The organism is Pseudomonas sp. dw_358 (assembly GCF_018449655.1).
In the GTDB taxonomy this organism is placed as follows: Bacteria; Pseudomonadota; Gammaproteobacteria; order Pseudomonadales; family Pseudomonadaceae; genus Aquipseudomonas.
Genome location: NZ_JAAVUX010000029.1, coordinates 1 through 44,014, shown reverse-complemented (window position 1 = coordinate 44,014; position 44,014 = coordinate 1). Strand labels below are relative to the sequence as shown.

At 63.3% G+C, this 44,014-nt stretch carries 34 protein-coding genes; 8 read left to right on the top strand and 26 right to left on the bottom strand.

What is annotated here, in order from left to right; genetic code table 11:
- Positions 1 to 229: 229 nt before the first annotated feature.
- The gene (locus tag HB675_RS25380) at positions 230 to 922 is read right to left on the bottom strand and encodes a HAMP domain-containing sensor histidine kinase (protein ID WP_213881916.1); all 693 of its coding nucleotides are present in this window, start codon (positions 920 to 922) and stop codon (positions 230 to 232) included.
- Positions 919 to 2,520, bottom strand: a complete 1,602-nt coding sequence (locus HB675_RS25375) for a tetratricopeptide repeat-containing response regulator (protein ID WP_256737676.1) — start codon at positions 2,518 to 2,520, stop codon at positions 919 to 921. The genes HB675_RS25380 and HB675_RS25375 overlap by 4 nt, the downstream gene beginning before the upstream one ends.
- Positions 2,521 to 2,661: 141 nt before the next feature.
- On the opposite strand from HB675_RS25375, the gene HB675_RS25370 reads away from it, so the two are divergent.
- From HB675_RS25370 to HB675_RS25360, 3 genes are all read left to right on the top strand, one after another.
- Positions 2,662 to 3,534 carry an alpha/beta hydrolase gene (locus tag HB675_RS25370; RefSeq protein ID WP_213881914.1) on the top strand — a complete coding sequence of 291 codons (873 nt, stop codon included), beginning with the start codon at positions 2,662 to 2,664 and terminating at the stop codon, positions 3,532 to 3,534.
- Positions 3,535 to 3,824: 290 nt separating this feature from the next.
- On the top strand, positions 3,825 to 5,564 hold the full coding sequence (locus HB675_RS25365; RefSeq protein WP_213881913.1) for an OPT family oligopeptide transporter: 1,740 nt from the start codon (positions 3,825 to 3,827) through the stop codon (positions 5,562 to 5,564).
- 61 nt (positions 5,565 to 5,625) lie between these two features.
- Positions 5,626 to 6,027 carry a hypothetical protein gene (locus HB675_RS25360; RefSeq protein WP_213881912.1) on the top strand — a complete coding sequence of 134 codons (402 nt, stop codon included), beginning with the start codon at positions 5,626 to 5,628 and terminating at the stop codon, positions 6,025 to 6,027.
- A 3-nt stretch (positions 6,028 to 6,030) separates the two neighbouring features.
- Here HB675_RS25360 and HB675_RS25355 read toward each other — a convergent pair whose 3' ends face one another.
- A complete protein-coding gene (locus HB675_RS25355) occupies positions 6,031 to 7,428 on the bottom strand; it encodes an alginate export family protein (protein WP_256737675.1) in 1,398 nt (465 codons plus the stop codon).
- Complete coding sequence (locus tag HB675_RS25350) at positions 7,425 to 8,321, bottom strand: glyoxalase (RefSeq protein ID WP_213881911.1); 897 nt, start codon at positions 8,319 to 8,321, stop codon at positions 7,425 to 7,427. Before HB675_RS25350 ends, HB675_RS25355 begins: the two co-directional genes overlap by 4 nt.
- A gap of 306 nt (positions 8,322 to 8,627) precedes the next feature.
- Here HB675_RS25350 and HB675_RS25345 point away from each other — a divergent pair, with 306 nt between their 5' ends.
- Positions 8,628 to 10,112, top strand: a complete 1,485-nt coding sequence (locus tag HB675_RS25345; RefSeq protein ID WP_213881910.1) for a hypothetical protein — start codon at positions 8,628 to 8,630, stop codon at positions 10,110 to 10,112.
- Positions 10,113 to 10,141: 29 nt separating this feature from the next.
- Here HB675_RS25345 and HB675_RS25340 read toward each other — a convergent pair whose 3' ends face one another.
- The 16 genes from HB675_RS25340 to HB675_RS25265 form a co-directional block, all read right to left on the bottom strand.
- On the bottom strand, positions 10,142 to 10,609 hold the full coding sequence (locus tag HB675_RS25340) for a hypothetical protein (protein WP_213881909.1): 468 nt from the start codon (positions 10,607 to 10,609) through the stop codon (positions 10,142 to 10,144).
- 387 nt (positions 10,610 to 10,996) lie between these two features.
- A complete protein-coding gene (locus HB675_RS25335; protein ID WP_213881908.1) occupies positions 10,997 to 11,821 on the bottom strand; it encodes a hypothetical protein in 825 nt (274 codons plus the stop codon).
- 5 nt (positions 11,822 to 11,826) lie between these two features.
- A complete protein-coding gene (locus tag HB675_RS25330) occupies positions 11,827 to 12,240 on the bottom strand; it encodes a hypothetical protein (protein ID WP_213881907.1) in 414 nt (137 codons plus the stop codon).
- 511 nt (positions 12,241 to 12,751) lie between these two features.
- Positions 12,752 to 12,913 (bottom strand): hypothetical protein, encoded by a 162-nt coding sequence (locus tag HB675_RS25325; RefSeq protein ID WP_213881906.1) that lies wholly within the window; start codon positions 12,911 to 12,913, stop codon positions 12,752 to 12,754.
- A gap of 382 nt (positions 12,914 to 13,295) precedes the next feature.
- Positions 13,296 to 14,507: an amino acid deaminase gene (locus tag HB675_RS25320; protein WP_213881905.1), complete on the bottom strand. Its 1,212-nt coding sequence runs from the start codon at positions 14,505 to 14,507 to the stop codon at positions 13,296 to 13,298.
- Between the two features lie 15 nt (positions 14,508 to 14,522).
- The gene (locus HB675_RS25315; protein ID WP_213881904.1) at positions 14,523 to 15,287 is read right to left on the bottom strand and encodes an IclR family transcriptional regulator; all 765 of its coding nucleotides are present in this window, start codon (positions 15,285 to 15,287) and stop codon (positions 14,523 to 14,525) included.
- Positions 15,288 to 15,319: 32 nt separating this feature from the next.
- The gene (locus HB675_RS25310) at positions 15,320 to 15,709 is read right to left on the bottom strand and encodes a RidA family protein (protein WP_213881903.1); all 390 of its coding nucleotides are present in this window, start codon (positions 15,707 to 15,709) and stop codon (positions 15,320 to 15,322) included.
- Positions 15,710 to 15,743: 34 nt separating this feature from the next.
- Positions 15,744 to 16,529 carry an amino acid ABC transporter ATP-binding protein gene (locus tag HB675_RS25305; RefSeq protein ID WP_213881902.1) on the bottom strand — a complete coding sequence of 262 codons (786 nt, stop codon included), beginning with the start codon at positions 16,527 to 16,529 and terminating at the stop codon, positions 15,744 to 15,746.
- Positions 16,526 to 17,188 carry an amino acid ABC transporter permease gene (locus HB675_RS25300; protein WP_213881901.1) on the bottom strand — a complete coding sequence of 221 codons (663 nt, stop codon included), beginning with the start codon at positions 17,186 to 17,188 and terminating at the stop codon, positions 16,526 to 16,528. Before HB675_RS25300 ends, HB675_RS25305 begins: the two co-directional genes overlap by 4 nt.
- A gap of 9 nt (positions 17,189 to 17,197) precedes the next feature.
- Complete coding sequence (locus HB675_RS25295; protein ID WP_213881900.1) at positions 17,198 to 17,860, bottom strand: amino acid ABC transporter permease; 663 nt, start codon at positions 17,858 to 17,860, stop codon at positions 17,198 to 17,200.
- Between the two features lie 53 nt (positions 17,861 to 17,913).
- Positions 17,914 to 18,753: a transporter substrate-binding domain-containing protein gene (locus HB675_RS25290; protein ID WP_213881899.1), complete on the bottom strand. Its 840-nt coding sequence runs from the start codon at positions 18,751 to 18,753 to the stop codon at positions 17,914 to 17,916.
- Positions 18,754 to 19,046: 293 nt separating this feature from the next.
- Positions 19,047 to 20,921, bottom strand: a complete 1,875-nt coding sequence (locus tag HB675_RS25285; protein ID WP_213881898.1) for a glycoside hydrolase family 5 protein — start codon at positions 20,919 to 20,921, stop codon at positions 19,047 to 19,049.
- 150 nt (positions 20,922 to 21,071) lie between these two features.
- A complete protein-coding gene (locus HB675_RS25280) occupies positions 21,072 to 22,547 on the bottom strand; it encodes an efflux transporter outer membrane subunit (RefSeq protein ID WP_213881897.1) in 1,476 nt (491 codons plus the stop codon).
- 17 nt (positions 22,548 to 22,564) lie between these two features.
- A complete protein-coding gene (locus tag HB675_RS25275; protein ID WP_213881896.1) occupies positions 22,565 to 25,672 on the bottom strand; it encodes an efflux RND transporter permease subunit in 3,108 nt (1,035 codons plus the stop codon).
- Positions 25,669 to 28,890 (bottom strand): efflux RND transporter permease subunit, encoded by a 3,222-nt coding sequence (locus HB675_RS25270; protein WP_213881895.1) that lies wholly within the window; start codon positions 28,888 to 28,890, stop codon positions 25,669 to 25,671. The genes HB675_RS25275 and HB675_RS25270 overlap by 4 nt, the downstream gene beginning before the upstream one ends.
- Positions 28,887 to 30,167, bottom strand: a complete 1,281-nt coding sequence (locus tag HB675_RS25265) for an efflux RND transporter periplasmic adaptor subunit (RefSeq protein WP_256737674.1) — start codon at positions 30,165 to 30,167, stop codon at positions 28,887 to 28,889. Before HB675_RS25265 ends, HB675_RS25270 begins: the two co-directional genes overlap by 4 nt.
- A gap of 317 nt (positions 30,168 to 30,484) precedes the next feature.
- On the opposite strand from HB675_RS25265, the gene HB675_RS25260 reads away from it, so the two are divergent.
- Positions 30,485 to 33,970, top strand: a complete 3,486-nt coding sequence (locus tag HB675_RS25260; protein ID WP_213881894.1) for a PAS domain S-box protein — start codon at positions 30,485 to 30,487, stop codon at positions 33,968 to 33,970.
- A 202-nt stretch (positions 33,971 to 34,172) separates the two neighbouring features.
- Entirely contained in the window at positions 34,173 to 34,475 is a 303-nt protein-coding gene (locus HB675_RS25255; protein WP_213881893.1) for a YgdI/YgdR family lipoprotein, read from the top strand.
- Between the two features lie 60 nt (positions 34,476 to 34,535).
- Here HB675_RS25255 and HB675_RS25250 read toward each other — a convergent pair whose 3' ends face one another.
- The 3 genes from HB675_RS25250 to HB675_RS25240 all read right to left on the bottom strand — a co-directional run bounded on the left by HB675_RS25250 (position 34,536) and on the right by HB675_RS25240 (position 36,992).
- A complete protein-coding gene (locus HB675_RS25250; protein ID WP_213881892.1) occupies positions 34,536 to 34,784 on the bottom strand; it encodes a CsbD family protein in 249 nt (82 codons plus the stop codon).
- Between the two features lie 218 nt (positions 34,785 to 35,002).
- On the bottom strand, positions 35,003 to 36,730 hold the full coding sequence (locus HB675_RS25245) for a cytochrome c biogenesis protein DipZ (RefSeq protein WP_213881891.1): 1,728 nt from the start codon (positions 36,728 to 36,730) through the stop codon (positions 35,003 to 35,005).
- A gap of 112 nt (positions 36,731 to 36,842) precedes the next feature.
- A complete protein-coding gene (locus tag HB675_RS25240) occupies positions 36,843 to 36,992 on the bottom strand; it encodes a hypothetical protein (protein WP_213881919.1) in 150 nt (49 codons plus the stop codon).
- A gap of 72 nt (positions 36,993 to 37,064) precedes the next feature.
- Between HB675_RS25240 and HB675_RS25235 the strand changes: the two genes are divergently transcribed.
- Positions 37,065 to 37,358, top strand: a complete 294-nt coding sequence (locus tag HB675_RS25235) for a hypothetical protein (protein ID WP_213881890.1) — start codon at positions 37,065 to 37,067, stop codon at positions 37,356 to 37,358.
- A 116-nt stretch (positions 37,359 to 37,474) separates the two neighbouring features.
- Here HB675_RS25235 and HB675_RS25230 read toward each other — a convergent pair whose 3' ends face one another.
- From HB675_RS25230 to HB675_RS25220, 3 genes are read right to left on the bottom strand one after another with little or no spacing between them, the layout of a single operon-like run.
- The gene (locus HB675_RS25230) at positions 37,475 to 39,316 is read right to left on the bottom strand and encodes a glycoside hydrolase family 15 protein (RefSeq protein ID WP_213881889.1); all 1,842 of its coding nucleotides are present in this window, start codon (positions 39,314 to 39,316) and stop codon (positions 37,475 to 37,477) included.
- Positions 39,309 to 40,109 (bottom strand): glucose 1-dehydrogenase, encoded by an 801-nt coding sequence (locus HB675_RS25225; protein WP_213881888.1) that lies wholly within the window; start codon positions 40,107 to 40,109, stop codon positions 39,309 to 39,311. Before HB675_RS25225 ends, HB675_RS25230 begins: the two co-directional genes overlap by 8 nt.
- A gap of 58 nt (positions 40,110 to 40,167) precedes the next feature.
- A complete protein-coding gene (locus HB675_RS25220) occupies positions 40,168 to 42,687 on the bottom strand; it encodes an excinuclease ABC subunit UvrA (protein WP_213881887.1) in 2,520 nt (839 codons plus the stop codon).
- Between the two features lie 117 nt (positions 42,688 to 42,804).
- Between HB675_RS25220 and HB675_RS25215 the strand changes: the two genes are divergently transcribed.
- Positions 42,805 to 43,989, top strand: coding sequence for an MFS transporter (locus HB675_RS25215; protein ID WP_213881886.1), 1,185 nt, complete (start codon positions 42,805 to 42,807; stop codon positions 43,987 to 43,989).
- Positions 43,990 to 44,014: the final 25 nt, after the last annotated feature.

The following is a 44,014-nucleotide window of genomic DNA, read 5'->3' as shown; positions in this document are numbered from 1 at the left end:
GGCTTCCTGCCTCGCTCCCCCCACTCCCGCGCTGCTCCAGTCGGCCTGCTGAGGGTGCGGACAGTCAACATCAAAAGCCAGATCACAAGCCAGATCACAAGCCAGATCACAAGCCAGATCACAAGCCAGATCACAAGCCAGATCACAAGCCAGATCACAAGCCAGATCAACAGCAGATCGCGGGGGCGTGGGGCTGCGGCGAAGAGCTGTGTTCGGGGTCCCCATCCCCTCAAGGCAAACGCAAAACGAACTGCCCTCCCCCCAACTCGCCGCCATTGGCCAGTTCGATCCGCCCCTGCACGCCGTTGCGCTGATGCCGCTCGGCAATTCGCGCAGCGAAATACAGGCCCAGCCCGGTGCTGCCACTCACCGGGTTGATGCCCTGCACCGCATGGGATTGGAACTCGATCAGGCGCGCCGGGTAACCGGGCCCGTCGTCGTTGACGCTGAGGACCAGCTCGCCCCCCGCCTCGCCCACGCGGATCAGAATGGCCTGGCGAGCAAAGCGGATGGCATTGATCAACACATTGCCGATCACCGACCCGATCAACTCGCGGTCGAAAAACCCCAGCGGGCACAACGGGTCTACTTCATAGCGGGCGCTGATGCCACGGCTTTGCAAGACATCGGCGTGGGCTGCCAGCTGGGCCTCGATGAAGTCGTCCATCTCGTGGTAATCGGGGCGCAGGGGCAGTTGATCGACCCCCAGCTTATACAGGCCCAGCAACTGCACCATCATGCCGTTGAGGTTGGCGAACTCGTAATCGATCACCGCCCGCTCGGCACTGTGCTGCTGAGTGGGCGGCAGACGGCCGAGCCAGTCGCCGTGGGCCTGCATCACGGTGGCCAGCGAGTTTTTCATGTCATGCACGGTGGAAGCGATCACCATGGAAAAATCCAGACTCGGCTGCTCTTCATTCATGCGTCAAAGGCCCTGTTACGCAGGTTCTGGTAGCGCTCATAACGCGCATCGGTGGCCGGCAGGTTGCCCACACTGTTCAGGCAGCTCTGGCACTCTTCCAGCTTAGCTGCATCTGGCGTGGCGCCCCGCGCATGAATCAACGATTGGGCAAGGTTGAGGGCGATACTGATATTTTTCGGCTGCATGGCCAGCGCCTGGCGGAACAACGCCTGAGCTTGCGGCAAGTCGCCGCCCTTGTAACTGCGCACCCCTTGCACGTTGAGGGCCATGGCAGCCTGATGGTCGGCGGCGATGTCCGGGTCATTGGACAAGCTGACGATGCTCTGCATAACCGCCGGGTCGTCGCCGTAGATCTGCGCGCAGTTCTTGAACACGCTGGCGCTGGCATCGTCCTGGCCCAGTTGCTGCAATTGCGCCGCGAACTTCAAGGCCACGTCGGCGCTGAAGAACTGCTCCATGTCGGCCATTTTGGCGATGGCTTCCTGGGCCAGCTTGGCCGCTGCCTCAGGGTCCGAATGCTGCAGGCTGCTGGCTTTCATCAGGCTGGTGCGCGCTTGCAGGCCGGGGTTGTCACCGTGGTCCTTGGCCACGTCGCCCAGGGCCTGGTTGAGCTCGGCGCGGCTGCGCGAGTCCAGGCCGTGGTCGGGGTTCTTGTTGATCAGCGCCTGAGCGAAGCCCAGGTTGGTCTCCGGGTCCTTGAAACGCGAGTGCTTGCCTTGGGCCACGGCCTGGCGAAAGGCCTTGGAGGCACCTTCGAAATCTTCGTTGTCCAACGCCAGCTTGCCCAACAGGCCTTGGCGGCGCACGGCCAACGGCGACAAGCGCACGGCATCTTCCAGCACCCGCTGGGCGCGCTTGCTGTCACCCTGGGCCACCAGCACATCGGCCAGACCGTCGTACAGGGCGGGCATGCTCGGAAAGGCCTTGAGCGCGGTCTCGTAAATCGCCAGCGCCGGGCCGGTCTGGTTGCGCTTGAACAGCAGGCTGCCGAGCATGCGAAAGGCCCAGGGCGTCGGCCGGTCGGCAAGGATGGCCTTGAGCAAGGTTTCCAGCTCGTCGTCGCGCTTGAGGTCGCGCAGGGCGTCGGCCTTGTAACGCAGGCACAAAGGCGCGTAGCGTGGGTCCTGGCGGGTCAGGTCTTCGCAAGCTTGCAGGACCTGATCCGGCAGGCCCTTGTCCAAGGCCTTGAGAATGGGTTTGAGCAACGTCTTGCGTTGCACCAGTTTGTCCAGCCGCTGGGCCAGGCCGGCACGGTTGAACGGCTTGGTCAGGTAGGCATCGGGCTCCCATTCCAGCGCACTCATGACCATGGCCTGGCTGTTCTCTGCCGTGACCATGATGAAAATCGCCTCATGGCTCATGAGCTTGTCGCTCATCAGGTCCTCGAGCACTTGCTGGCCGTTTTTCTTGCCGTCACCCAGGTTGAAATCGTGCAGGATGAAATCGTAGCGGCGCAGCGCGCAGATTTTCAGCGCTTCTTCACCGGTATCGGCCATATCGATGTGTTTGACGCCCAGTTCACGCAGCATCGAACGCACCGAGCTGCGAAAATCGGAAAAGTCATCCACGATCAGGAATTTTTTGTCGGTGTACGCCAAGGGAAGTGACCTGTCAGGCAATTGAACGTATGAGCCCGTCGAGGCTTCGCAGTATAGAGAGCTATCGGCACTATGTTGGTTTGCTGAAGGGTTGGCAATCATGCCATTTGAATGCCTTGCGGCCGAGGTGGGGAGACTGGAATGAGCACTGCCACGCTGGATCTGTTTCCCGGTTTCGAAGCGCTCTCGGTGGATGCCGGTGGCGTACACTTTCACGGCGTCATCGGCGGTTCCGGACCGCCCGTGCTGCTGTTGCACGGTTTCCCCGAGACGCACCTGGCCTGGCGCCTGATCGCCCCGGTGCTGGCCGGCCGTCATACGGTGATTGTTCCCGACCTGCCGGGCTATGGAGCCAGCGTGACGCACAGCACGACGCCGCGCTGGGGCAAACGGCGGGTCGCCGCCGCCTTGGTGGCGCTGATGGAGGCATTGGGCCATTCGCGCTTTGCCGTGGTCGGCCATGACCGCGGCGCACGGGCCGGTTACCGGTTGGCCCTGGATCATCCCCAGCGGGTCAGCCGCTATGCCTCGCTGACCGTGATCCCGACACTGGATGCCCTGGCCACGGTGGACGCCGGCTTTGCGCTGGCCAACTACCACTGGTTTTTCATGGCCCAGCCGGGCGAGCTGCCCGAACGCCTGCTGACGGCCGACCCGGACGGCTTCATCTCGGCCTGCCTGGCAAAGATGGCCGGCGGCCTGGACCACCTCGATCCCCGCGCGGTGGCGGCTTATCTGGAGGCTTTTCGCCGGCCGTCGGTGCGCCATGCCATGTGCGAGGACTATCGCGCTGCGGTCAATGAAGACCGCGAGCAGGACGCTGTCGACCGGGCGGCTGGCAACACCCTGGCCTGCCCGGTGCTGGTGCTGTGGCCCGACAACAAGCCCTCGGCGCTGCAAGCGTGGCGCGAGTGGGCCGCAGACCTGCGCGGCGCGGCGATCAGCGGCGGGCATTTGCAGCCGGAGCAGTCGAGTGACGAGGTGCTGGCGCATCTTGAGGTCTTTTTGCATTAGACCCAGGTGCCAGACTCGCCTACACGGCCTGGAACTGCTCGCTGGCCCGGTTCACCACCCCCTCCATGAGGGAAGCAGACAGGGGCATCGACTCGCTGCTTGACGCCATGGGGCACTCCTGGCACATATCAAAGTGACATCACCGAATGCAATTCAGAGGCCAGTCAGCAAGCAGGCCATACATTTTCCTGCGAGGAAAGTTTTGTTTATTTGATAAGGGCTTAGCAGCGGAACCCTGGCGGATTCTCGAACTCCCAGACTCTAGCCTGCCCCCTGTACAGGACTTGCCCATGGACCTTGCTCAGCCCCTGCCGCCTGCGGCTAACCACCTGAAACCGCGTGAACTCAGCCCCCGCGCGCTGATGACCGGCGCCGTGCTGGGCATTTTGTTGACCCCCTCCAACGTCTACGCCGGCCTGAAGATCGGCTGGTCGTTCAACATGTCGATCATTGCCCTGCTGGTGGGTTACGCGGTCTGGCAGGGGGTGGCTGGCGGACGCAAGTCCTGGAGCCTGCTGGAAAGCAACATCAACCAGACCGTGGCTTCGGCTGCGGCTTCCATCGTGTCTGGCGGACTGGTAGCGCCGATTCCGGCCTACACCCTGCTGACCGGGCAACAGCTCGACCCCTTGCCGATGATGGCCTGGGTGTTCTCGGTGAGTTTTCTCGGCATCTGGATCGCCTGGTACCTGCGCCCTTCCCTGCTCGACGACCACGGCCTGACCTTCCCCGAGGGCATGGCCACCCTGGAGACCCTGCGTCACATCTACAGCCAGGGTCAGGAGGCTGTGACACGTCTCAAGGTCTTGCTCGGCGCGGCGCTATTGTCGGGCGTGGTGAAGTGGATCGACAGTTTCCTTTGGGCTATCCCCCGATGGGCGCCGAATGCCGCGCTGGAGCGCCTGACCTTCAGCCTTGATCCGTCACTCTTGCTCGTGGGATTTGGCGGCATCATTGGCATCCGAGTCGGGCTGACCCTGCTGCTGGGGGCCTTGCTGGCGTGGGGGGGCCTGGCACCCTGGCTGCTGGATCAGGGACTGGTGATGCTGCCACCGGGCAGCCACGGGCCGCAATTTGCCAAACTGGTGGAGTGGCTGTTGTGGCCGGGGGTCAGCCTGATGGTGTGCTCGACCCTGGCCTCCCTGGCACTGCGCCTGTGGGACCTGCGCAAGACCCTGTCGGCGCGGGGGGCCGAGGTCAAGGCCGCAAAGCCGTCGCGCCTGCCGATGCTGGGGTTCGCCATAGCCGTGGCGCTGGTGGTGGGCTTGCAGGCCGCGCTGTTTCATATCGCCATGGGCATGGCCCTGTTGAGCATCCCCCTGGCCGTGTGCCTGGCCGCCGTGGCGGCACGGGTGGTGGGCGCCACCGGCATCCCGCCCATCGGCGCCATCGGCCAGTTGTCGCAGCTGAGTTTTGGGGTGATTGCGCCCGGGCAGATCCCCATCAACCTGATGAGCGCCAACACCGCCGGTGGCGCCGCCGGGCAATGTACCGACCTGATGAACGACTTCAAGGTCGGCCTGGCCATCGGCGCGACCCCGGCCAAACAGGTGGTGGCGCAATGCATCGGCATCCTGCTGGGCAGCGTGATCGGCGTGCTGGTCTACCTGACCTTGATCCCCGACCCGCAGCACATGCTGCTCACCGAAACCTGGCCGGCGCCAGCCGTGGCCACCTGGAAAGCCGTGGCCCAGACCTTGACCCTTGGGCTGGACTCGCTGTCGCCGAGCATTCGCGTATCGATCTTGGTGGCAAGCCTGGTTGGCCTGCTGCTGGGCGTGCTCGACAGCCGCCTGCCAGCCTGCAAGGCGCGCTGGTTGCCGAGCTCGGCCGCGCTGGGCCTGGCATTCATTCTGCCGGCCTCGATCGCCTTGATGATGGGCCTGGGCGCGGTGCTGACGTGGCTGGCCAGTCGCCGCTGGCCGCAGGCGACGCAACGCTTTGCGATCACCGCGGCGGCCGGCTTGATTGCCGGCGAAAGCATCACCGGGGTGGGCGCTGCACTGTGGGAAATGCTGCGCCAGTGGTAACGCGATGCAATGGTCGCCAAGCCGTAGGCAAGTGCCCGGAGCACCGCTATGATCAGGCGCCATGACTCCGACGATTGTGCTTCGCTCACCCTGCCCGCCCGGCGCTTGCATCTGCGAGCGCGAACGCCTGTTGGACGCGCCGGACGCCGATCTGCGGATTCTCCTTCTGGACCGTCAGGAAGAAAAACGCCTGCTCGAACGTCTGGAGAACCTCGAGAGCCTGGCCCACCTCACCCGCTTGCAGCAGCTGATGTTCGAGCAACTGGGGTTGCGCGTACAGGTACAACCAGGCAGCACCGAGGTGCGGACCATGCGCGGGATTCGCATCGAGCTGGGTGAGCTGCCGGGGCTCTGTCGCAAGACCCGGCAGGCGATCCCGGCGGCGATTCGGCGGGGGTTGGAGAAGCGGCCGGAGATTGCCTACGAACTGCTCAATACCCATGACCTGTTGCGCGATGCCTGAAGTTTACCAACTGAACTTCAACTCCACCCCCAGGTAATTACTGTCATGCCCGCCGGCGTCGCGCAGCGTCTGCCCCACCTCGTAATGCACCGCCTCGATGGCCCCGGCAAGGTTGGCGTTGAACGCATAGTCGGTGCGGATCTGCCCATAGGCCCCGGTCCAGCGTTGCCCGGTTCCGGCAGTGCCGGCCACGGCGATGTTGGGCTGGGTGTACACCGCATCGTCCGTAGTCTGACGCCACAACAGGCCGACGGCGGTCTGGATGCTGAGCTTGGCGATGGGTTTGACCGTGATCGACGGTTTGACGTGAATCAGGTTGCTGTAGCCGGTGTACCCGGCCAGGGAAAAGTAGTAGCCGTTGGGAAACAGTGGGTTGAAGGTGCCCACCGTGCCGTCTCCCGCATGCCGGTCACCCGAGGCGATGTCGGTCTGCAAGCCAAGGCGCGGTGTCCACGGCAGGCTCTGGAAGGTGTAGCCCACCCGCGTACCGCCGGCCCAGGCACGGATATCCTTATTGCCCACCGACCCGGTCTGCCCCATGGCCTCGACGTCCCAGTCATAACCCAGCGCCGCACCGCCCAGGCGGGCATCGAAAACGTGGCGGGTTTCTTCACCGCTGGCGTCCAGGTAGCTGGCTTCGCTGCGCTGGTAACGGGCATAGTACGCCGACAACTCGTTGCTGCCGCCCACCAGCCGCTCGATGCGAAGCATGTTGAAGCGCACGTCGCTGTTGGACTTGTCGTCAAACGCGTGGTCGTCCTGGTACTGCACCGGGTGGCTGACGATGCCGATGAAGCGGTACTGGGTGGTCTCCCAGTCGGCCCACAGGGCATCGAACGACTGACGCACGTTCGGCCCGTCGCGCGAGGAGATGAAACGCTGCAGGTCGAAGGCAAAATCCTGACGGCCGATCCGGCTCTTGAAGGTCCCGGCGCTCAGCGGCTTGATGTACTCCAGAAACGCCAGCCGCAAGTCGGTGCGATCCTGATCGGCGCCTCCCAGGGTGGTCTTGTCGTAGGCGCGGTCATCCTCCAACTGGGTAAACAGCCGCCAGTGCTCATTGAAATGCAGGTCTGCGTGCACCTGAAAGCGCTGGATCAGGTAGTTGTCCCGGGCCACACCCCTGATGCCGAACCCGCCGGCGTCATTCATCTCCAGCCGCTCACGCAACGTCGCCCCCAATGACAGGTACGTGTAGGGGTTGCTGTCGGACAGCGACACGTACTTGAGGCTGTCCAGCGGCTCGGTGCGCAGGGCCGGGTCCTTGAGCACCGACCAGTCTTCCTGCCAGCGGTTGGCCTTGATCGCCGGGCGAGCCGGCGTGTCGTCGGCCTGCACGCTGCTGGCCAGCAACAGCGCCAGGCTGCAGCCCGAAGATGTCCACCAGCCCGGCCGCATCATTTACCGGCCAGCAGTTGGTGGATCTCCGCTACATAGCCACCGGGAAACTCCACCCACGCCGCGCTGCGCCCCTTGCTGGTGAACGGCGCGACCAGCACTGTCGCCCCGGACCCGGTTGCCTTGGCCAGGGTGGCGGTCAGATCGGGCACTTCATAGCCGGTGGTGTCATGGCCGAACGGGTACGGCAGTTGGCCGTTGCTGACCAATACCGCCATGCGCCCGAACGGCGACTCCAGGCTGACATGCCGATACGTACCCTTGGCTTGGCCGATCTCGACCCCCGGCGCGTGCTTGTCATCGGCCACGATACGGCCATGGGAAAAGCCCAGGAAAGCCTTGATAAAGGCATCCGCGCGGTCCCGTGACACATACACCCGGTTCTCCGGCACGCTCTGGAACGCCGCGTAATCCGGGGTCTTGGTATGCCAGTACAACTGCATGTTGACGCCGCCCGGCCACTGCACCACCACGTCACGGCCGATAGGGTCCGGGAAGTCGCTGACGATCACATCGGCGCCGTTGGCCCGCGCCGCCTTCACCGCGGCGTCCATGTCCTTGACCAGATACCCGTTGCGCTCGAACCCGAACGGCCGCGGGATCGGCGTGGTAAAGCCGAACAACGAGACTGTGCCGTACGGCGTCTGCAGCAGTTGCGAGGTGGTGCTGCTCGGGGTCGGCAGCACATTGACCACCACCTGCGGGGTGCTCTTGCCGCCGAAGGTGGCGGTGAAGCTTTGCACGAAACGGTCGACGTCGGCGGGCGCTACGTAGACGTGGCTGGTGTCGTATTGCGGTGCTACGGCGACTACCGGGGTGGCGGCCTGGGAAGCCGTTGCCGCCAGGCCGATGGCCAATGCCATAGCGGTCGATGCCTTCGTGAATCGGTTGCGCATGCCTGCCTCCAAAAACTGATCGGGACGTGATCGAGGGGGCAGGATAGTCGGCGTAGAGCGGTTGGGGATTGAACGGGTGTGCTATTGCCAGCCCCCCCATCAGCAAACTGGCAGCGTGGCTTAACCGGACAACTAACAACAGCAGACCTTCACTGCCCTAGAGTTGTAATACACATGCTGATACCAACTTCCGGTGAATAGCTCTGTAGGCACTCGGATCCAGTCGCTACACTCAAACGAATTGCGAGCGCATTGCTGACACTTGGAAGGCCCAGACTGCCCGCGCTCAATGCCGAGTAAACTTTCTTGAAAAAAAAATTAACGATTTTTAGCATTCTGACTCTGTTGAGTGGTCCCGCTGTGGCAGGAGAAACTGAAAAATTCGCGGCAATGATCAAGGCCAGAGAATGGCATGCAGCCGGAGAATGGATGTTCGACAAGTCATACGAAATCTCTCCAGGGCAGTTCAATCTTTCTGATGTCATAACAGCGGGCTACTTTCGCATGGCGCTCGACTATACCGAACAGCAAAGCGATCGCGGCAAGGTCCATCGCTTGCTGCTCATTGCCAGAGATACCGTAGGATTACCCCACTCCAAACGTATCAAACTTCTCGCCCGCGCCGAACAGCTCGCCCTGAATTTACAAGATCGACGGACGCTAAGCACCATTATCGCGGCCTATCAAATGCTTGACACCGAAGCGAACGCGAAACAGAAATTCATGACCTTTTTGGCTGATCCTGATGTCAACTCGACGGATCTGAGACATCTTGCTGACAGCTTCCAAACGCTTGACAAACGGATCAGTTACGGAGCCTGGGTAGCTGACGCTCTATCACTTCGATTGGCCACGGCCGAGGCCGAGTTTGATACAGTGCATGCCTACCGAACGGTCAGTCTATTGTACCGCCGCAACGGCGACCCACTGAAGGCGAAGGCAGCGCTAATGCGAGGGCTTGAGCTGGTGGAAAGCATTCAAGATGCATACTACAAAGAGTCGGCTGGCAACTCACTTGCTAAAACGGCCTTGGCATATGGCCACGTCAAACTCGCTTATCAATATGCAGATTCGAGGGTGCTGCACTCCGCCTATGCAGCCTACGCAGCCCGCACTGGGCGTACCCAAGAGGCCATCGATATAACCGCAACGCTGGGCGCCAATCTGTACGTTAATCTTAGAATCGACACCACTCGAAAAATCATTGACGAAGCGCTGACCCGTGGTGATGTGGCAACCGCTCAGACATTTCTGAAGCTACTTCCTGAGTATATGCACGATGTTGCGGCTATTTATTGGTTACGATTGGCGGACATCGAGAAAACACGTCACCGTGTCCCAGCCGCTGAAGCCGCTATCGACAAGGCGCTGGCACCTTACCTGCAAGGGCCACCCGATGCCTCACGCACCTATAACTATCCCCGTCTCTTTGTAACAGCCACCCGGCTGCTGGCAAACGGCGAGTTGGACAAGGCCAGGCAGTTGTCCGAACGGTTTGATTTTTTCATCAACACACTCGACTCTGATCGCCCCAGGGATTTCATTGAGCCTTATAGCTTGGCAGCCACATTATGCGCACATCTTGGTGACTTTGAATGTTCAACCCGGCACATCATGGCGGCCCATGGGGCACTTCAGGATAACAATGCTGATATGCCTGCAGACCCGTCCGTGGACTCAAAGCGCTCTACGGCGAAACATTATTCAGTTTTGGGAAAGGCACTGGGAGCGATGGCGATAGCCCAGGCCGGTGGAGCCCAAGCACAGATAGAGCTGGACATTGAGCAGTAAAATGCTTGCGGCTTATTCAGCCGATTGACTCAAGCTTCGTCGAGTCGCCCGTGAGCAACGACGGATTTTGTTACCTTCTGAACCACTACCCGCCAGTCAGGCAGCGTTTCGGGTGCCATTTCAACCTTGATCTTCAGTGTCAACACCGGGATCAAGAACGTCCCGGCACAGCGCGGAGCCACGGTTTCGGAACGCTCCCAGTTGCAGATGAATACCACGTCGCCCTGCTCATCATGGCTGCCCCAAAACATTGAACTGCCTCCCTTGGATAGACCTTTGTTTTCGGTGGCGCCGAACAATCCCAGGGATGGGTAAAAAGCCGCATTTTCTCTGAAGCGCTTATGACTGCTCATCAAAAAGTCATCCACCATCGCCTTCGGCCGCGATGAGCCCGACGGCGTTCTGCGCGAAAGCATCAGCTCCAAACCGCGGAACTCGGTCCCTAATCTCGAAGACTCCTCGCCCGCGGGTGCCATTGTCGGCCAGGCCAACGCCATGGACAGGACTTTCAATTTCGCCTGACACTGCTCTATCTGTGATAATTTCAGGGCGACCGGAATATCAAAATTGTTATATTCTGCCTGCCTCGAAAGATACCTTTCCCCAACCGAAACATAAGTACTTCCGAACCTTCCACAGGTGGATGTAGTGGGTCGCTGAGTAGACTTTTCTGATAGTTCATTAGTAGAAACCGACGTTGGAGAGTTCAGCGTGCCTCTCAGTATCAAGAGCATGGCCAACAACATCAATGCTACGCAATACACGGTTGACTGCCGTGCGAGCCCGCGCCCCTTCATCTATTCACCTCACTCATCGTCATAATGGTTGACATCGACTCCACGGCAAGCGGGCATTTATCCCCACCGCGCCCCAGCGCTGCCTGATCAACTTATCGGCCATGAGGGTTCCGTTTTCAGACCTTCGCGAATAATCCACCTTACGGTGTTTATCAACGTCTTCCACTCAGCTAACTTCCCCGGTGACACATGAATCTCGACAAGGCCACCTACCTCCGGGACCGAGAGTAAACCAGTGCAAAACTCGATTTCACTTGCCGGCCTGTTTCTAGGGCAGATAAATATAACATCAGCCCTGTCCCTACGCCCTCCCCAAAAGGTCGTGGTGCCGAGCTCAGAAAAATCAGTCTTTTCGGTCACTTTATAAAGATCAAGCATGGGTTCAAATCCAGCATATTCAATTTTCTGCTCGTTGCTGGCTGCGAGGGATTCTGTGAGTCTATTTTCCAGGTCCGAAAACGTGTACGCTGGAGCTGACGATATTCTGATCAGCAACCCCGAAAATTTCGAAAACTCTCGAATATACTCTTGTTGTCCAGGGTGCAACTCAGGCCATTTGAAGGCTAGCGAAAGCGATTGAATGTTCCTCTCGCAGGCCTTACGATTTTCTGGTAAACCTTCCGGCCCCACCTTGTCGTAATGCGGCCACAACACGACGTAACTCGCCGGAACAGTAAATGCTTTTCCCTGGATGCGGCCACAGATCGTCGTTGTGTCCTTGAACATTTGCGCGCGGGGCGCAGGCGGCGTAGGAAACTGGAAGTATGCCGCCCAAATACCGAGCGCAATCCATGCCATCCATAATGCAACCCACAACCCCCCGAACCACAGGATTAGCCGAACGGCCAGTCTTTTTCCCCACCTGAAGATTTTCTCAAAAAACCGATTATCCCCGGAAAAATTCTGGCTCATGAACTTCACTCCCACTCTGCCGAAAACACAAAGCTGATGGTGATCTTTCCCGATCTATCTCGGGTTTTGACCTGATAAGAGTCTGGTCCCTGCGCGCCCGGCGGAAGTGAATAGGCCACTAATAATTGTTTCTTCCCCAGCCACGCTAGACTCGGAGACTGATGCCCGTACATTCCGGGATCACAAGCAGGGAAAAACACTTCATAGCCGCCCCGACTGTATAAACCCGGAATATCTAGATCACCGGCTCCATGGAAGGCCGACACATTAATCCCTGCTGGCATCACCACAACAGAGTAATAGCAACTCAACGCAAATGACGGCCCGTCGATGGCGTCAATGACATGGGCATTGAACAGGCCATCGGGAGAGGGATAGGTCGTCACTCGAGGCCATGTGCTGCCAGGCAGCAACTTCATGAGTCCGAGCGCTAACAGAACGAGAAATCCGACCAGGCCGAACAACAACTTGAAGCATGTCACCCCGCCCCAAAAGTACCGATACCCGACAGTCATTGGATGACGTACTCCGCTTGATAGCGCCGAGAATCATCCATCGCCGAGGCACGCAGCGTTTGTGCTTTCCCCACTGGCGGCTGTGTCACAAAAACCACAAACTTGTTGGCCTCCCAAATGACCCTCGACCTGACCTCAGGACAGGATTGCGATAACACCCAATACCGCTCGCGGGCGAACACATCCGGCTCCTCGCCCCCCACCGGCGCTACCGCCACCACCTCGAAACAAAACGGCAACACCCCTGCCCACCCGCGCCTTAGAAATGAAATCGCCACATAGGCACCATCCCGACTGGGACTTACCTCAACCCCAAGGTTCTCAACCCCCCACTCCTGCCGGCAAACCCACCACCCAAAAGGCGCCGTCAGTGTTACCAAACCGACCGCGACACACACCCAGCCAAAAAGCCTGCTCACACCCCGCCTCCCTGCAACCGACGCGCGACAATGATCAAGGTCCACCTGGCCCCGGTCATGTGCATTTTCTGGCTGCTGACCCGCCCGGACCCGTAGCCCCGAAAGAGCTGGGCCAGCACTTGCACGCTAGCGCGGCCGCTGTCTGTGGAGCTGTTCATGTGTGTGCGTCCATCCACTCCGTGCTCGGACCCCCACGATAGGGGACCGGGCCAAGAGAAGATGTACGACGCGTCCGAGCGAGCTGTAGGACGTTTCCGGAAGGGTGTTTATAGGGTTGTGCGGGTCTATCCGTTTGTGGCTTTGGATGGACTTTGGATATTCAGGTAGATATTTTCGATGCGGTTGGCCGGTGGAGCGTGTGGCCTGTATCGCGGGCTCCTACGCCGGTTTGCGTGGGCGCGGGTGTGCGGGTTAACGCCTAGGTGCGCCACACCCTCTGACCCCGTAGGAGCAGACCTTGGTCGCGATGGCATCACCGCGTCCTTGGCCCCGGACCGCGTCGCCTGCATCGCGACCAAGGTCGGCTCCTGCGCCCCAGTTCTAAAAGCAGGTCTCCATCACCTCCACCACCCGCAATTCCTCATCCACGAGGCACCCCACCCGCCATTTATCGAAGGTCAGGCACGGATGCGATGTGCCGAAGGCAATGATATCCCCCACCCGCAACTCCACCCCGTCAGCAACGGTCATGAACGCATGCTGGTCCATCACGGCGGTCACCTTGCAACCACTGACATCCTGCCCCGCCGCCGGTAGCACGCCGGCGGGGTAACGCAACAGCGGTACCGGCAAGCCCGCGTCGTAGGCAACGTCGCGCTTGCCCAGGGCGATGACGGCGAAGCCCGGTTCCGGCAGGGACTGCACGTGGGCCCAGACTTCCAGGGCGGGGCGCAGGCCTTCATGGAGGTCGCTGCGGCGGTCGAGGACGCAGCACTGGGCTTCTTTGTAGAGGCCGTGGTCGTGGGCGATGTAGCTGCCCGGGCGCAGGACGCTGAGGAAGCGGCCCTGGGCGTTGTGGGTTGCGAAGGACTCGGCGATCAGGTCGTACCAGGCCGAGCCCGAGGCGGTGATGATGGGTTTGTCGAGGGCGAAGGCGCCGCTGTCCTGCAACGCCACCGCCAGGCGGACCAGGGAGCTGGCGAAGGCGCGGATGCCCGCCACGGCGTGTTCGCCATGGATGACGCCTTCGTAGCCTTCGATGCCGGTCAGGGCCAGGGCGGGCTGCGCGGCGATGGCGGCGGCCAGGGCGAGGACTTCGGCTTCGCTGCGGCAACCGCAGCGGCCGCCCACCACGCCGTACTCGATCATCACATTCAGGCGCAGGCCGCGGGAGGCGAAGTAGGCGCCGAGGTCGGCGACGTTGTCGGGGTGGTCGACCATGCAGTGGAAGTCGAAGCTCGCATCGGCCAGCAGGTCGGCGATCAGCGCCATGTTCGGCGTGCCCACCAGTTGGTTAGCCATCAATACCCGGCGCACGCCGTGGGCATAGGCGGCGTGGGTCTGGGTGGCGCTGGCCAGGGTCATGCCCCAGGCGCCGGCTTCGAGCTGGCGGCGGAACAGCGCCGGGGTCATGCTGGTCTTGCCGTGAGGCGCCAGTACGGCGCCGCTGGCGCTGACGAAGGCCTGCATCCAGCGGATGTTGTGCTCCAGCGCGTCGCGGTGCAGGACCAGCGCGGGCAGGCTGACGTCTTGGACCAGATGGGCGCCGACGGTGGCGCTGCCCTTCTCTACCGCATGATCAATGATGGGCATGAGACTCTCCGCTGATTATTCGTTGATACGCCGGGCCAGTTGGTTGGCGCTGTCGATCAGCACCCGGCGGTAATCGTCGTAGTGGGTCTTGGCATCGGCTCGGGGGGCGACGATGCACAGGGTGGCGATGGCCACGCCCTGGGGGTCGTTGACCGGCGCGGCGAAGCAATGGGTGAAGGTGTCGGCGACGCTGTCGAAGGAAAAGAAACCGTCCAGCCCGGCCTGGCGAATCTCGGCCAGAAAGGTCTCCAGCGGCAGGCGTTCGCCGCCGGGCAGGATGAAGTCGTCGGCATCGATCAGGTCAACGATGGCCTGGTCGCTCAGGTGCGCCAGCAGCAGGCGGCCCGAAGCGGTCCAGGGGATGGGCGCGTTTTCGCCGATGTCGGAGGAGATGCGAAAGTGCCGCTCGCCCTCGCGCATTAGTGCCACGGTGTACTTGCGCCCGTTCAGCAGGCACATCTGCGCGGTCTCGTGGGTCTGGCTGACGATGGCCTGCAAGGCGTGGTCGGCCTCGCGGGTCAGGTCGAAGTGGCGCAGGTGCGCCTGGCCGAGGAAATACAGCTGGCGGCCGAGGTAGACGTGGCCGTCCTTGCCGACGTTTTCCAGAATGCGCCGCTCGACCAGCGAGGCCACCAGTTCGTAGACCGTGGATTTGGGACTGCCGATGCCGCTGGCGATTTCGTTGGGGCGCAGCGGCTGGCCCACGTCCTTGAGGTGGTCGAGGATGTCGAACGCCCGGTCAAGGCCCCGGGCCCGGCGTTTGATGCTGTCATCGGTCATGGCGTGGCCTTCAAAAAATACGACGCAATCTATCAGGCCTGCTTCTTGTAGGCGATGCAGTCGATCTCGACCTTGCAGTCGACCATCATGCTCGCCTGCACGCAGGCCCGGGCCGGGGCGTGTTCGGGGCTGAAGTATTCGGCGAAGACCTTGTTGAAGCTCCAGAAGTCCCGTGGGTCGTCCAGCCACACGCCAGTGCGCACCACGTCTTCCAGGCCGTAGCCGGCTTCATGGAGGATGGCGATCAGGTTCTTCATCGTCTGGTGGGTCTGCTCGACGATGCCGCCGGCAACGATTTCGCCGTCCACCGCTGGCACCTGGCCGGAAACGTGCAGCCAGCCATCGGCTTCGACGGCGCGGGCGAACGGGCGGGCCTGGCCGCCACCGGCGGTGCTGCCGGTGCCGTAACGAGTAATGCTCATGAGTGTTGCTCCTTGGCAGTGCAAAGATGAAATATCAGAATCGGGTGTTCTTCAGAAACTCGGCCAGGCGCGGCGACTGCGGGCGCTCAAACAGTTCTTTGGGCGGGCCCTGCTCTTCGATACGGCCCTGGTTCATGAAGACGATCTTGTCGGAGACCTCGAAGGCAAAACGCATTTCGTGGGTCACCAGCAGCATGGTCATGCCGTCCTCGGCCAGGCCCTTGATCACGCTGAGCACCTCGCCCACCAGCTCCGGGTCCAAAGCCGAGGTGACTTCGTCGAACAGCATCAGGCTGGGGTTCATGGCGATCGCCCGGGCAATGGCCACGCGCTGTTGCTGGCCGCCCGAGAGCTGGCCGGGAAAGTGGTTGCGCCGCTCCAGCAGGCCGACCCGCTCCAGCCATTTTTCCGCCAGGGCGACGGCTTCGTCCTTGTCGAGTTTTTTCACCTTGAGCAGGCCCAAGGTGACGTTCTGCAACGCCGTCAGGTGCGGGAACAGATTGAATTGCTGGAACGCCATGCCAGTCATGGCGCGGTGGCGCGCGATGGTTTTCTCGGCGTGACGCTGGCGTTTGCCGTTGACCTCGTCGTAGCCGATGGCCTGGCCGTCGAGCAGGATCTGCCCGCCTTCGAATTCTTCGAGCATGTTCACGCAGCGCAGCAAGGTGGTCTTGCCCGAGCCGCTGGAGCCGATCAGGGTCACGACGTTGCCGCGCTGCAGGCTCAGGTCCACGCCCTTGAGCACTTCGAGCTTGCCGTAGCGTTTGTGCAGGCCGCGAATGTCCAGCAGTGGCTGGGTTGGTGAAAGAGTGTCAATCATGGCAAGGCCACCCGCTTTTCAATGTGCCGGCCGAGTAACTCGATGGCGTAGTTAATGATGAAAAACAGCAACCCGGCGAACAGGTAGAACTGCAGGGTCATGAAGTTGCGCGCGATCACCTGTTGGGTGCTGAGCAGCAGCTCGGCGACGCCGATCACCGAAAGCAAGGTCGAGGCCTTGACGATTTCGGTAGAGGAATTGACCCAGGTCGGCAGGATCTGGCGCAGTGCCTGGGGCAGCAGGACGTAACCGAGGGACTGATAGAACGTCAGGCCGATGGCCTTGCTTGCTTCCATCTGCCCACGGGGCAAGGCCTGCAAGGCGCCACGGACGATTTCGGCCACGTGAGAGCCACAGAACAGGGTCAGGCCCAGGGCTCCGGCCTGGAATGCACTGATTTGCCAGCCCAGCACCGGCGCCATGTAGAAACAGGCCAACACCAACACAAACACCGGCGTGCCGCGAATCAGGTCCACGTACAGACGAAACGGCAGACGCAGCCACCACTTGCCGTAGGTCAACATCAGCCCGGCCACGACGCCGAGCACAGTGCCGAACAGAATCGCCAGCGCGGAACACTGCACACTCGTCAGAAAGCCCGACCACAGCGCTTCGCGGGCGATCCATAATTCATGCAGCCAAGTGGGGGGTTGATACATCACAGCCTCCTAACGGCGAATCGCCAGTCGCTGCTCCAGGTAACGCAGCAGCAAGGCAATGAGGTAACAGGCGGCCACGTACAGCGCCGTGGTCACCAGCCAGGTTTCGATCACCCGGTAGCTTTCGACGTTGATCTTGCGCGCGTAGTAGGTCAGTTCAGGCACGGCGATGGCGGCAGCCAGCGAGGTGTCCTTGAACAGCGAGATAAAGTTGTTGGACAGCGCCGGCAAAACGTTGCGCAGCATCACCGGCACGGTCACGTAGGCCTTGACCTGCCACTCCCCCAGCCCAATGGCCAGGCCGGCTTCGCGCTGCCCTTTGGGTATGCTCAGCAGACCGCCACGAAACACCTCGGTCAGGTAGGCCCCGGCGTACAGCGACAGGGTGACAATGAACGAGGGGATCTTGTCCAGGCGAATACCCAGCCCCGGCAAGGCGAAGTAGATCAACAGGATCAGCACCAGGATCGGCGTGTTGCGCACTACGGTGACGTAGACCGAGGCCAGCACGCGCAGGGTCTTGTGCCCGGACAGCAAGGCAAAGGCCATCAACAGGCCGATCACGCAGCCGATGGCGATGGACACCAACGCCAGTTCCAGGCCCAGGCCCAGACCCTTGAGCAAGGTCGGAAAGTCGCGCCAGACAGCGGCAAAATTCAACGTGTAATTCATGCTTTGCTCACCTGGGCAGGACGACGTGCAAGCGCCGCCCTACCCTCACCGGGTCACTTGAATTCGACAGGGAAGCCGATCGCCGGGCTGGGCAGATCCACGCCGAACCACTGCTTGAACGAGGCCGCGTAGGTGGGGAACTCCACGCCGGTCATGGCTTCATGCAAGGCGGTGTTGACGAAGTTCAGCCAGTCCTGGTCGCCACGCTTGACCGCGCAGGCATAGGTCTGCGGGCTCCAGGCGTAGGCCGGGCTGCGGTAGCGGCCGGGATTCTGCACCATCAGGTATTTGACTGAAGACTGGTCGGTGGCGGCGGCGTCGGCGCGCCCGGAGTTCACGGCCTGGTACATCAGATCGACGCTGTCGTACTGGTCGACTTTGGCCTTGGGCAGCGCCTGGTGCACCAGCTCTTCGGCGTAGACGTTCTGCAGCACCGCCACGGTCAGGCCATCGCCGGCAGCTTTGAGGTCATCGATTTCCTGGTACTTGCTGTTCACCGGCAGCAACAAAGCCACGCCTTCGCGGTAGTACGGCAAGGTGAACGCCACCTGCTGCGCACGGCTGGCGGTGACGGTGATGAACTGGCAGGTCATGTCGACTTTGTCGGTCAGCAGGTTGGGAATCCGCGCATCGGAGGACTGCACCACGAACTCGACCTTGCTCGGGTCGTTGAACAGGCCCTTGGCGACGATCTTGCCAATGTCGATATCAAAGCCCTGCAACTTGCCGTCCGCCCCCTGGAAATGCCACGGCGCGTTGGTGCTGCCGGTGCCGACGATCAACTTGCCACGGGCCAGCACGGTGTCGAGCTTGCTCTCGGCATGGGCAAAAACCGCAGCCGAGGCTGCCAACATGAAAACGCAGGCTTTTAACAAGGAAGGTCGGCGGTGCATGGCGTGGACTCCTGAGGGCGGTATGTTCCGCTATAGCGGACATTAGTTTGTAACAGCGGAATACAAAGCAGAATGTATGCCATGGCGCAAAGCGCACCTTGCACTTTCAGGAAAGCCTTGGGGATTCAGCGGGATAGCCAATCGTATGGGAGAGTGTTTCGCGGGTCGGGCTTAAACCTTGGGTAGAAAGGCCCCGCGGAGTGCGTCGAAGGTGTGCATTGCGCACCCTTGTGGGCTGAACGACGGCCTCTTCGTAAAAAGGCCGCCCGTATCACTGCAGCTGATCGGCTGATTCACTCATCCAACGTCTCCCCAAACGGCCCCATCGCCACCACGCGAAGCCGATGCCGGGCCATGACATCCACCTGCTCCCGCAACTGGTACTGGTACTGGCAAGCCGTTTCATGGCCGGCGGGCCAATGGGAGCCGCCGGCCCAGTAGAACACCGGCACCCGATTGGCCGTGGCGTACTCCAGCAGACGCTCCATGGCTACCATGGCGGCCGGCATGTCGGCGGGCACACCGCATTCCCCGATGAAGCCTTTGAGGCCCCAGGTTTTCAGCCAGTTGACGAAAGGCTGCGCCCGGCGGATTCCGGTGTCGGCAGCGATGGCCTCGTGGCGGTTGGTGTAGCGGCCGCTGGCATCGCCGTCCAGATACAGATGCGCTTCATAGATCAGGTTGTCGCCGCGCAACGGCAGGTGCCCGGCGTTGGCCTCGTGCCAGAACAGCGCACTGGAGAACTGGTCGCCGGCAATGGCAATCGGTGTATCCGGGTCGATCCGGCGCAGCACATCGACGCAGCGCTGCGCCCCTTCAGCCCAACGGCCACTGGTGCCCATGGGTTCGTTCATCAAGCCATAGGCCCACACCGCCGGATGGCCCTTGACCCGCTGGACCAGTCGTTCCCAGCCATCGACCCAGGCGTCTATCGGGACCCGCCCCGTGCCGATGTCGTAGTCCACGCCATCGATCTTGCGCACATAGTAATTGTGCATGTCCAACAGCACCTTCATGCCTGCGCCTTGGGCGGCATTCAATGCGTTGAACAAGCGCTGCATCTCCGGCTCATGCAACTCGCCCTGCATCTCGTGCTGTATACGCTCCCACTTGAATGGCAACCGTACATGGGTCACGCCAAAGCCTTTGAACAGATCGAACTCGGGAACATTGGGCCAGAAGTAATGGGTGCCGTGGACTCCCGGCATGCTTTGACCGAACTCCGCCCCGGCAATGTTCATGGCCATCAGCTGAAAGGGCTCATCCAGCACCAGGTGTTGCACGTACTCGATCCGCCGCAGGGTGCCGGTCCCGCTGATGTGCAGGCCGTCGGCCCGCAGCTCGGCAACGACGCCTTTATCGGCGTCTACCCGCAGCGCGCCGGGCACCGCATTCCAGGCGCCGGGCGGGATATGCAGCCGCTCGGGGGCGCGTTCGGCGATGCCCCAGCTCTGCGGGATCATCGAGGTGGGACGCGCACCCTTCTCCAGCTGGATCCCGCCGTAGATGATCTCGGCCTGGGGGTCGTTGCGCATCTTCAGGACATGGACACCCGCTTGGTGGGCATTGGCATGAACGACGCTCAGTCGGGTCCAGCCATAGATCCGCTCGGCCTGCCAATGCCCGACCATATCGCCACCCAGCCGGTCGCTGGCAAAGTCGTACCAGGCTTCGTCATGGCCGTTGCTGGGATGGGGGTAGACCCCGGTTTCCGGCAGGTACACCCGGCCCTTCCCCGCCTCCTTCGCCTTCACCCAGAGCGACAGCGAATAGACGCTGCGATCGCGGGGGATGTCGAGGTTCTGCTGGGCGACCTGGTTATCGCGCGCCGAGACGAAGCCGGTCATCTGCCCACTGTTCATGCCCGGCGCACCGTTGACAGTGCCTCGCGGTGGGTACAGCCAGGCCTGGGGCATTTCCAGCGGGCGCAACAGGTTGCTGCGGGCCCCCTCCAGAATCAATCCGCTGTCTTCGATCCGTGGCTGATTTGCCGCCGCAGTGGCGTAATTCCAGGCCCGCCAGTAGCCGGCGACACTGGGGCGGCTGAAGGTGGCCAGCCGCTCTAGCGGCAGGTCTACCAAGGGGACCCCGATACTGTAGCGCTTGGCCACGAAATCCAGGTCCAGGGAGGTGATCGGCGAAGCGTCGGGGGCGATTTTCGAGGGCATGGGATGCTCCTGCCTGCGCCGCTAGCAGCGAAGGCGTGAAGGGGGCCAGCGTTAACAGCGCGAACCGGCAGAATAGAAGCCTCGAGAGGCTTACGGAGCACCGACGGGCTGAAAGCTTTTTTCCCCGATCCCGAACCTTGAATGCGGTGTTTACGGTGCCTTGGCCTCGCCTTGCCACGACCCGCCCAGTGCGGCCTGCAACTGCACACTGGTGACCAGTTGGGTGCCCACCAGACTGAGCAAGGTCTGCCGCTCGCTGAGGCTGGTGGCCTGGGTGGTGGCCACGTCCAGGTAGTCGATCACCCCGGCCTCGTACTGATCGCGGCTCACCGATGCCGAATCTTCCGCCGATTGCGCCGACAGACGCCGGGCCACCAGCTCCGGCTCCAGGGTGCGCAGCTCCACCAGATAGTCCTCGACCTCGCCCAGCCCGGTGAGCACGGTCTGCCGGTAGACGGCGACCTTGGCATCGTAGGCGGCGCGGGCCTGATCGACCGCTGCACGGGTCGCGCCGAAGTCCAGCAAGGTGCCACTCAGGCTCGGGCCGATGGACCAGAACCGGTTGGGCACGGTGAACAGGTTGCCGAAGCCGCTGTTCTGAAAGCCGCCGCTGGCCGTCAGGGTCAGGTCCGGGTAGTAGGCGGCCGTGGCCACCCCCACCGCCTCGTTGGCCGCCGCCATGGCACGCTCGGCCGAAGCAATGTCGGGACGGCGTTCCAGCAGCCGACTGGGGATCCCCAGGGGCACGGTCGGCACGTGGTACTGCCAGTGCTTGTCTGCCGCCAGACTGAAGTCAGCCGGCGCCTTGCCCATCAGCAGCGCAACCGCGTGCTCGTACTGCGCGCGCTGCCATTGCAGGTCCAGCATGGAGGCCTGGGCACTCTGCAGCTGGGTCTTGCCGGTGGCCAGGTCCGCCCGCGAGGAGATCTGCTCGTCGTATTTGTTCTGGATGATCTGCAGGTAGCGCTGGTAGCCCTCGATGGTTTCCTGGTACAGCGCAATGCGCTGGTCGAGAATGCGCAGCTGGAAATAATCCTGTGCCAGCGACGACTGGGCGCTCAGGGTGGCGTTGGCCAGGTCCGCCGCGCTGGCCTGAGCACTGGCACGGTCCTCGGCCACAGTGCGGCGCAGCTTGCCCCAGATGTCGGCTTCCCAGCTCAGATTGAGGGTGGCCGAGTCGGTCTTGCTGATGCTGCCACTGGAGCTGCTGCTGGTGCTCGTCGTGGTGTCGGTGCCGGTATTGACGCTGGTGCGTGACGAACCGCCGCCGGTGCCGCTACGGGTACTGTCGCCGGTGGCGGTCAGGGTCGGAAACAGGCCGGCACGGGACTGGTTCACCAGCCCGAGGGCCTGACGGTACAGGGCCGCGTATTGCGCCACGTTCTGGTTATTCAACTGCACCTGCGCCACCAGCGCATCCAGTTGCGGATCCTGGTAGAGCGCCCACCATGGCCCCTTGGGCAGCTCGTCCCGAGGGCTGGCGGCCTTCCACCCGGCCGCTTCCTTGAACTGAGTGGAAACAGGCGCGCTGGGCCGCTGGTAGTCCGGGCCGACCATGCAGCCGCTCAAGGCCAGCGTGGCCAGGACCAGCGCGGCGCAGAGTCGAGAAGGTACGAATGCGTTCATCAAGTAACCCTTGTCAGTCAGCCGGCAGCGTGCGAACGGCGAATACGTGTATGCCACAGGTGCCGGGTGGCGCGGCTCAGGCGGTCGAGGTAGAGGTACACCACCGGGGTAGTGAACAGGGTCAGCAACTGGCTCAGGGCCAGGCCCCCAGCGATGGCGATGCCCAGTGGCTTGCGCAGGTCGGCATCGCCGCCACTGCCCAGGGCCAGCGGCAAGGCGCCGAAGAAGGCGGCCAGGGTGGTCATCATGATTGGCCGAAAGCGCATGCGGCAGGCTTCCATGATCGCCTGCTCCGGGGACAGGCCACGCTGGCGTTCGGCGATCAGGGCGAAGTCGATCATCATGATGGCATTCTTCTTGACGATGCCGATCAGTAGCAGGATGCCGATCAAGGCGATCACCGTCAGCTGCATGTTAGTGATCTCCAGCAGCAGCAAGGCGCCGACCCCCGCCGAGGGCAAGGTGGAGAGGATGGTCAGCGGGTGGATGTAACTTTCGTACAGCACCCCCAGCACGATGTACACCGCCAGCAGGGCCGCGAGGATCAGCCACGGCATACTCGCCGCCAGCGCCTGGAAGGCCTTGGCGGTGCCGGCAAAACCGGTCTGCACATCGCGGGGCATACCCAGCTTGTCGATGGCCGCGTTGACCGCGGCTGTGGCCTGCTCCAGGGACACGCCGTCGGCGAGGTTGAAGGCCAGGGTGCTGGTGGCCGATTGGCCTTCATGGGCCACCGACAGCGGCGCATTGTCCGGGGCGAAGGTGGCGAAGGCTGCCAGCGGCACTTGGGCGCCGCTGCTGGTGACCACGTAGATTTTCGACAGCATGCTCGGGTCCTGGGTGTAGGACGGGTCCAGGCCCATGACCACGTGATACTGGTTGAGGGTCTTGTACAGCGTGGCCACCTGGCGTTGGCTGAAGGCGTTATTGAGCAGGTTGTCGATGTCGCTGACGCTGACCCCGAGGCGGCTGGCGGCGGCGCGGTCGATGTGCAGCTTGATTTCCTGGCCACCGGTCTGCGAGTCAGAGTCCAGGCCGGTGAGTTCGGGCAAGGTCTTGAGGGCGGCCTCGACCTTGGGTGTCCAGGTACGCAGCAAGGTCAGGTCATCGGCCCGCAGGCTGAACTGATAGGTGGCGTTGGCCGAGCGGCCGCCCACGCGAATGTCCTCGGCCGGTTGCATGAACACCTGCAGGCCGGCGGTGCCACCGTTGGCGCGCATCAGGCGGTTGGCAATGACCTGGGCGCTGCTGGTACGCAGCTGGTAGTCCTTCAGGCGAACGAAGAACATGCCGCTGTTGCGCGAGCCGAAGCCGCCACCGCCGGTAGACGACATCACCGCTTCGACGTCCGGGTCCTTGGCGATGCTGCGGGCGATGCGCAGCAGGTGCGGCTTGAGCGCCTGATAAGAGATGGCCTGGTCGGCCCGCACCGCACCCATGATCAGGCCGGTGTCCTGGGCGGGGAAGAAGCCCTTCTGCACCGTGGCGTACAGGTGCACGTTGAACATCACCGTGATCAGCAGGCTGAGCATGGTCAGCACGCGATGGCGCAGCACCCAGGCCAGGGCGGTCAGGTAGGCGCCTTGCAAGCGCGCCAGGCCCCGCTCGATCCATTGATAGGCCCGTGGTACTGGGGCCTGATGATCCGGTTGGCGCAGCAACAGCACGCAGAGCACGGGGGTCAGGCTCAAGGACACCACCATGGACAGCACCAGCGCCACGCTCAGGGTGATGGCGAATTCGCGAAACAGCCGCCCGACGATGTCGCCCATCAGCAGGATGGGAATGAACACGGCAATCAGCGACACGGTCATGGACAGCACAGTGAAGCCCACTTCCCGGGTGCCCATCAGCGCCGCCCGCAACGGGCGCATGCCCTGCTCCTGATAGCGGGCGATGTTTTCCAGCACGACAATCGCGTCGTCCACCACAAAGCCGGTGCAGATGATCAGCGCCATCAGCGACAGGTTGTCCAGGCTATAGCCCACCAGGTACATCACCGCACAGGTGCCGATCAGCGACACCGGCAACACCACGGCGGGAATGATGGTGGCGCGCACGTTGCGCAGGAACACGAAGACCACGGCGATCACCAGCAAGGTGGCCACCAGCAAGGTTTCTTCGGTGTCGTGCAGGGACGAGCGGATGGTCGAGGAGCGGTCGATCACCCGCACCAGTTGCACATCCCCCGGCACCATGGCCTGCAACTGCGGCAGCAGTGCCTTGATGCTGTCGATGGTGGCGAGCATGTTGGCACCGGCCTGGCGGGTCACGCCCAGCGTCACTGACGGCTGGCCGTTGTAGAAGCCGCCGACGAAGGTGTCTTCAACGGCGTCGTAGACATTGGCGACATCGCCCAGGCGCACCGCCGCGCCGTTCTGGTAGCTGACAATCAGTTTGCGATAGTCGTCGGCCTTGTCGATCTGGTCGTTGCCGTCGATCAGCCAGTGCTGGCCATCGCCCTGCAAAATACCCTTGGGCTTGGCGGCGGTGGCCTTGTTGATGGCCGTGCGCACAGTGTCCAGGGAGATGCCGGCCTGGGCGAGCATGTTCGGTTGCAGGTCGATGCGCACGGCCGGCAGCGAGCCGCCACGCACCGAGACTTCACCGACGCCGTTCACCTGGGCAATCTTCTGCTGCAACTTGCTGTAGGCCAGGTCGTACAGCTCGCCACGGCCGCGGGTGGCGGAAGTGAGCGCGAGCATGATGATCGGTGCATCGGCCGGGTTGGCCTTGCGGTAGGTGGGTAGAGAAGGCATGGAGCTGGGCAACAGGCTGCGCGCGGCATTGATCGCCGCCTGCACGTCGCGGGCGGCGCCGTTGATGTCGCGGTCCAGACCAAATTGCAGCACCAGGGTGGTTGAGCTCTGGGCGCTGCTGGAGGTCATCTCGCTGATTCCGGCGATCTGCCCCAGCGCTCGCTCCAAGGGCGTGGCCACGGTGGCGGCCATGGTTTCCGGGTTGGCGCCGGGCAGGCTGGCGCTGACGATGATGGTCGGGAAATCCACCTGAGGCAGCGGCGCCACCGGCAGCAAGGCAAAGCCGAGCACCCCGGCCAGGGTGATGCTCAGGCTCAGCAGCAAGGTGGCGATGGGGCGCCGGATGAAGATCCGCGAGAGGTTCATCGCGGGCTGCTCGCATCGGTGCGGCGATCTCTGCCGAAGCGGGCACGGGCACGATCACTCAAGCGATCGAACATCAAATAGATCACGGGCGTGGTGAACAGCGTCAGCAGCTGGCTCAGCAACAGGCCGCCGACGATCACCAGTCCCAGCGGCCGGCGCAACTCCGCACCCGCCCCCGTGGCCAGCATCAGCGGCAAGGCGCCGAACAAGGCCGCCAGGGTAGTCATCAGAATCGGCCGCAGGCGCAGCAGGCAGGCCCGGTGAATGGCCTCCCGCGCGCCAAGGTGCAGATGCTGGCGGCCTTCCAGAGCAAAGTCGATCATCATGATCGCGTTCTTCTTGACGATGCCGATCAACAGAATCACCCCGATCAAGGCGATCAGGCTGAACTCCGTGCCGCACAGCAACAGCGCCAGCAAGGCGCCGATGCCCGCCGACGGCAAGGTCGAGAGGATGGTGATTGGGTGAATGAAACTCTCATAGAGCATGCCCAGCACGATGTACATCACCACCAGGGCAGCGAGGATCAGCCACACCGTGTTGCCAGTGGCGCTCTGGAAAGCTGCCGCCGCGCCCTGATAACGCAGGGTCACGGTGGACGGCGCCTTGACCTCGGCCATGACCTCGCTGATCGCCTGTTGCGCCTGCTCCAGTGAGTAACCCTCGGCCAGGTTGAACGACAGGGTCACGGCCGGAAACTGGTCCAGGCGGCTGAGCATCAGGGCGCCGGTGCGCTGGCTGACCTTGGCGATGTCGGTCAGGCGCACCATCTGCGTGGCAGTGGTGGTGCCGCTGGTCAGGGTGCTGCTGGTGCTTGAGGAAGAAGCCGAGGTCGAGGTCGGGGCGCCGGCGGCCGTGCTGGTGCTGGTATTGGAGCCGTTGCTGGAAGTCGACGCCGCCAGGTAGATGTTGCCGAAAGCCGCCAGCGACTCCTGAAACTTGCCTGGCACCTGCAGCACCACGCGGTACTGGTTGGACTGGGTAAAGATGGTCGAGATCAGGCGCTGACCGAAGGCATTGTACAGCGCCGTGTCGACGTCCGAGGCGCTGATGCCGTAGCGCATGGCGGCGGCACGGTCCAGTTCGACGTAGGCCACCAGGCCCTGGTCTTGCAGGTTGTCGATCACATCGCGCATCTCGGGACGCTGCTGCAGCTTCGCCATCAAGCGCGGCATCAGTGCCGAGAGGTTGGCGCTGTCGGAATCGTCCAGGGTGAACTGGTACTGGCTGGGGGTCAGTTGGTCGTCCACGCTCAGGTCCTGGGACGACACCAGGTTGAGGGTAATGCCGGACACCGAGGCGGCCGCCTTCTCCATGCGGGTGATGATCTGCGCGGCGTTGTCGGTGCGTTCCTCAAACGGCTTGAGTTCGATCTGCAAGCGGCCGTTGTTCAGAGAACCGTTGGTGCCGTCCACCCCGAGGGTCGAGGACACCGATGCCACGGCCGGGTCCTGACGCACCACTTCGACCATCGCTTGCTGACGCCGGGCCATTTCACTGAAGGATACGTCCTGGGAGGCGCGGGTGAAGCCCTGGATCAGTCCGGTGTCCTGAGACGGAAAGAAGCCCTTGGGCACAATCAGGTACAGGAACGCGGTCAGGGCCACGGTGCCCACGGCCACCAGCAGGGTCAGGCGCTGATGGTCCAGCACCCACAGCAGGCCCCGGTCATAGGCGCCGAGTACGCGCTGGTATTGCCGGTCGCCCCAGGCGGCAAAGCGCCCTTGCTGGCCTTCGGGGGTATGGCGCAGCAGGTGCGCGCAGAGCATCGGGGTCAAGGTCAGGGAAATCACCATGGACACCAGAATGGCCACCGCCAGGGTGATGGCAAACTCGCGAAACAGCCGGCCGACCACATCGCCCATGAACAGCAACGGGATCAGCACGGCGATCAGCGACACCGTCAGCGAGATGATGGTGAAGCCGATTTCCTGGGAGCCCTTGAGGGCCGCGACCATGGGTTCTTCGCCCTCCTCCAGATGCCGCGAGATGTTCTCCACGACGACGATGGCGTCGTCGATGACAAAGCCGGTGGCAATGGTCAACGCCATCAGCGTCAGGTTGTTGAGGCTGAAGCCGGCCAGGTACATCACCCCGAAGGTGCCCACCAGCGACAGCGGCACCGCCACGCTGGGAATCAGGGTGGCGGTGATGTTGCCCAGGAACAGGAAGGTCACCAGCACCACCAGGCCGATGGACAGGCACAGCTCGATCTGCACGTCCTTGATCGAGGCGCGAATGGTCTGAGTGCGGTCGTTGAGCACGGTCAGGTGCACCGATTCCGGCATGGCTGCCTGCAAGGTCGGCAGCTGTTTCTTGATCGCGTCGACCACCTGGATCACGTTGGCGCCGGGCTGACGCTGAACGTTGATGACAATGGCCGGGGCGCCGTTGGCGGTGGCGGACAGGTACTGGTCCTGGGGCGCTTCGGCGGTGGTGGCGACGTCCTTGAGGCGCAGGGTATTGCCGTTTTCGTAGGCCAGCACCAGATCGCCGTATTCGACAGCGTCGCGCAACTGGTCGTTGGCGTCGATGGTGATGGAGTGGGCCGGGCCGTCGAAGCCGCCTTTGGAGCCGTTGACGTTGGCGGCGTTGACCTTGGTATAGACGTCTTCCAGGGTCAGGCCGTGGGCCGCGAGGCTGGTGGGGTTGACCTCGATCTTCACCGCCGGTTGCTGGCCGCCGGCCAGGCTGACCAGGCCGACGCCGGAAATCTGCGAGAGCTTGAGCGCCACGCGGGTGTTGACCAGGTCCTGCACCTGGGTCAGCGGCAGGCTGTCGGAGGTGGCCGCCAGGGTCAGCACTGCGGTATCGGCCGGGTTGACCTTTTTGTAGGTAGGCGGGTTGGGCAGGTCGCTGGGGATCAGGCTGGTGGCGGCATTGATCGCCGCCTGCACTTCCTGCTCGGCCACGTCCAGGGACAGGTCCAGGGAAAACTTCAGGGTGATGACCGAGGCACCCGCCGAGCTGGTGGAGTACATCTGCGACAGGCCAGGCATCTGCCCCAGCTGGCGTTCCAGCGGCGCAGTGACCGCCGAGGCCAGCACGTTGGAGCTCGCCCCCGGGTACAGCGTGGTCACCTGGATGGTCGGATAGTCCACTTCGGGCAGCGCCGAGGTGGAGAGCAACTTGTAGGCAAAGATGCCAGACATCAGCACCGCCATCATCAGCAGAACGGTGGCGACCGGACGCTGGATAAACAGGCGAGACGGGTTCATGGCTGGGCGGCACCAGCGGCATGCTTGCCGGTTGTTTTCGTCGCGCTGGCGTCTGCGGCCTTGGGCTTGTCGCTTTCCAGGCTGACCTTGGCACCGTCGCGCAGGTGGTCGATGCCGCGGGTCACCACCTGTTCATCGTTGGCCACGCCCTTGCTGACCACGGTCTGGTCGCCCAGCACCGGGCCGGTCTCGATGCTGCGCCGCTCCACGGTGTCGCCCTTGACCACGTAGACGAAGTGCCCATCGCTGCTCAGCTGCACGGCGGCCGAGGGAATGACCACGGCGTTGTGCAAGGTGTCGGTTTGCAGGCTGACGTTGACGAACTGGTTGGGATAGAGCTTTTCATCCGGGTTGTCGAATAGCGCCTTGAGCTTGATGCTGCCGGTGGTGGTGTCGATTTCGTTGCTGATGAACTTCAGGGTGCCGCTGGCCAGGGTGTGGGTGCCCAGCTGATCCATGGCCAGCACCGGCAGGGCCACGCCGTTGCGCAGCTTGGGCAAGACGTTGACGATCTGCCCCTGGGGAATGCTGAAGGTCACGGCAATGGGGTTGGTCTGGGTCACCGTGACGATCCCGGTGGTGCTGCTGGACTGCACGATGTTGCCAGGGTCCACCAGGCGCAGGCCGGTGAAGCCATCGATGGGCGAGACGATCTTCGCGTAGGTGAGGTTCAGCTTCGCCGCATCGATCTGCGCCTGATCGGCTTTCACCGCGCCGGCGTACTGGCCCACCGTGGCAACCTGGGTGTCGAGGTCCTGTTTGGCCAGCGAGTCCTTGGCAAACAGACGCTTGTAGCGTTCCACCGTCAGTTGCGCGCTTTTGAGCAGCGCCTGGTTCTCGGCCAGTTCCCCTTGGTACTGGTCCAGGGTGGCCTGATAGGCCCGGGGGTCGATCTGCGCCAGCAGCTGGCCCTTCTTCACGTACTGACCTTCGGTGAAGTACACCGCCATCAACTCGCCGTCAACGCGGCTGGTGACCGTCACCGAATAGTTGGGAATCACCGTGCCCAGAGCCTGCTGGCTCACCGGCACGTCCGCCAGCCCGGCCTTGCCCACGGCCACCGTGATCACGGCGGAGGGGTCATTGGGACCGCGCCCCATGCCCATTCCGCCACGCCGCCCGCCGGGGGCAGCGGCGTCATCGCCAGCGGGCTGCGAACCACGCAGCAGATGCACGCCATAGAAAATCGCCAAGGCGATGGCGACGAGAGCAAGCAGCGTCCAGACCAGACGCGAGCGTGAACGGGCGGCAGGCATCGGTGTTTTCTCAGGGTTCATTGAGCACTTCTGTATCAGCGAGTGGCATGGGAGGTCGGCGACGGGAAAAAGGTTCCTGTCCACGTTATCGGCAAGGTAGGCGGAAATTGTGCAGGAAATATGGAGGGGCGTGTGTGACATCCCTCGCGGCCCCGCGCAATGGCGTCCGGCTGCGATGCCCGCTACATCGAGGAGGCACGTGGTTGTGACCGTCACCAGAGCGGGCCAATGAGCATCAGCCTGTCCCAGATGGGCACCCGGTCAATTGACCACGCCTCTGCGCACGTCGGCATCACCTATACTCCGCCCATTCGCCCCCCTTTGCGGCCAGCCCTATTTTGATCAAAGTCACCGCTGCCCTCACCCATTTGCGCCTTCATGCGCCCTGGGCTTTGTTGACCTTGGCCGCCGGTGTCCTGGTCAGCACAGTGGGTACGGTGCAGACCTGGCGCGACAACCAGCAAGCGGTCACCAGTGCCTTCGCCCAGGAAGCCAACCGTGTGGCCGATGCGGCGCTGGCGCGGGTCAACGTCTATCAATATGGCTTGCGCGGCGCTGCCGGCGCTGTGCACGCCGCCGGGGTGGAGGTGATCACTCGCCAGCAATTCCATGACTACGTTGCCGCCCGTGACCTCGGCACCGAGTTTCCCGGCGCCCGGGGCTTCGGCGTGGTGCGCAGAATCCGCGAGCAGGACATCGAGGTGTTTACCGCCCGGGCCCGCGCCGACCATCAGCCGGACTATACCGTGCACAGCTTTGGTGCCCATCACGGTGATCTGCTGGTAGTCCAGTATGTCGAGCCCCAAGCCCTGAACAGCCAGGCGCTGGGCCTGGACCTGGGCTCGGAAGTCCACCGACGCAAGGCCGCCCTCGACTCGACGATTCTCGGCGAGGCACAACTGACTGCCCCCATTACCCTGGTCCAGGACAGCGTCAAGTTCGCGCAGTCGTTCCTTATGCTGCGGCCCCTCTATCAAAGCACCGACGTCCCGCCGACACCCCAGGCACGCATCGCCACGTCGGTGGGGTGGACCTTCGTGCCGCTGGTCATGAGTGATGTGCTGCACGGTCTGCAAGTCGATCCGCAGCGGGTCTACCTGGAGTTTGCCGACATCACCGAACGCGATCAGCCGATGCTGTTCTATGCCGGCCCCGGCGCTCAGCCCACCGACCCCAAGGCCTCCCGCTACGAGATCGAACGGCTGGTGTTCGGCCGTGTCTGGCGCATGCGGTTCACGGCAGGGCCGCACTTCGCCGGCAGCGTGCGGCAGACGTCCATCGGCTGGGTGTTCGGCCTCGGCGTGCTGTCGAGCCTGTTGCTGGCGGTGCTGGTGCAGTTGCTCAAGGTCAGCCGGCGCCGCCAACAGCAGGTGATCGCTCAACAGGCGCGCTTGGCCGCCATCGTCGAAAGCTCGGCCGATGCCATCATCAGCATGGACCTGCGCGGCATCGTGGTCAGTTGGAACCTGGGCGCCATGCGGCTGTTTGGCTACACCAGCGCCGAAGCGATGGGACGCCCGCTCTGTGACTTGATCACCCCCGAGAGCGACCTTCTGGAACAGCAGCACAGCCTGGAGCGGGTGGCTCGCGGCGAAGTGGTCAGTGGCTTGCACCGGGTTCGCCGGCGCAATGACGGCCAGCATCTGGATGTGTCGGTAACGTTGTCGCCGATCCATGCGCCCGAGGGCGGCGTCATCGGCGTGTCCAAGACTGTGCGCGACATCTCCGAACAGAAAGCCGCCGAGGCCCGAATCATCGAGCTCAACCAGAATCTCGAAGCCCAGGTCATGCAGCGCACCCAGGAACTCACCCAGCTCAACCACCTGTTCGAAAGCATTCTGGGGGCGGCCACCGACGTGGCCATCGTTGCCACCGACGTCAACGGTCTGACCCAGGTGTTCAACACCGGCGCCGAGCAGATGTTCGGCTACCGGGCGGCGGAGGTCATCGGCATCCACACCCCGCAGTTGTGGCATGAGCCAGAGGAGTTGGCCGCCATCAACGCCTCCATCTCCGAACGCTTCCACCGCCCGCTCGCGGGCGTGCAGGGTTTCATCCAGAGCTCGATGGAGCCCGGCCAGGCGCAACACTATCAGTGCACCATGGTGCGCAAGAACGGCGAGCGGGTTTCGGTGCAACTGGTGGTGACGGCGATCCGCGAGCCATCGGGGACCTTGACCGGCTTTCTCGGCATTGCCATCGACGTGACCGCCCAGCGCCAGCTGGAGCTGAGCCTGAAGCTGGCCAAGGAAGAAGCCGACTCCGCCAACCGTGCCAAGTCGGTATTCCTGGCCAACATGAGCCATGAAATCCGCACCCCCATGAACGCGGTGCTGGGCATGCTGCACCTGGTCTTGCAGACCAATCTGAGCCTGGGCCAGCATGACTTCATCACCAAGGCGCAGACCGCCGCGCGGCTGCTGCTGGGGTTACTCAACGACATCCTCGACTACTCCAAGATCGAGGCCGGCAAGCTGCACATCGAAGCCCTGCCCTTCGAGATCGACGTGCTTTTGCAGGACCTGGCCGTGGTGATGGCGGGCAACCAGACCAACAGCGCGGTGGAAGTGATCTTCGATGTCGATCCGCAACTGCCGGCGGTGGTGATCGGCGATCGCCTGCGCCTGCAGCAGGTGCTGATCAACCTGTCGGGCAATGCCTTGAAGTTCACCAGTGTCGGTCAAGTGATCCTGAGCATCACCCAGCTGCGGCGTAGCGCAACTGACATCACCCTGCGTTTCGCCGTGGTCGACAGCGGAATCGGCATGAACGCCGAACAGCTGCGGCGGATTTTCGAGGGCTTCGTCCAGGCTGAAATCTCCATCACACGGCGCTTCGGCGGCACCGGGCTGGGCTTGCTGATCTGCCGCCGCCTGACCCGCATGATGGGCGGCGAACTCAACGTGCAGAGCGAGCTGCACGTGGGCAGCCGGTTCTGGTTCGACATCACCCTGGGGGTCAGCGACCAGCCTCCCGAGCTGCTGGCCCAGCAGCTGATAGCCACGCCCAAGCGCCTGAACGTGCTGGTGGTGGACGACAACGCCGTCAGCGCCGAAATTCTGCTGCGCACCTTGCAGGGGCTGGGCTGGAACGCTGAACACGCCAGTACCGCCGACGAGGCTTTCGCCGCGGTCAGCCACAGCCTGAACCCAGGGCCACCGTTCGACGTCGTGCTGATGGACTGGCGCATGCCAGACACCGACGGGCTAAGCGCGGCGACCCAGCTCAAACAGCGCAGCGATCTGCAACCTTCGCCGCCGGTGGTGATGATCAGCGCCTACGGCCAGGAGATGCTGGCCCAAGAGCGCCAGAGCGCCGAGCTGCCGTATGTGGGGATGCTCAACAAGCCGGCCACGGTCAGCCAGTTGTCCCGCACCCTGACCGACGCCGCGCGGGGCCTGACCATGGCCCTGCAGGACACTCGCGTCCCCGCCGCGCCCATCACCCGCCGCCTGCTGGGCCGGCGCCTGTTGTTGGTGGAAGACAATAAGGTCAACCAGTTGGTGGCGTCGGCCATGCTCCGCTCGGAGGGTGCAGAGGTGGAAGTGGCCGGTGGCGGCGTCGAAGGCGTCCATGCGGTGATGGCTTCCAGCGTGCCCTATGATGCCGTGCTCATGGACGTGCAGATGCCCGATATAGACGGTTTCGAGGCAACGCGACGCATTCGCGCCCAGCCTCGGTTCGCGCGGCTACCGATCGTCGCGATGACGGCCAACGTGACCGAGAACGACAGGCGAGAATGTTTCTCGGCCGGGATGAACGAGCACGTCGGCAAGCCGATCGAGCTGGATAGACTTGTGGGGATCTTGCTCGATCTGCTGTGATCTTCCGAGCAGAAAAACATGACCCGTAAGTCACCTGCCAGGGGGATCCAATTCGCTAGACCAGGATCCAATCCTTCGCAACCGCCACCTGTCGGGTGATGGCATGGGGCCAGTGATTTTTTATTTTCCTTTGATATTCTGGACCCCGCCCGAGATCGCATCCTGCGCAGTCTTCTCAAGGCGTCAAACACCCGGAGTCCTCATGAATAATTACAACTCACTGGCAAACGACCGCCAGTCCATGGATGAGGCCAACGCGTCTGGATCGATGCACACGTCTTTTACCCGCTTCAAGCGTCAAGGCGCAGGTGCCCTGCTGGTCGCGCTCTGCCTGTTCGCTGCCAGCGGTTGCTCCAGCAACTACGTCATCCACACGGTCGACGGCAAGGCCTACAACACCCAGGGCGCGCCAGAACTGACCAATGGTGGCTACTCGTTTACCGATGCCCAAGGCGAACACCGGGAGCTGATGCTGTCCCAGGTGTCTCAGGTGGTCAAACCCTGAGCCCGTCTTGAAATGACAAAACCCCGCACTTGGCGGGGTTTTGTCATTTCAGCGCCAGACTCAGCGGCGCAGCAGGCGGCTGATCAGGATGCCGATACCGGCGCCGATGGCCAGGGCGGCAATCGGGTTTTCCTTGACGAAGCTGGTTACCCCATCCAGTGCGTCACCGTAGGTTTCTTTCAGCTGACCGGCCGCTTCATGGCCCGCGCCTTCGGCTTCTACCGCCGGATCACCGACCAGTTTGCCCAGCGCGCCCTGCGCCTTGCCGGCGACTTTTTCTGCAATGCCTTCCACTTGTTCGGTTTTCATGGTGTTCCCCTAATGGTTTCGGTGTCCGGCGCGCGGCCCGGATGAGGTCGGGCGCTAGCGTTCAATGGTGCCGGTACTGATGACTTAGGGGGCTTGCGCGAACAAATAGTTCCGTCAGGTGTGTGCGATGGGCTCGCCCGCCAGGCCGCCAATAATCAAACGCGTCGCCGTCTCCAACGCCGCGTCGAAGTCAAAGATAAATAGCCATGGATCGGTGATCAGCCGAAAGTAAACGCGTAAGCCCGCACACCCGGATCGAGAAACTCGATGGTGAAGGTGTGATCACTCACACTGCCCTGCTGGCGAATCAGCTGGTACAGGCGCTGCTCGCTGACCGTGCCACTGCCATCGGGGGCGACGTCGGTGCCGTGGGCTGCGCCCGGTGCCTGGCCATCGATGGTCACGCGAAAGCGCACCGGCTTGCCGTCTTCGCCCGGGCCCAGCACCAGATGCAGGTCGCGGGCGTGGAAACGGTAGGTGATCTTGCCCCCGGCCGCCTTCAAGGTCGCCTGCTCGCCACCGACCAGCCACTGCCCCTGCAGGCCCCATTGGTTGAGTGAAGGTTGGGCCGGCAACTGGTAGTCGGCTGTTTTGTCGGCGCTGAGTTCAGGGCTGGAGGCGAAGTTCTCTGCGCGCTGATAGCCCACATAGGTTTCCGGTGACTGCATGTCACCGGCATCCATGCCAGCCTGCACGCCACTGGCATTGGCGTCCACCAGGCGGGTGGGGACATCTTTGTGCCCGGCTTCGCGCAGCAACTGCTGGATCACTTTTTCCGACTCGGCATAGCCGCCTTCGCCGAAATGGTGATAACGGATATGCCCCTGGGCATCGGCGAAATAGTGGGCCGGCCAGTACTGGTTATCAAAGGCACGCCAGATCTTGAAATCGTTGTCGATGGCCACCGGGTAGGTCACCCCGAGCTTCTTCATGGCGGCGGTGACATTGTCCACGTTCTGCTCGAAAGCAAATTCGGGGGAATGCACGCCGATCACCACCAGGCCCTTATCGCGGTATTTTTGCGCCCAGGCGGTGACGTAAGGCAAGGTGCGCAGGCAATTGATGCAGGAGTAGGTCCAAAAATCCACCAGCACCACTTTGCCGCGCAGGGCTTCGGCGCTCAGGGGCGGCGAGTTGAGCCACTGCACTGCACCGGCAAGGCTGGGCAACTCGCCTTCGATGGGCAGCTTGCTGGTGTCGGCAGGGGCCGCGCTGGCGGCCTTGGCGCCAATGACCCGGTCTACCAGATTCTGCTCCAGGCCACCGGTGGAGGCAGTGGAAACCTGTGCCAGAATCCCCGTGTCCAACCCGGAAGCGATGGCCAACACGCCCAGTAACATCGCCGCGCCCAGTACCCGGCGCACCCATTCTCCCGCGCCAATCGAACGCTTCATGGCGGCGAACACCTTGCCCCCCAGCAACAGCGCCACCGCCAGTGAGGTGGCAGCACCGGCCGCGTAGGCCAGCAACAGCAAGGTACTCCCGATGCTTGCGCCTTGCAGCGCGGCGCCGGTCAGCACCAGCCCCAGGATCGGCCCGGCGCACGGCGCCCACAGCAGGCCTGTGGCGACGCCGATCAGGAACGAGGCGCCAGGACGCGGACGGCTGTCATTGCCGGCGGCCTCGGACAGGCGACTGCCCATCGCCACCAGTGGCCGGGTCAGGCGGTCGGCCAGGCGCGGGAACAACAGGGTCAGGCCGAACAGCGCCACGAACACCAGCGCCAGCCAGCGGCCGTATTGGTTGAGCTGCACCACCCAGGCCCCGCCCACCGCAGCCAGCGAGGCCACCAGGGCGAAGGTGATGGCCATGCCCGCGAGCAACGGCAGGCCGCTGCGTACGAACGGCTGGCCGGTACGCGCGAAAACAAAGGGCAACACAGGCAGGATGCACGGGCTGACGATGGTCAGCACGCCCCCCAGGTAGGCAAGGATGAGTAGCAGCATGATCGGTGGGCCTTGTTCTGAAACATCGGATTTGTGAGGTGCTGACAGGCTATCGATGGCGCAATCCGGAAGTCCTCACAAGGTTCTAAACATTTCGTGATAGGTCCACGGCTCACAGCAGCACGCCGTCCACGGCGTGAACCAGCCGATGCTGCCCACCCGACAGGAAGGCCAGGAAGATCGCCAGCGTCATCCCCCACAAGGTAAAGGGCGTGGCCGTCAGCGCCACCTTGAACTCCAGCAGCGTACCGGGGATCGGCACCGGGTTGCCGCTCCACCCCCATTCGCTATATCGTTGACTATATAGCGATCTTGGACAGACCGGAACACGCCCATGAGCGACAGAACCTATCCGTATACTGCCTGGCTGCTGACACGCAACTTCCAGCCCCTGGAAATCGAACTGGTAGCGCCGGGTTATGGCACCAGTACCCGCGAGCGGACGCAGTCGGGCCGTAATTACGAACTGAGCGAGTTGTTTGCTTCCAGGGAGGCGGCAATCGCCTGTGGCGAGGAGCGCCTGGCGCTGTTGTCCGCGGAGCTGGCCAAGCGTCAGGCCAGCCTGGATAAACGCCGGGTGGCGTTATTGCGGCACAAGCAAGCTTGGTCAGACGGCGTTTCGGGGTGACTCCATCGTGGACACGCCTTGCTCCCACCCAGTCATTCCGTGATTGTCAGGTTCACCCTTCTGGGAGCAGGGCTTGCCCGAGATGCAGGCGACGCGGCCAATCAGGCAGAGCCCATTCATGGCTGCCACTGCGTCGCCTTGCCGCTGAGCTTGCGATCGAGAAAACTCGCCGCACTGATCAACGCCAGGTGGCTCAACGCCTGTGGTGTGTTGCCCAGATGCCGACCATGGCGGTCGAACTCCTCGGCGTATAACCCCAACGGGCTGGCATAGCGCAGCAACTGGGTGAATTCCAGATGCGCCTGCTCGATACGCCCGGCCCGGGCCAGGCATTCGATGTACCAGAAAGAACAGGCGGTAAAGGCCCCCTCCTCGCCTTCCAGGCCATCGCTGTTGACCCCATCGTTACGGTAGCGATAGACCATGCCGTCGCGCACCAGCTCGCGCTCGATGGTGGCCAGGGTGGCCAGCCAGCGCGGGTCGCTGGCGCCAACAAAGCGTACCAACGGCATCAGCAACATGGCGCCGTCCACTTCCTGGCTGCCCAGGCTCTGGACGAAATGCCCGGCCTCCTTGTCCCAGAAATGTTCCCAGATATCGTCGTGAATCGCCTGCCGCTGCGCGTCCCAACGGGCGAACGGTGCCGGCAGCGAGCGCTTGTTGGCCAGGCGCAGGGCGCGGTCCAATGCGACCCAGCACATTAGCCGCGAGTGCAGGAAATGCCGGCCTTCGCCACGAATCTCCCAGATGCCCACGTCCTTTTCCTGCCAGTGCTCACACACCCGGTCCACCAGCGTGGTGACGTGCTGCCAGCCTTCATGGGAAATCGCCTCACCGTACTTGTTGGCCAGGTAGACCGCATCCATCAGCTCGCCGTAAATGTCGAGTTGGTGCTGTTTGTACGCGCCGTTGCCGATGCGCACCGGCTTGGAGTCGGCAAAGCCGCGGAAATGATCGAGGTTGAACTCGGGCAATTCTTCACGGCCATCCAGGCTGTAGACGATGCCCAACTGGGCCTTTTCCTCGCAGCAATCACCTACCCGGCCGCGCACCCAGCGCACGAATTCATTGGCCTCGGTGGTGTAACCCAGGCGCATGAAGGCGTAGACCGTGAACGAGCCGTCGCGAATCCAGGTGTAGCGGTAGTCCCAGTTGCGTTCGCCGCCACGGGTTTCCGGCAGGCCGTAAGTGGCTGCGGCCACGACGCCGCCGTGCTTGCGCGAGGTCAGCAACTTGAGCGCCAGAGAGGAGCGGGTCACCTCTTCGCGCCAGCGCCCGCGGTAATTGGATTGGCCTACCCAGCGCCGCCAGAAAGCAATGGTGTCCTGCAGGCACTGATCACCCTGGCCAGCGCGTACCAGCGGGTCTTCGCTGCCACCGAGGATGAACTCGGCGCTCTGGCCTTCTTCCAGGCGAAAGCAGGCATGGGCAGTGGCGTCCTTGACCTGTAGGGGCTGGTTCGAGGCAAGGCGCAGCGTCGGCTGATCATCGGCTTCGAACCAGACGTCATCGCCGTCCAGCCCCGCGCGGGTGACGGCGCGGTGGTAGTCGTGGCGCACCCGGCAGCGCATGTCGATGTCGGCGCTGCCGTTGACCATCACGATGCGCCGCACCAGCCGGGGCAGATCATCGACCTCGACACCGATGGGCATCAGATCCGTGACTTCGACTACGGCGCTCTCGCTGATCCAGCGGGTCAGCAGGATGTTGGTGTCCGGCAGGTAGACCTGCAGGCGGCGCGCATCGGAGAGTTGCGGCGCCAGTTGAAAGATCCCGGCCTGGGGGGTGTCCAGCAAGGCACTGAACAGCGAAGGGCTGTCGAAGTCCGGCCAGCAGAAGAAATCCACGCTGCCGGTATCGGCGATCAGCGCGGCGCTGCGCATGTCGCCGATGATCCCGTGGGCCTCGATGGGGCTTTGGGCTTCATGCTCGAACGAATCGGTATGCGGCTCAGCCATTATTTCTGAACTCCGGGTACAGGCTCATACCGCCATCAATGAACAAGGTGGTGCCGTGGACGTAGTCGGACGCATCGCTGGCCAGCCACACCACTGCATTGGCGACGTCTTCGGCCTCGCCGATGCGACCATAGGGAATCAACTCAAGCAATTTGCGCTCGGCGTCGCCTTGGGTGTTGGCCGCGTTGATCGCCGTGCGGATCGCTCCGGGGGCAATGGAGTTGACCCGGATGTGCTGTTCGCCCACTTCCTGGGCGACGCTGCGCATCAGCAGGTCGACCCCGCCCTTGGAGGCGGCGTAGTTGGCGTGCCCAGCCCACGGAATCAACTGGTGCACCGAGCTCATGTGGATGATCTTGCCCGTGGCCCGGGATACCCAGGGGCGAGGCCCTTGCTGGATGAACTGGCGCAGGGCCGCGCGCACGCAGAGAAACTGCCCGGTAAGGTTGACTTCCAGCACTGCGTTCCAGTCGGCCAAGGTCATATCGACCGTGGCCGCATCTTTTTGCAGGCCGGAATTGGCCAGCAGAATATCCAGCGCGCCAAAGGTGTCGATGACCTTGGCAAACAGCCGTTCGACATCGGCTTCCCGGGACACGTCGGCGCCCACGGCAATGGCTTTGCCACCGGCCTGGCGGATGTCCTCGGCCAGTTTTTCCGCCGGTTCGCCGTGGCGGTTGTAGTTGATGACGACGGCGGCACCGGCTTCGGCGAGGCCCTTGGCTGCCGCCGCGCCCAGCCCCGAGCTGGCCCCGGTGACCAGCGCTACTTGCTTGTCCAGTGAAATGTGCATGTGCGCAAGCGTCTCTGAAGGGGTCTATAGAGACTGACTGAGCGCGCACCCGAGAAGTTCAGAGGGGCTGGCCCGGCCCCTCCAGCACTGCCCGCAGGTAGGGTGCCGTGCGGCTGCTGGCCAGGCGCGCGACCGCCTCGGGCTGCCCGGCACCGACCACCTGGCCGCCCTCGTCGCCCGCCCCCGGACCGATGTCGATGACCCAGTCACACTGGGCCACCACGCGCATATCGTGCTCGACCACGATCACCGTGTTACCGGCCTGCACCAGGGTATCCAGCTGCACCAGCAACCGGTCGACATCGCTGGGGTGCAGGCCGGTGGTGGGTTCGTCCAGCACGTACAGGGTGGCGCCGCGCTGGCTGCGTTGCAGCTCGGTGGCCAGTTTGATCCGTTGCGCCTCGCCGCCGGAGAGCTCGGTGGCCGGCTGGCCAAGGCGCAGGTAGCCGAGGCCGATGTCCCGCAGCACCACCAGTGCCCGCAGTACCGCCGGTGTCTCGGCAAACACGGTGCAGGCCTGTTCCACGGTCAGGTCCAGCACTTGGGCGATGGTGCGGTCCTGCCACAGCACCTCCAGGGTCCGGGGGTTGTAACGCGCGCCGTGGCAGGTCTGGCACGGCGCGTAGACGCTGGGCATGAACAGCAACTCGACGCTGACAAACCCCTCGCCTTCGCAGCTCGGGCAACGGCCCTTGGCGACGTTGAAGGAAAACTGCCCCGCATCGAAACCCCGGTCTCGCGCCGCTTCGGTGGCGGCAAACAGCTTGCGCACGGCGTCGAACAGTCCGGTGTAGGTGGCCAGGTTCGAGCGCGGGGTGCGGCCAATGGGTTTCTGATCCACCTGCACCAGCCGCTGGACAACGTCCATGCCGTGGGTGATGCGCCCCGAGCGGGTCGCGGGGCGTTGTGCGGCGAGCATGTCCTCCTGCCCTTCGTCAGCGGCGCGCGCCTGGCCCAAGTGCTCACCCACCAGCTCCAGCAAAACTTGGCTGACCAGGCTGGACTTGCCCGAACCGGAGATGCCCGTCACCGCCGTGAACGCATGCAGCGGGAAGGCCACGTCGAGGTTGTCGAGGTTATTGCGGCTGACGTTGGCCAGCTTCAGCCAGTCCTTGATGGGGCGACGCCGGGGCGGGGGCGGCGTGCTGTCGGCGAACAGGTGGCGGCGGGTCTGGGATGCTTCGATCTCGCGCAAACCCGCTGGCGGACCGCTGTACAAGACCTGACCGCCGTGGGCGCCGGCGGCCGGGCCCACGTCTACCAGCCAGTCGGCGCGGCGCATGGTTTCCAGATCGTGCTCCACCACAAAGAGCGAGTTGCCGGCGGCCTTGAGCCTGGCCAAGGCATCGAACAGCGCCTCACCGTCGGCCGGATGCAAACCGGCCGATGGCTCGTCAAGCACATAGATCACGCCGAACAACTGGGAGTTGAGCTGGGTGGCCAGGCGCAGGCGCTGCAACTCGCCGGACGACAGCGTCGGCGTGCTGCGCTCCAGGGCCAGGTAACCCAGGCCCAGATCGGTGAGGACGGTGATGCGCACCAGCAACTCGGCCGCCAGCTGCTGACCGGCGCGACGCTTTTCTTCACTCAGGGACGGATCGCCCCGGCCTTCGGCAATCGGCTTCAACAGCTCGGCCACCTGGCGCAGCGGGCGTTGCGACAGCTCGCCGATGTCCAGCCCCGCAAAGGTCACGCTCAAGGCCTCGCGTTTGAGGCGCTTGCCCTCGCACAGCGGGCAGTCGGCACCGATCATGTACTGGCTGACGCGCTTTTTCATCAGTGCGCTCTGGGAGTGGGCGAAAGTGTGCAGCACATAGCGCCGGGCGCCGCTGAAGGTGCCCTGATAGCTGGGCTCCAGCTTGCGCTTGAGCGCTTCGCGGGTCTGCGCCGGGGTCAGGCCGGCGTACACCGGCACGGTGGGGGTTTCTTCAGTGAACAGAATCCAGTCGCGATCCTTTTGCGGCAGGTCGCGCCAGGGTGTGTCCACATCGAAGCCCAACGTCACGAGGATGTCGCGCTGGTTCTGACCCTGCCAGGCCAGCGGCCAGGAGGCCACGGCGCGTTCGCGAATGGTCAACGAATCGTCCGGCACCATGGTCTTTTCCGTGACCTCGAACACCCGGCCCAGACCATGGCACTGCACACACGCCCCTTGCGGGGTATTGGCAGAAAAGTCTTCGGCATACAGCAACGGCTGCCCCGGCGGGTAGTCACCGACCCGCGAATACAACATGCGCACCGGGCTGCCGAGCATGGTCACGCTGCCCACTGAAGAGCGCGTGCTGGGCGTGCCACGTTGCTGTTGCAGGGCCACGGCCGGCGGCAGACCTTCAATGCTGTCCACTGCGGGCACGCCCACCTGGTCCATCAACCGCCGGGCATAGGGCGCCACCGACTCCAGGTAGCGGCGCTGGGCCTCGGCGTACAGGGTGCCGAACGCCAGCGACGACTTGCCCGAACCGGACACCCCGGTGAACACCACCAGCGCATCCCGGGGGATGTCCACATCGATGTTCTTCAGATTGTGTTCACGGGCGCCGCGAACACGGACGTAGCCTTGGCTGGGGGTGGGCTTCATGGGCAGGTCTGGTAGTCCGATAGGGGAAGGGTTTTATAACTGACTGGAAGGGAGAGGCAAAGTTTGCGCGGATTGCGCTAGGATGGTTGTCATACAACTACAAGAGACGGATGGCCCATGACCCAAGCCCCTGCACCCAACGTCACTGCGCAAATCGTCTCGATTGTTCTCTACACCTTCATCGCCTTTTTCTGCATCGGCCTGCCCATCGCCGTGCTGCCGGGCTACGTCCATGACCAGCTGGGCTTCGGGCCGATGGTGGCCGGGGTGACCATCGCCTCCCAGTACCTGGCCACCCTGCTCAGCCGCCCCGGCGCCGGCAAGGCCGCCGACAGCATCGGCGCAAAGAAAGCCGTGGTGCTGGGCCTGGCAGGCATCGCTGTCAGTGGCGTGCTGACCTTGATTTCGACCCTGCTGCAAAGCCTCCCGTCCACCAGCCTGACCCTGCTGATCATCGCCCGGCTGGTGCTGGGTGCGTCCCAAGGGCTGATCGGGGTCAGCACGATCAGTTGGGGCATCGGCATGGTCGGTGCCGAGCAGACCGCGCGGGTCATCTCGTGGAATGGCATCGCTTCCTACGGCGCCATTGCCTTGGGCGCACCGCTGGGAGTGCTGATGGTGGGGGCCGGTGGCTTCGATACCCTGGGCATCGTGTTGACGCTGCTCGCTCTGCTGGCGCTATGGCTGATCCGCGACAAAGTCGCCGCCCCGGTGGTGCGGGGCGAACGGTTGCCTTTCTGGGCCGCCTTCGGCCGGGTGGCGCCGTTCGGGGTCAGCCTGACCCTGGCGTCCATTGGCTACGGCACCTTGACCACGTTCATCACCCTGTACTACCTGGACCGCGGCTGGAGCGGCGCGGCCTGGTGCCTGACCAGTTTCGGGCTGTGTTTCATTGTCTCGCGGTTGGTGTTCATCAATGCGATCAACCGCTTTGGCGGTTTTGCGGTAGCTATCAGTTGCATGGCCATGGAGACCGTCGGGCTGGTGTTGCTGTGGCTCGCGCCGTCGACCACGGCGGCGCTGATCGGTGCGGGGCTGGCGGGGTTCGGGCTGTCGCTGGTGTACCCGGCGCTGGGGGTGCTTGCGATCAGCCGTGTGCCTTCGGCCAGCCGAGGCGCCGGACTGGGCGCTTATGCGGTGTTTTTCGACCTGGCCCTGGCGATTGCGGGGCCGATGATGGGGGCCGTGGCGTTGCATCTCGGGTATGGGTGGATCTTTTTGCTGGCGTCGGTGCTGGCGTTGGTGGGGTTGGGGTTGACGTGGGTGTTGGGGCAGCGGCCCAGTGAGGCGCAGGCGCTGTAATCAACGGCATGCTCCGCTGCCGCTC

Excerpts from the sequence above, each read along its gene's own strand:
- HB675_RS25315 (WP_213881904.1), bottom strand. The coding sequence starts at position 15,287 with ATGACCGATGACAGCATCAAACGCCGGGCCCGGGGCCTTGACCGGGCG.
- HB675_RS25310 (WP_213881903.1), bottom strand. The coding sequence starts at position 15,709 with ATGAGCATTACTCGTTACGGCACCGGCAGCACCGCCGGTGGCGGCCAG.
- HB675_RS25265 (WP_256737674.1), bottom strand. The coding sequence starts at position 30,167 with ATGAACCCTGAGAAAACACCGATGCCTGCCGCCCGTTCACGCTCGCGT.
- HB675_RS25295 (WP_213881900.1), bottom strand. The coding sequence starts at position 17,860 with ATGAATTACACGTTGAATTTTGCCGCTGTCTGGCGCGACTTTCCGACC.
- HB675_RS25290 (WP_213881899.1), bottom strand. The coding sequence starts at position 18,753 with ATGCACCGCCGACCTTCCTTGTTAAAAGCCTGCGTTTTCATGTTGGCA.
- HB675_RS25235 (WP_213881890.1), top strand. The coding sequence starts at position 37,065 with ATGAGCGACAGAACCTATCCGTATACTGCCTGGCTGCTGACACGCAAC.
- HB675_RS25230 (WP_213881889.1), bottom strand. The coding sequence starts at position 39,316 with ATGGCTGAGCCGCATACCGATTCGTTCGAGCATGAAGCCCAAAGCCCC.
- HB675_RS25325 (WP_213881906.1), bottom strand. The coding sequence starts at position 12,913 with ATGAACAGCTCCACAGACAGCGGCCGCGCTAGCGTGCAAGTGCTGGCC.
- HB675_RS25215 (WP_213881886.1), top strand. The coding sequence starts at position 42,805 with ATGACCCAAGCCCCTGCACCCAACGTCACTGCGCAAATCGTCTCGATT.
- HB675_RS25330 (WP_213881907.1), bottom strand. The coding sequence starts at position 12,240 with ATGAAGTTGCTGCCTGGCAGCACATGGCCTCGAGTGACGACCTATCCC.
- HB675_RS25285 (WP_213881898.1), bottom strand. The coding sequence starts at position 20,921 with ATGCCCTCGAAAATCGCCCCCGACGCTTCGCCGATCACCTCCCTGGAC.
- HB675_RS25380 (WP_213881916.1), bottom strand. The coding sequence starts at position 922 with ATGAATGAAGAGCAGCCGAGTCTGGATTTTTCCATGGTGATCGCTTCC.
- HB675_RS25300 (WP_213881901.1), bottom strand. The coding sequence starts at position 17,188 with ATGTATCAACCCCCCACTTGGCTGCATGAATTATGGATCGCCCGCGAA.
- HB675_RS25280 (WP_213881897.1), bottom strand. The coding sequence starts at position 22,547 with ATGAACGCATTCGTACCTTCTCGACTCTGCGCCGCGCTGGTCCTGGCC.
- HB675_RS25370 (WP_213881914.1), top strand. The coding sequence starts at position 2,662 with ATGAGCACTGCCACGCTGGATCTGTTTCCCGGTTTCGAAGCGCTCTCG.
- HB675_RS25250 (WP_213881892.1), bottom strand. The coding sequence starts at position 34,784 with ATGAAAACCGAACAAGTGGAAGGCATTGCAGAAAAAGTCGCCGGCAAG.
- HB675_RS25245 (WP_213881891.1), bottom strand. The coding sequence starts at position 36,730 with ATGCTGCTACTCATCCTTGCCTACCTGGGGGGCGTGCTGACCATCGTC.
- HB675_RS25350 (WP_213881911.1), bottom strand. The coding sequence starts at position 8,321 with ATGCGCAACCGATTCACGAAGGCATCGACCGCTATGGCATTGGCCATC.
- HB675_RS25335 (WP_213881908.1), bottom strand. The coding sequence starts at position 11,821 with ATGAGCCAGAATTTTTCCGGGGATAATCGGTTTTTTGAGAAAATCTTC.
- HB675_RS25365 (WP_213881913.1), top strand. The coding sequence starts at position 3,825 with ATGGACCTTGCTCAGCCCCTGCCGCCTGCGGCTAACCACCTGAAACCG.
- HB675_RS25225 (WP_213881888.1), bottom strand. The coding sequence starts at position 40,109 with ATGCACATTTCACTGGACAAGCAAGTAGCGCTGGTCACCGGGGCCAGC.
- HB675_RS25340 (WP_213881909.1), bottom strand. The coding sequence starts at position 10,609 with ATGGCGTTGGCCTGGCCGACAATGGCACCCGCGGGCGAGGAGTCTTCG.
- HB675_RS25220 (WP_213881887.1), bottom strand. The coding sequence starts at position 42,687 with ATGAAGCCCACCCCCAGCCAAGGCTACGTCCGTGTTCGCGGCGCCCGT.
- HB675_RS25275 (WP_213881896.1), bottom strand. The coding sequence starts at position 25,672 with ATGAACCTCTCGCGGATCTTCATCCGGCGCCCCATCGCCACCTTGCTG.
- HB675_RS25320 (WP_213881905.1), bottom strand. The coding sequence starts at position 14,507 with ATGCCCATCATTGATCATGCGGTAGAGAAGGGCAGCGCCACCGTCGGC.
- HB675_RS25270 (WP_213881895.1), bottom strand. The coding sequence starts at position 28,890 with ATGAACCCGTCTCGCCTGTTTATCCAGCGTCCGGTCGCCACCGTTCTG.
- HB675_RS25255 (WP_213881893.1), top strand. The coding sequence starts at position 34,173 with ATGAATAATTACAACTCACTGGCAAACGACCGCCAGTCCATGGATGAG.
- HB675_RS25355 (WP_256737675.1), bottom strand. The coding sequence starts at position 7,428 with ATGATGCGGCCGGGCTGGTGGACATCTTCGGGCTGCAGCCTGGCGCTG.
- HB675_RS25305 (WP_213881902.1), bottom strand. The coding sequence starts at position 16,529 with ATGATTGACACTCTTTCACCAACCCAGCCACTGCTGGACATTCGCGGC.
- HB675_RS25360 (WP_213881912.1), top strand. The coding sequence starts at position 5,626 with ATGACTCCGACGATTGTGCTTCGCTCACCCTGCCCGCCCGGCGCTTGC.